General features: G+C 59.8%; 53 protein-coding genes and 2 pseudogenes (2 of these 55 cut by a window edge). 33 read left to right on the top strand and 22 right to left on the bottom strand.

The window, feature by feature from the left end:
- The 4 genes from ngg to AC0T4W_RS07295 form a co-directional block, all read left to right on the top strand.
- Positions 1-704: the final stretch of an N-acetylglutaminylglutamine synthetase gene (gene ngg, locus AC0T4W_RS07310; protein ID WP_476318034.1), read on the top strand. It extends 1033 nt beyond the left edge of the window; only the last 704 of its 1737 coding nucleotides appear in the window; its start codon lies off the left edge, out of view; its stop codon occupies positions 702-704.
- Between the two features lie 132 nt (positions 705-836).
- Positions 837-2027 (top strand): osmoprotectant NAGGN system M42 family peptidase, encoded by a 1191-nt coding sequence (locus AC0T4W_RS07305; RefSeq protein WP_476318032.1) that lies wholly within the window; start codon positions 837-839, stop codon positions 2025-2027.
- 81 nt (positions 2028-2108) lie between these two features.
- Positions 2109-4862, top strand: coding sequence for a hybrid sensor histidine kinase/response regulator (locus tag AC0T4W_RS07300; RefSeq protein WP_476318029.1), 2754 nt, complete (start codon positions 2109-2111; stop codon positions 4860-4862).
- A 69-nt stretch (positions 4863-4931) separates the two neighbouring features.
- Complete coding sequence (locus tag AC0T4W_RS07295) at positions 4932-5171, top strand: YheU family protein (RefSeq protein ID WP_476318026.1); 240 nt, start codon at positions 4932-4934, stop codon at positions 5169-5171.
- A gap of 108 nt (positions 5172-5279) precedes the next feature.
- Here the strand turns inward: AC0T4W_RS07295 and AC0T4W_RS07290 are convergent, their stop codons facing one another.
- The 9 genes from AC0T4W_RS07290 to arsS form a co-directional block, all read right to left on the bottom strand.
- Complete coding sequence (locus AC0T4W_RS07290) at positions 5280-5708, bottom strand: hypothetical protein (RefSeq protein WP_422911712.1); 429 nt, start codon at positions 5706-5708, stop codon at positions 5280-5282.
- A 77-nt stretch (positions 5709-5785) separates the two neighbouring features.
- The gene (locus tag AC0T4W_RS07285; protein ID WP_476318023.1) at positions 5786-6952 is read right to left on the bottom strand and encodes an MFS transporter; all 1167 of its coding nucleotides are present in this window, start codon (positions 6950-6952) and stop codon (positions 5786-5788) included.
- 129 nt (positions 6953-7081) lie between these two features.
- Positions 7082-7888: an SDR family oxidoreductase gene (locus AC0T4W_RS07280; RefSeq protein WP_476318020.1), complete on the bottom strand. Its 807-nt coding sequence runs from the start codon at positions 7886-7888 to the stop codon at positions 7082-7084.
- A gap of 391 nt (positions 7889-8279) precedes the next feature.
- Positions 8280-9320, bottom strand: a complete 1041-nt coding sequence (locus AC0T4W_RS07275) for a methyltransferase domain-containing protein (RefSeq protein WP_476318017.1) — start codon at positions 9318-9320, stop codon at positions 8280-8282.
- A 247-nt stretch (positions 9321-9567) separates the two neighbouring features.
- Positions 9568-10890 carry an OprD family porin gene (locus AC0T4W_RS07270; RefSeq protein WP_476318014.1) on the bottom strand — a complete coding sequence of 441 codons (1323 nt, stop codon included), beginning with the start codon at positions 10888-10890 and terminating at the stop codon, positions 9568-9570.
- 116 nt (positions 10891-11006) lie between these two features.
- Entirely contained in the window at positions 11007-11411 is a 405-nt protein-coding gene (locus tag AC0T4W_RS07265) for a DoxX family protein (protein ID WP_476318011.1), read from the bottom strand.
- A gap of 84 nt (positions 11412-11495) precedes the next feature.
- Entirely contained in the window at positions 11496-12575 is a 1080-nt protein-coding gene (locus tag AC0T4W_RS07260; protein WP_476318008.1) for an FAD-dependent oxidoreductase, read from the bottom strand.
- A complete protein-coding gene (locus AC0T4W_RS07255; RefSeq protein ID WP_476318005.1) occupies positions 12572-14764 on the bottom strand; it encodes an FAD-dependent oxidoreductase in 2193 nt (730 codons plus the stop codon). The genes AC0T4W_RS07260 and AC0T4W_RS07255 overlap by 4 nt, the downstream gene beginning before the upstream one ends.
- A 13-nt stretch (positions 14765-14777) precedes the next feature.
- A complete protein-coding gene (gene arsS, locus AC0T4W_RS07250) occupies positions 14778-15758 on the bottom strand; it encodes an arsenosugar biosynthesis radical SAM (seleno)protein ArsS (RefSeq protein WP_476318003.1) in 981 nt (326 codons plus the stop codon).
- A 470-nt stretch (positions 15759-16228) separates the two neighbouring features.
- Here arsS and AC0T4W_RS07245 point away from each other — a divergent pair, with 470 nt between their 5' ends.
- The 7 genes and pseudogenes from AC0T4W_RS07245 (at position 16229) to AC0T4W_RS07215 (ending at position 26340) form a co-directional block, all read left to right on the top strand.
- Entirely contained in the window at positions 16229-17902 is a 1674-nt protein-coding gene (locus AC0T4W_RS07245; RefSeq protein ID WP_476318000.1) for an FMN-binding glutamate synthase family protein, read from the top strand.
- The gene (locus AC0T4W_RS07240) at positions 17899-19590 is read left to right on the top strand and encodes an acetolactate synthase large subunit (protein WP_476317997.1); all 1692 of its coding nucleotides are present in this window, start codon (positions 17899-17901) and stop codon (positions 19588-19590) included. The genes AC0T4W_RS07245 and AC0T4W_RS07240 overlap by 4 nt, the downstream gene beginning before the upstream one ends.
- 69 nt (positions 19591-19659) lie before the next feature.
- Entirely contained in the window at positions 19660-19998 is a 339-nt protein-coding gene (locus AC0T4W_RS07235; RefSeq protein WP_476317994.1) for a hypothetical protein, read from the top strand.
- A gap of 101 nt (positions 19999-20099) precedes the next feature.
- On the top strand, positions 20100-21356 hold the full coding sequence (locus AC0T4W_RS07230; RefSeq protein ID WP_476317992.1) for a TolC family protein: 1257 nt from the start codon (positions 20100-20102) through the stop codon (positions 21354-21356).
- Positions 21353-22834 carry an efflux RND transporter periplasmic adaptor subunit gene (locus AC0T4W_RS07225; protein WP_476317989.1) on the top strand — a complete coding sequence of 494 codons (1482 nt, stop codon included), beginning with the start codon at positions 21353-21355 and terminating at the stop codon, positions 22832-22834. The genes AC0T4W_RS07230 and AC0T4W_RS07225 overlap by 4 nt, the downstream gene beginning before the upstream one ends.
- Positions 22831-25990 (top strand): annotated as a pseudogene (locus AC0T4W_RS07220) (efflux RND transporter permease subunit). The gene AC0T4W_RS07225 and the pseudogene AC0T4W_RS07220 overlap by 4 nt, the downstream one beginning before the upstream one ends.
- Complete coding sequence (locus tag AC0T4W_RS07215) at positions 25987-26340, top strand: copper-binding protein (RefSeq protein ID WP_476317986.1); 354 nt, start codon at positions 25987-25989, stop codon at positions 26338-26340. Before AC0T4W_RS07220 ends, AC0T4W_RS07215 begins: the two are co-directional and overlap by 4 nt.
- Positions 26341-26487: 147 nt before the next feature.
- On the opposite strand, the gene merR is transcribed toward AC0T4W_RS07215, so the two are convergent.
- Positions 26488-26952 (bottom strand): Hg(II)-responsive transcriptional regulator, encoded by a 465-nt coding sequence (merR, locus tag AC0T4W_RS07210; protein WP_476317984.1) that lies wholly within the window; start codon positions 26950-26952, stop codon positions 26488-26490.
- A gap of 71 nt (positions 26953-27023) precedes the next feature.
- Here merR and merT point away from each other — a divergent pair, with 71 nt between their 5' ends.
- The 12 genes from merT (at position 27024) to AC0T4W_RS07150 (ending at position 36873) form a co-directional block, all read left to right on the top strand.
- Complete coding sequence (gene merT, locus AC0T4W_RS07205; protein ID WP_476317981.1) at positions 27024-27374, top strand: mercuric ion transporter MerT; 351 nt, start codon at positions 27024-27026, stop codon at positions 27372-27374.
- A gap of 13 nt (positions 27375-27387) precedes the next feature.
- The gene (gene merP / locus AC0T4W_RS07200) at positions 27388-27669 is read left to right on the top strand and encodes a mercury resistance system periplasmic binding protein MerP (protein WP_476317979.1); all 282 of its coding nucleotides are present in this window, start codon (positions 27388-27390) and stop codon (positions 27667-27669) included.
- Positions 27666-27908 (top strand): mercury resistance system transport protein MerF, encoded by a 243-nt coding sequence (merF, locus tag AC0T4W_RS07195; RefSeq protein ID WP_476317976.1) that lies wholly within the window; start codon positions 27666-27668, stop codon positions 27906-27908. Before merP ends, merF begins: the two co-directional genes overlap by 4 nt.
- On the top strand, positions 27905-29575 hold the full coding sequence (merA, locus tag AC0T4W_RS07190) for a mercury(II) reductase (protein ID WP_476317973.1): 1671 nt from the start codon (positions 27905-27907) through the stop codon (positions 29573-29575). The genes merF and merA overlap by 4 nt, the downstream gene beginning before the upstream one ends.
- Before the next feature lie 152 nt (positions 29576-29727).
- Positions 29728-30069 carry a heavy-metal-associated domain-containing protein gene (locus AC0T4W_RS07185; protein ID WP_476317971.1) on the top strand — a complete coding sequence of 114 codons (342 nt, stop codon included), beginning with the start codon at positions 29728-29730 and terminating at the stop codon, positions 30067-30069.
- Complete coding sequence (locus AC0T4W_RS07180) at positions 30066-30959, top strand: transporter (protein ID WP_476317968.1); 894 nt, start codon at positions 30066-30068, stop codon at positions 30957-30959. The genes AC0T4W_RS07185 and AC0T4W_RS07180 overlap by 4 nt, the downstream gene beginning before the upstream one ends.
- Before the next feature lie 9 nt (positions 30960-30968).
- Positions 30969-31952, top strand: coding sequence for an NHL repeat-containing protein (locus tag AC0T4W_RS07175; RefSeq protein WP_476317965.1), 984 nt, complete (start codon positions 30969-30971; stop codon positions 31950-31952).
- Between the two features lie 193 nt (positions 31953-32145).
- Positions 32146-32442 (top strand): BufA1 family periplasmic bufferin-type metallophore, encoded by a 297-nt coding sequence (locus AC0T4W_RS07170; RefSeq protein WP_476317962.1) that lies wholly within the window; start codon positions 32146-32148, stop codon positions 32440-32442.
- Between the two features lie 30 nt (positions 32443-32472).
- Positions 32473-33402 (top strand): MNIO family bufferin maturase, encoded by a 930-nt coding sequence (gene bufB, locus AC0T4W_RS07165; protein ID WP_476317959.1) that lies wholly within the window; start codon positions 32473-32475, stop codon positions 33400-33402.
- Positions 33399-34154, top strand: a complete 756-nt coding sequence (locus AC0T4W_RS07160) for an HvfC/BufC family peptide modification chaperone (RefSeq protein WP_476317956.1) — start codon at positions 33399-33401, stop codon at positions 34152-34154. The genes bufB and AC0T4W_RS07160 overlap by 4 nt, the downstream gene beginning before the upstream one ends.
- 6 nt (positions 34155-34160) lie before the next feature.
- Positions 34161-34652 (top strand): DoxX family protein, encoded by a 492-nt coding sequence (locus AC0T4W_RS07155; RefSeq protein WP_476317953.1) that lies wholly within the window; start codon positions 34161-34163, stop codon positions 34650-34652.
- Positions 34543-36873, top strand: a complete 2331-nt coding sequence (locus AC0T4W_RS07150) for a putative bifunctional diguanylate cyclase/phosphodiesterase (RefSeq protein ID WP_476317950.1) — start codon at positions 34543-34545, stop codon at positions 36871-36873. The genes AC0T4W_RS07155 and AC0T4W_RS07150 overlap by 110 nt, the downstream gene beginning before the upstream one ends.
- A 172-nt stretch (positions 36874-37045) precedes the next feature.
- On the opposite strand, the gene AC0T4W_RS07145 is transcribed toward AC0T4W_RS07150, so the two are convergent.
- From AC0T4W_RS07145 to AC0T4W_RS07125, 5 genes are all read right to left on the bottom strand, one after another.
- Entirely contained in the window at positions 37046-38260 is a 1215-nt protein-coding gene (locus AC0T4W_RS07145; RefSeq protein ID WP_476316702.1) for an IS110 family RNA-guided transposase, read from the bottom strand.
- Between the two features lie 296 nt (positions 38261-38556).
- Positions 38557-38796, bottom strand: a complete 240-nt coding sequence (locus AC0T4W_RS07140) for an anti-sigma factor family protein (protein WP_476317947.1) — start codon at positions 38794-38796, stop codon at positions 38557-38559.
- A gap of 65 nt (positions 38797-38861) precedes the next feature.
- The gene (locus AC0T4W_RS07135; protein WP_476317944.1) at positions 38862-39332 is read right to left on the bottom strand and encodes an arsenate reductase ArsC; all 471 of its coding nucleotides are present in this window, start codon (positions 39330-39332) and stop codon (positions 38862-38864) included.
- A 30-nt stretch (positions 39333-39362) separates the two neighbouring features.
- Positions 39363-40130: a DUF6969 family protein gene (locus AC0T4W_RS07130; RefSeq protein ID WP_476317941.1), complete on the bottom strand. Its 768-nt coding sequence runs from the start codon at positions 40128-40130 to the stop codon at positions 39363-39365.
- Between the two features lie 55 nt (positions 40131-40185).
- A complete protein-coding gene (locus AC0T4W_RS07125) occupies positions 40186-40902 on the bottom strand; it encodes a hypothetical protein (protein ID WP_476317938.1) in 717 nt (238 codons plus the stop codon).
- Between the two features lie 916 nt (positions 40903-41818).
- On the opposite strand from AC0T4W_RS07125, the gene AC0T4W_RS07120 reads away from it, so the two are divergent.
- The 5 genes from AC0T4W_RS07120 to AC0T4W_RS07100 all read left to right on the top strand — a co-directional run bounded on the left by AC0T4W_RS07120 (position 41819) and on the right by AC0T4W_RS07100 (position 44817).
- Positions 41819-42424, top strand: a complete 606-nt coding sequence (locus AC0T4W_RS07120; RefSeq protein WP_476317935.1) for an RNA polymerase sigma factor — start codon at positions 41819-41821, stop codon at positions 42422-42424.
- Positions 42418-42645, top strand: coding sequence for an anti-sigma factor (locus AC0T4W_RS07115; protein ID WP_476317932.1), 228 nt, complete (start codon positions 42418-42420; stop codon positions 42643-42645). The genes AC0T4W_RS07120 and AC0T4W_RS07115 overlap by 7 nt, the downstream gene beginning before the upstream one ends.
- 186 nt (positions 42646-42831) lie before the next feature.
- The gene (locus AC0T4W_RS07110) at positions 42832-43425 is read left to right on the top strand and encodes a TIGR04282 family arsenosugar biosynthesis glycosyltransferase (RefSeq protein WP_476317929.1); all 594 of its coding nucleotides are present in this window, start codon (positions 42832-42834) and stop codon (positions 43423-43425) included.
- Between the two features lie 100 nt (positions 43426-43525).
- Entirely contained in the window at positions 43526-44407 is an 882-nt protein-coding gene (locus AC0T4W_RS07105; RefSeq protein ID WP_476317927.1) for a patatin-like phospholipase family protein, read from the top strand.
- A gap of 53 nt (positions 44408-44460) precedes the next feature.
- Positions 44461-44817: a hypothetical protein gene (locus AC0T4W_RS07100; RefSeq protein WP_476317924.1), complete on the top strand. Its 357-nt coding sequence runs from the start codon at positions 44461-44463 to the stop codon at positions 44815-44817.
- 336 nt (positions 44818-45153) lie between these two features.
- Here the strand turns inward: AC0T4W_RS07100 and AC0T4W_RS07095 are convergent, their stop codons facing one another.
- Positions 45154-45498, bottom strand: a complete 345-nt coding sequence (locus AC0T4W_RS07095) for a hypothetical protein (protein ID WP_476317921.1) — start codon at positions 45496-45498, stop codon at positions 45154-45156.
- A 189-nt stretch (positions 45499-45687) separates the two neighbouring features.
- Here AC0T4W_RS07095 and AC0T4W_RS07090 point away from each other — a divergent pair, with 189 nt between their 5' ends.
- Positions 45688-46443, top strand: a complete 756-nt coding sequence (locus tag AC0T4W_RS07090) for a transglutaminase-like cysteine peptidase (protein ID WP_476317919.1) — start codon at positions 45688-45690, stop codon at positions 46441-46443.
- A gap of 226 nt (positions 46444-46669) precedes the next feature.
- On the opposite strand, the pseudogene AC0T4W_RS07085 reads toward AC0T4W_RS07090, so the two are convergent.
- Positions 46670-47011, bottom strand: a pseudogene (locus AC0T4W_RS07085) (transposase); the annotation flags it as partial.
- 301 nt (positions 47012-47312) lie between these two features.
- On the opposite strand from AC0T4W_RS07085, the gene AC0T4W_RS07080 reads away from it, so the two are divergent.
- The 4 genes from AC0T4W_RS07080 to AC0T4W_RS07065 are packed head-to-tail and all read left to right on the top strand — an operon-like array spanning position 47313 to position 51177.
- Complete coding sequence (locus AC0T4W_RS07080; RefSeq protein ID WP_476317916.1) at positions 47313-48347, top strand: ABC transporter substrate-binding protein; 1035 nt, start codon at positions 47313-47315, stop codon at positions 48345-48347.
- The gene (locus AC0T4W_RS07075) at positions 48348-49154 is read left to right on the top strand and encodes an ABC transporter permease (RefSeq protein ID WP_476317913.1); all 807 of its coding nucleotides are present in this window, start codon (positions 48348-48350) and stop codon (positions 49152-49154) included.
- Positions 49151-49939, top strand: coding sequence for an ABC transporter ATP-binding protein (locus AC0T4W_RS07070; RefSeq protein WP_476317910.1), 789 nt, complete (start codon positions 49151-49153; stop codon positions 49937-49939). Before AC0T4W_RS07075 ends, AC0T4W_RS07070 begins: the two co-directional genes overlap by 4 nt.
- Positions 49936-51177, top strand: a complete 1242-nt coding sequence (locus AC0T4W_RS07065; RefSeq protein ID WP_476317908.1) for an NnrS family protein — start codon at positions 49936-49938, stop codon at positions 51175-51177. The genes AC0T4W_RS07070 and AC0T4W_RS07065 overlap by 4 nt, the downstream gene beginning before the upstream one ends.
- A gap of 9 nt (positions 51178-51186) precedes the next feature.
- Here the strand turns inward: AC0T4W_RS07065 and AC0T4W_RS07060 are convergent, their stop codons facing one another.
- The 5 genes from AC0T4W_RS07060 to AC0T4W_RS07040 all read right to left on the bottom strand — a co-directional run.
- Complete coding sequence (locus AC0T4W_RS07060) at positions 51187-51969, bottom strand: Crp/Fnr family transcriptional regulator (RefSeq protein ID WP_476317905.1); 783 nt, start codon at positions 51967-51969, stop codon at positions 51187-51189.
- 249 nt (positions 51970-52218) lie between these two features.
- On the bottom strand, positions 52219-53697 hold the full coding sequence (locus tag AC0T4W_RS07055; protein ID WP_476317902.1) for a surface lipoprotein assembly modifier: 1479 nt from the start codon (positions 53695-53697) through the stop codon (positions 52219-52221).
- A gap of 155 nt (positions 53698-53852) precedes the next feature.
- The gene (locus tag AC0T4W_RS07050) at positions 53853-54794 is read right to left on the bottom strand and encodes a HupA family protein (RefSeq protein WP_476317899.1); all 942 of its coding nucleotides are present in this window, start codon (positions 54792-54794) and stop codon (positions 53853-53855) included.
- A 62-nt stretch (positions 54795-54856) separates the two neighbouring features.
- On the bottom strand, positions 54857-57367 hold the full coding sequence (locus AC0T4W_RS07045; protein ID WP_476323507.1) for a TonB-dependent receptor domain-containing protein: 2511 nt from the start codon (positions 57365-57367) through the stop codon (positions 54857-54859).
- On the bottom strand, positions 57250-57671 hold the final stretch of the coding sequence (locus AC0T4W_RS07040; protein ID WP_476317896.1) for a TonB-dependent receptor plug domain-containing protein. 496 nt of this gene lie beyond the right edge of the window; the window shows 422 of its 918 coding nt (coding positions 497-918); its start codon lies off the right edge, out of view; its stop codon occupies positions 57250-57252. The genes AC0T4W_RS07045 and AC0T4W_RS07040 overlap by 118 nt, the downstream gene beginning before the upstream one ends.

Below are 57671 nucleotides of genomic sequence, written 5' to 3'. Positions count from 1 at the left end.
CTCAGCGCTTGGCCGGTAGCGCCGAAGAGAACGCGGCCTTTCTCGCCGAGCACGGCAGTCTGGTGGTCAAACCCGTGGATGGCGAACAGGGCCAGGGCGTGGCGGTGGACCTACGCACGCCGCTGGATGTGCAGGATGCTATCGAGCGCGCGAGCAGCTTCGACAGCCGCGTGCTGCTGGAAAGTTTCCACCCAGGCTGCGACCTGCGCATTCTGGTGATCGGCTTTGCCGTGGTGGCCGCCGCCATTCGCCGCCCAGCCGAAGTGATCGGCGATGGCCAGCACAGCATCGGCGACCTAATCGACGCCCAGAGCCGTCGCCGCCAGGCCGCCACCGACGGTGAAAGCCGCATACCCAAAGACGCTGAAACCCTGCGCACCCTGCATGCTGCGGGCGTCGACTACAGCAGCGTGCTGCCAGCCGGCCAGCGCCTGGCCGTGCGCAAGACTGCCAACCTGCACACTGGCGGCAGCCTGGAGGACGTTACCGAGATCCTCCACCCGGTGCTGGCCGATGCGGCGGTAAAAGCCGCCCGCGCCCTGGATATTCCGGTGGTCGGCCTGGACCTGCTGGTGCCCGCCGCCGATCAGCCCGCCTACGTGTTTATCGAAGCCAACGAGCGCGCCGGCCTGGCCAACCATCAGCCGCAACCCACGGCAGAGCGCTTTATCGACCTGCTGTTTCCGCTTAGCCAGGTGGCTTGAGAGCGCCCCGGATTGCGCCAAGGCTTATCCGGCTACAGCTCAACCGTAGCCGGACAAGCGCAGCGCAGTCCGGGAATGCAGTAGATAGCGGATATCGCTGGCCGACCAGATAACGTTCACAAGGAACCTTGTATGCAGCAACTCCCCGAACCCGACCTCGTCTACCTGCAGAAAGTGCTGCTGGAAATGCTCGCCATTCCCAGCCCCACCGGTTTTACCGACACCATCGTGCGCTACGTCGCCGAGCGCCTAGAAGAGATCGGCATCCCTTTTGAGATGACCCGGCGCGGCACCATTCGCGGCACACTCAAAGGCAAACAGAGCAGCCCGGACCGCGCGGTCTCAGCGCACCTGGACACCATTGGTGCAATCGTCCGCGAACTACAAGATAACGGTCGCCTGGGCCTGGCCGCAGTCGGCTGCTGGTCGAGCCGCTTTGCCGAAGGCAGCCGCGTCAGCGTGTTTACCGATCACGGGGTGATTCGCGGCAGCGTGCTGCCGCTGATGGCCTCGGGGCACGCCTTCAACACCGCCGTAGACCAGCTGCCGATCAGTTGGGACCACGTCGAGCTGCGCCTGGATGCCTACTGCAGCACCCGCGTCGACTGCGAGTCGCTGGGCATCTCGGTGGGCGACTTTGTCGCCTTCGACCCATTGCCGGAATTTACCGAGAGCGGCCATATCAGCGCCCGCCATTTGGATGACAAAGCCGGCGTTGCTGCTCTGCTCACCGCGCTCAAGGCCATCAAGGAAAGCGGCCTGGAGCCAGAAATCGACTGCCACCCACTGTTTACCATCACCGAAGAAGTCGGCTCCGGCGCCGCTGCCGCTCTGCCCTGGGATGTCAGCGAGTTCGTCGGCATCGACATCGCCCCGGTCGCACCGGGCCAGCAATCGAGCGAACACACCGTCAGCGTGGCGATGCAGGATTCCGGCGGGCCGTATGACTATCACCTGTCGCGCCAACTGTTGCGCCTAGCCAGCGAGAATGAGATCCCGGTGCGCCGCGACCTGTTTCGCTACTATCACAGCGATGCGCAATCAGCGGTCACCGCCGGCCACGACATCCGCACCGCCCTGCTGGCCTTCGGCTGCGATGCCACCCACGGCTATGAACGCACCCATATCGACAGCCTCAAAGCCCTCAGCCGTCTGCTTGCCGCTTACGTGCTCAGCCCACCCGTATTCTCCAGCGATGCCCAGCCAGCACAGGGCTCGCTAGAGCGCTTTAGCCACCAACTGGAGCACGATGCACAGATGGAAAGTGACACCCGTGTACCCACCGTCGACAGCCTGTTGCGCCCACTCGATCAGGACGCTTGAAGGGCCGCGTGCATCCGGGCAAAGTGACGCCATGACGCAGGGGCTGGATTCGGCCCCAGATAAGAATAATGGGGTCAGTAAATGCCTCGGATATGGCTGGTGGTGGTGCTGTTCTGGCTCTGTGGGCCGGCATGGGCGTTGCTGCCTGCAACCCTCGACAATACTGACCTGCGCCTGTCGCTCGGGCCATCCATGGCTTACCTGGAAGACCCGCAGGGCGAGCTGAGTATTGAGCAGGTCGGCGCCCTGAATGATGAGCGCTTTACTCCGGTTAAGGGCGAGCACGCCAACCTCGGCAAGAATGATTCAGTCTGGTGGTTCAAGGTACGGCTGAACAACCGCCTGGCGCAAAATCTGGCGGGCTATTTGGAGGTCAACTACCCGCTGCTTGATCATCTGCAGGTGTTTCTGGCCGCCACCGATGGCCAGTGGCAGATGCAAGAAAGCGGTGATCGCTATGCCTTTTCCCAGCGCCCGGTACAGGTGCGCAACTTCTGGTTCCCGCTAGAACTGGCACCCGGCGAGAGCACCCTGCTGGTACGGGTTGAAACCACCAGCACGATCTTTATGCCGCTGTTCTTCAGCACCTACCAGGCCAGCGCAGCCGCCCAGGAAAACCTCATGGGTTTCAATGGCGCGTTCTACGGCGTGCTGTTCGCGATGTTCTGCTACAACCTGTTTCTGTTTATCTCGCTGCGCGAATCTGCCTACCTCTGGTACCTGGCTTACAACCTCAATGTTGGCCTGCTGGCCGCCTGCTTCGACGGCATGCTGTTCAAACTGCTGCCCGAGCATGTGGCGTTCCAGTCGGTGAGCATCTACATCCTGATGTACCTGCACTGCCTGACGGCGATTCAGTTCAGTCGCCACTTCCTGCATGCGCCGCAGTATTTTCCGCGTTTGGATATTGGCCTGCGCCTGTTAATGCTGGCCTGCGCCGGCTGCCTGCTGTCGGTGCCGTTGATTGGCTTCAGTGCCTGGAACATCCTGGCCAGCGTCACGGTCTCGCTGGTCTCACTGATCCTGCTGCTCACCGGTCTTTACGTCTGGCGGCGCGGTGTGCGTTATGGCTCTTATTACACTCTGGCCTGGGCCATCCTGCTATTCGCCTTTATCCAGGCCACCACTGGCTCGCTAGGCCTGGAGGTGCTGGGTGTGTTCGGCGCTACGGTGGTGAAGATCGGCGTGACCATTGAACTGATCACCCTGTCCATCGGCCTGGCAGACCGCATCAACCTGCTCAAGGAAGAAGGCTTCCAATCGCGCCGCGCCGCCGAACAGGCGGAAATAGAAAACCTTGCCAAGAGCCGCTTTCTGGCCAAGATGAGCCACGAGATCCGCACCCCGCTCAATGGCGTGTTAGGCATGTTGCAGCTGCTCAAGGAAACCCCACTGGACCGCAGCCAGCGCTTCTATGTCGACACCATCTCCAGCTCCGGCAGTTCGCTGATGGCGGTGATCAACGACATCCTTGATTACGCCCGTATCGAGTCCGGCAAGCTCAGCCTGGAACATATCGAGTTCGACCTGGAAGAACTGATTTCCGATACCCTCAGCCTGTTTACCGGGCAGGCCCTGGATAAACGCCTGCGCCTCTATGTCAGCCTAGAAACTGGCGTACCACGCCGCGCCCAGGGCGACCCGACGCGGCTCAAGCAGGTGCTGATGAATCTGCTCAGCAATGCCCTGAAGTTCACCGCCGAAGGCCATGTGGCACTCAACGTCTGCCGACGTAATGATTCCCAGGGCAAACCGCATCTGGTGTTTGCCATCAGCGACAGCGGTATTGGCATCAGTGACAAAGCCCTAACCCAGCTGTTTGAATCCTTCGCCCAGGGCGACTCCAGCACCACCCGCCGTTACGGCGGCAGCGGCCTGGGCCTGGCGATCAGCAAGGAGCTGGTGGAAATGATGGGCGGGCGTATCGAAGTACAGAGCACGCCGGGCCAGGGCACGCGTTTCGCTTTCGATATTCCGCAAGCCGATGACGAGCTGCCTGTCGACCCGCTGTATGAACTGCTCAAGGGCCGCACTGCGCTGCTCACCTCCCTCGATGGTCTAAGCCTGGATGCACTGAGTCGCCTGCTGGGTCGCTGGGGCATGCGTACCGAGCGCTGTCAGAACCCGGAAAGCCTGCTCAGTTATCTAGAAGATTTTGCCGCACCGCCACTGCTGGTATTGATGGCGCCATGGCCGGGCAGCATTCAGCACTGGCTGGACTCGTTACGCCCACTGCTGCAACCCGGACAACGCGTGCTGCTGCTCTGTGCGCCCGAGCAATGCCAGCAACTGCCCAGCTCCGCCGGCCTGCGCTTGCTCGGCCTGCCGCAGCCGCTGGCAATCAATGCACTGCGCAGTGCGCTGCTGGAACTCTACGAAGAACCGCGCGCGGCAGAAATCAAACCGCTGCCAAAAACCTACAACGACACCGGCAGCACACCCTGCATCCTTGTGGCAGAAGACAATCCGGTGAATCAGTTGGTGGTTCAGGGCTTCTTGAAAAAACGCGGCTACAACGTGCGCTTGGTCACCAACGGCCTCGCTGCCCTGAATGAATACCAACGCGACCCGAGCGCTACACAACTGATCCTGATGGACTGCGAAATGCCAGAGATGGACGGCTTCGAAGCCACGCGGCAGATCCGCCGCCTGGAGCGTCAGCACAACCTGCCTGCCGTACCGATTATCGCCCTGACCGCACACATCCTCGATGAACACCGCCAGCACGGCGTCGAATCCGGGATGGATGACTTCCTCGGCAAACCCCTGGACAGCGCCAAGCTCTACAGCACCCTGGAAATCTACCTGCACCCGGCAGAACCGCCCGCCCAGTAACGGCACGGCAGACATGGCCAGCCAGGGCCATGCGCGTTAGCATCCGCGCTGCGCTCTGGAGGCCTTACCGTGCTGATCCCCTATACCCTGCTCGAAGCTGACACCCTGACCCGCCTGATCGAAGACTTCGTCACCCGCGACGGCACCGACAATGGCGACGAAACCCCGCTGGATACGCGTATCGAGCGGGTACGCCACGCCCTGAGCAAAGGCCAGGCGGTGATTGTGTTTGATGTCGAGAGCCAGCAATGCCAGCTGGCGCTGAAGCGCGATGTGCCGAAAGAATGGCTGGATACGCTTGAGGACTAAACGCCGCAGGGTGACCTTATCCTTATCCTCGTAGGTTGGTGTTGAGCGCAGCGAAGCCCAACAAGACGGACGGTTCGTCGGGCTTCGCGCTGCGCGCGTCAACCCAACCTACCCGCGCAAACCGCCTTCGCGCTCCCAGGCGCAGCGCACGCGCAACTCGCCTTCCTGCGGGCTATGAAAGCCGTTATCCGACTCCCAGCGAAAGGTGTGCGTGCCGTTCAACTCAGTTTCCAGATGCACCACCGCGCTGGCCCAGTACAGGCGTTTGAGCAACGCCTCGAACTGCTTGATCCAAAGGCTCCACTCATACTCCACCGTGCGATAGCTGGCGCCAAAGTGGATCACCTGGGTCTGGTACAGGCCATCACCCGGCTGCTCGCAACAGGCAAACATCTCTCGCCCGAGAAAACTCCAGGCATCGCCCGTCGGCAGCTCATCGAGTACTTGCCGATTGATTTCACGACGCAGACGGCTCTCCGCCGGACTGTCCGACGGCCAGTCACGGATGCAACCATAAACGATGGATTCGGACTCCACGCAGGCACTCCAGAAAATCAAGGCTGCCTTCTATCACAGCCTTTCAGGCCAAGGAAGGAGCGGCTGCCAAATAAGCGTCAGCTATGGGCGCGCTTTGGTCCGCGTCGCATCATCCAGGCCAGCAACGTCATCAACACGGCAAGCGCGGTCAGCACCATAAACGGTAACTGATAGTTACCCGCCAGATCCCGCGCCAGGCCGGTCAACACCGGAGTCAAGCAGCCGATGCTGTACCCCATGCACAGCATCATCGCCGTCCAGCGGCTGACTGCCAGTGGTGAACCCGCCTCGTACAACGGCAGCACCAGCGACAAGGCAAAGGAGCCGCCAAGGCCAAAGCCGATGGTCACCGCCCACAGCTCAGGCAGCACTAAAGGCTGAAAGGTGATCATCGCCAGGCTGATCGACGATAACAGCCCGCAGCCTACCAGCAGCAGGTAGCGATTCTTGAAGCGCTGAGCCAACCAAGGCAGCAAAAATGAGCTGGGCAAGCCCATCAGCATCGATACGCTAAACAAGCTATTGCTGTGCATCAGGCTCAAACCGGCTTCGTGATAACGCGCCACAGCCCAGGTAGCGAGGGCATAAAACAAGCCAGCCTGAATGGCAAAGAATGCGCTGATCAACCAGGCACGCGGCTGCCGCCAAGGCAAACCCATGCCCCCCGCCCCGCTCTCGGCTTCGATACGGTTAGGCAAGCACAGCCAGAGCAGCAGTCCGACTAACGCCGGCAACGCCCAAATGGCCAGGCCATAGGTCCAATCATTAGCCAGCCACTGGGTGGCCGGGATGGTGAGTACCGCTCCACCAGCGCCACCAATCGCCATGCTCAGCGAATACCAGCCCACCACGCTGCCCATGCGCCCCGCGAAATGCCGTTTGATAAAGCCCGACAGCAAAGGCCCAGCAACCGCAATAGCCGCCCCCAGCAGCACTGCGCTGCCAATCAGAATCGCGCTGGTATGCCCCACCGCACGCAGCAGCAACGCTACGGCGATCACCGCCAAACACAAGGCAATGGTGCGCTCAAGGCCAAGGCGCACGGCCAAACGCGGCGCAAAAGGCGCCAGCAAACCCATGCACAGCACCGGCAAGGCAGTCGTCAGGCTAATCAAGCTACGGCTCAAGGCCAGCTCTTCGGCAATCCGCTCGATCAGCGGCGCCAGGGAAGTGATGCCGGGCCGCAGGTTGATTGCAGCCAGGATCAAGGCCAGCAACAGCATGGCCTGCGGGAAAGGTTTCACAGTAAATCCATCAGTTTCGCGGCCATGCCGACATGGCCGCAAACCTTAGAGCGCAAGCTCATCACAGACAACCCCGAACAGCAAATAAGTTGACCTTTAAATCAACTAATCTACAGCAGCAACGCCTGATCACTTGGTGCGCGGCGCACGCATCTTGTCGGCCATGGTGGTCATTTCGCTGTACAGCAACTGCGGGTTCTTCTGCTTCAATGCCCAGGCCATGCGGCCCTGCTCGTGGGGCAGAATCATAAATTCGCCCTTACCGATTTCCTGGTAGATGTAATCGGCAATATCCGCTGCGCTGATCGGCGAGCTTTCCAGCAGCTTGCCGACCTGCGCCTTCATCGCTGGCGTCGGGCCGCGGAAGGAATCCAGCAGATTAGTCTGGAAGAACGATGGGCACACCACATGCACACTGACTTCATGCAGTTTTAACTCGACCAGCAGGCTTTCCGACAACGCCACAACGCCAGCTTTAGCCACGTTGTAGTTGCTCATCGCCGGGCCCTGCATCAAGGCCGCCATGGAGGCGATATTGACGATCCTGCCTTTACTTTTTTCCAGCAGCGGCAGGAAGGCCTTACAGCCCTTGACCACGCCCATCAGGTTGATCCCGATCTGCCAATCCCAATCCTCCAACGATAAGTCGCTGAAGAAACCGCCGGAAGCAACACCTGCGTTGTTAACGATCACATCAATGCCGCCGAGCTTCTCCTCACAGGCCTGCGCAAACGCCGTCAGCTGGCTGTAATCACGCACGTCGCAACGCTGGATGAAGCCATCGCCGCCAGCCTCACGCACCATCAGCAAGGTTTGCGTCAGGCCCGGCTCGTTAACATCCGACAGCGCCAACTGCCAGCCCTCACGCGCCCAACGCAGGGCAATCTCACGCCCCAAACCCGAACCTGCGCCGGTGATCATCATGCGATTTTGCATAGGAAAGCTGCCTTGTTGTGCTGTGGTAGATGGCCCAGTGTAGCGAATGAATTATCCCGCCCAATGTTCCATCAGCCTTATGAATGACCGCATAGCACCAGCCGCAAAGTAGAAAGCCATACCACACGCCAGGCCTCCAGGAGCGAGGAAAAATGAAGGCCGGGTTCAAAGCAGCTAGGCGTATGCCGATGACCTCTTACTTTTACCAATATGAGGTAGCACCGCAATTACAGCCCGCGCAGATGGAAAGCCACGAGATCACCAACGGCATGTGCCCTATGTGAGCCTGAGAGCGTAATGGTCTGCTTGTCGTGTGGAGTACAGGCGCTCAGCAGCAACGTCGTGCAGGCAAGGACTATAAGGTTGCGACTGATCATCTTCTTGCAACCCCTTAGCAACAACTAGCTGGAGAAGCGGCGGCACCCTGCTGATCGAACGGTAAACCGCCGCCACAGCCCTCGAACAGGCCGAAGTGGCGGCTGAAGTCACCAACAAACTGGAAGTGCGCGGCGAAGCGGCTGTCCTGCAGCATACGCCAGGTATTGCCGCACACTGGGAATACCCGGCCAGTCTCGATCCGATGGTGTTTATCCAGCACAAATGCAGTGGCCGCACCGGCGATGCTGCCCTGATAGATCACCGCCTGACCGTAGTCCTCGCAGGCCGGCTCCAGGCCTTCGAGCTTGAACAACCGGTAGGTGGCGGAGAAGAAACGTGCATCGCCGAGTTTTTCCGCCAGTGCCGGGTCGGTAATGCTAATCGGCTGATCCTCGACAAGCCGTGGATCGGTAAAGCCATGCCGGCGGGCCAGGTTCTCGAAGTCATTCCAGTACAGCGCGCCGCCCAGGCACTCACCGTACAGCACCTCGTCCTGGCGCAACTCGTCGGCCAGACGGCGGTCGGCGTAGACATCGGAGAAATACAATTCACCGCCCGGCTTGAGCAGACGATAGGTCTCACGCAACACGCTGTCCTTGTCGGGTGACAGATTGATCACGCAGTTGGACACGATCACATCGAAGCTGGCATCGGCCAGGTCCAATGCCGCTAGATCCTCGATATAGCCGTGGCGAAATTCCACATTGGCGTAACCGAACTGCGCGGTGTGGTAATCCAGATGGGCATTGGCCACCGCCAGCTGCTCGGCAGTCATATCCACTCCAAGCACGGAACCCCCTGCCCCGACCAGTTGCGCTAATACATAGCAATCGCGGCCCGAGCCGCTGCCCAGGTCGAGTACTCGGCATCCCTCCAGTAAGGCCGGGGCGACCAGGCCGCAGCCGTAGTAACGGGCGCTGACTTCGTGATGGACCTTGGCCAACAGCGGCTTGAGCCAGTTGGGCATGTTGGATACATCGCAACAGGCACTGGTCTTCAGGTCGCCGCTGCTTTGCAGGACCTTGCCGTAGTAGTTCTGTACCGACTCGTGCATGGATAACCTCTGTTCATAGGAGAGCGTTGCTGTGTGTAACACACAGACAGAACAACGCTGATCAAGTGGATTGATTAATAAAGGTCACTTATTAAATAGATAAAAAATCAGCGCGATTGTTACAGCGCCAGCCCATTTAGCGTTGGGTCGACACGAACTAAAAAAGGGGCTGTATCACCCGATACAGCCCCAAGGTCAGGGGAAGGAGCAAACAACCCCTAGACTTCACTCAACCATGAGCGAACTTCTACAAAATACTCAACGGGTACTCGACTATCAGGCGAACTTCGTCGATATCGCCATCGATCTGGTCGGAGGTGCCGCGATGCGTCGCTTGCCGAACCCGGAACGACAGATCCTTGGCCGCGCCTGCCTGCACCACATACTTGGCCTCGATATCGCGCTCCCAATGCTTGCCATCGGCACCGGCAAATGCATTGGCAGGATCGGTGCCCGAGCTGTCGATGCCACTGCCGATGATATAGCGTGCCATCAGGGTCAAGCCCTGTACGCCATAACTGGCCATATCCAGGTCATAGCGCAGCTGCCAGGACTCTTCTCCCGGGGAGTTGAAGTCCGAATACTGCACCGAGTTGGCCAGGTAGATGCCATTGAAGCCGATGTAATCGAAACCGGCCTCGTCATCGATCTGCTGGAACGCCAGGGTTAGGGCGTGGGCACCGGCGCTGTACTTACCGGCCAGCGACCAATCGGTATTGTCGATCTTGCCAGCCAGGCGCTTGCCTTCATCGTCGGTGCGGTAGAGGTTGAGGTCGAAATTCAGCGACCGCTCCTCGCCCAGATCGAAGGTGTAGCCGAGATTGGCGTAGTAGCGGTCCCAGGTATCCTCGACGCGGGAAGCGTACAGGCCCAGGGTCAGGTTATCCGTCGGCGTGTAGAAGCCTCCCGCCCAACTGATTGCGTCGCCAACATCGCCGGCATACTGGATCAGCAGTTCATCATCAGAGTTGCTGCTGTTGAAGTTGTTCATTGCGGTGATACGGCCTGCGTCCAACGCAAGGCCCTCGATTTCCTCACTGCTGAGGAAAAAGCCCGTGGCGGTTTCAGGCAACAGGCGCGCATCTCCAGTACCCACCACAGGATTGCCAAACTGCTGCTCACCGTATTTGAGTACGGTGTTCGACACCCGCAGCTTGACCACCCCACCCGCTTCACTCCAGTCCCGCTCGGGTTCACCATCGCCGCCTATCGGCGCAAGCAAAGTGCCGGTGCGACCGCCGCCGCCATCGAGACGAATACCGAGAAAGCCATAGGCATCTACGCCGAAGCCAACCGTGCCTTGGGTAAAGCCGGACTCGTAGAAGCCCATGATCCCGTAGGCGGCCTCCTCGCGGTAACCGTTCTCCTGGCCGGGCTTGTTCGCGTTGGTGCCGGCGCTATTGAAGCCGCCGTTGCGGAAATCACGATTGAAATAGAAGGCGCGATTAAGCAGGTTGAAGCTGCTGTCCTGGATAAAGCCCTGCGCCTCTGATTGCTGGCTGGCCAGGGCCGTTTGGCTAAAGGCTGCTGCCACAGCCAGGCCGCACAGACTGAGTGTAAAGCGGTGCATTGGATACCCCTCTTGTGTAGGCGGTGCGCCACCGTTGGGTGGCGTTTGTTGTTGTGCCAATGCCAGCCACATCTTGCTGACCTACTTCGAGTCGGTATCCAGTGTTTTGTTACAACTCAGTATTTTTTACCCAGCACACACTTGTCCTCATCGCGATAGGCAATCAGCAACAGGCTGGCCGCAAAGATGATCAGCGAGGGATAGAACAAGGCATTGCTGCCCTCAAATACCCAGCTCCAGGGGTCGATAACCGACTGCAGCACCGCCAGCAGCGACGCACCGTTGAGCAGCACTTGCAGTGGATAAACCCAGCGCCGGGCAAAACCGATCACCACCGCCAGCCCCACCAACATCTGCAACACGCCAGCCGCTTGCAACGCACTCTCAACGGCGAGAAAGCCGAAGTAGAACTTGTTGGCTACTGCCATCCCGTGCTCGACGTTAAATACTTTGTCCGCGCCCCAGATAACCAACAACCAGCCAAGCGAGACACGCAGCAGCAGCAGGGTCCAGATTTTCATTACCACATCTCCTTCAGAATGGCCGACCTGGATAGCCGGCACGGGTGTTTGCCCAACCAAGATGGAAGATCCGTCATAAAGTCTTCATAGGGTGCCGAGGTGGCGTGCGATAAAGCTGCGATCCAGACGATCTTTCCAGCGCCCCAAGCACTGGCCTTCGGCCGTCATTCCCGACCAGCTAAGCAGCGCGCCGCCCTGGCCATCAGCCAGCAGCGCCAGCGAACGGCGCTGCGGTTGAAATGGCGTCGTGGCCTGGCCTGACAGCGCTGCACTCAGGTTGGCCGCCAGCACCGGCCCCTGGCGCACGGCGTATACCCCGCTACGCGTTGTGGCGCCAAGGCTTGCGCAGTCTCCGGCGGCAAACACATGGGGGTGTGACAGGCTCTGCAGTGTCCGCCCGACTCGAACGAAACCGCGCTCATCGCAGTCCAGACCGGACAGGCTAAGCCAGGGCAATGCACTGGCTCCGGTGGCCAGAATCACCCTTGCACCGCACCATACAAGTCGATCACCAGCGACCAGGGCATCGCCATGAATCGAATCAACAGCCACACCTTCCACTACCCGGACTCCAGCTTCTGCCAAATGGCGCAGTGCCCGCTTGCGCAGCGCAAGGGGATGCCCGGCCAATACCTGGGCGCTGCTCAGCAAGGTCAGCTCAGGTACCTGTGGTGCCAGGGCCAGGGCCAGCTCAACCCCGGCCGCACCACCGCCGAGAATCGCCAATGCTTGGGGTGCCTGTTGCCAGCGTTGCCACCCCTGCAAAAAAGCTTCAAACGGCTTGACCGGCAAAACCTCCAGCACGGCCTCCGAGCCCTGTGGAACTCTGGGCACAGACCCCAGATTGAGTGACAACCAGGCGGCCGAATACTGCCGGCCATCTGTCAGTTCGACACATCTGGTAAGCGGGTCCAGCTCGCTGATCTGCCCCTCCAGCAGCTCCACACCGGTTGCCGAGCAGAGCGCTTGTAATGGGATGCGGCACTGCTCGGCTCGATAGCGGCCAGCCAACAGCCCCGGCAACATGCCCGAATACCAGGCATAGGGTCCCGAGCTGATCAGGCCGATACGGCCTTTAGGCCGCTGGCCACTCATACACAGGCGCAGCACACCCAAATGGGCATGTCCCGCGCCTGCAAGCAACAGGTCGAATTGGCCGTTCACAGGGTTTTCTCGTTCACCTTGAGTTCCGATTGAGCATCCGCTTTGGTGCCGCCCAAGCGCCACTGATGGAAGCGCGCCACCCAGCGCAATGCCGCCTGCGGGGCGTGGGCACGCTTCCACTCACCGGCCACGTACTTGTTGGCTTCGGCCATGGTCGGGTAGATATGAATGGTGCCAAGCACCTTGTTCAGGCCGTAGCCCTGCTTCATCGCCGCCACGTACTCGGCGATCAGTTCACCGGCATGCTCGCCGACGATGGTCACACCGAGGATGCGATCCTTGCCCGGCACGGTCAGCACCTTGATATAGCCATGGGCGGCTTCGTCGGCGATGGCGCGGTCGAGATCGTCGATGCCGAAGCGGCTCACCTCATAAGCGATGTCCTGCTCTTTGGCGTCCTGCTCATTGAGCCCGACATGGGCCACTTCCGGGTCGGTAAAGGTGGCCCAAGGGATCACCCGGTAATCCACCTTGAAGCGCTTAAAAGTGCCGAACAAACCATTAACGGCGGCAAACCAGGCCTGATGCGCCGAGGTGTGGGTGAACTGATATGGGCCGGTGACATCGCCCACGGCAAAGATATTGGGCAAGCGCGTGGCCAGGTATTCGTCGACTTCCAGAGTGCCATTGGGCCGTACAGCCAGCTGCAGCTCTTCGGCACCAAAGCCCTTGACGTTGGCCACCCGGCCCAGGGCAACCAGCACCTGATCGAAGTCGATGCGCACTTCACTGTCGGCGACCAGATTGAGGCAGATCAGCTGGCGTTGCCCCTCAACTACCTCGAAACGCACGGCCTTATGGCCCAGGCGCAAGTCCACCCCGTCCTGACGCAGGCTGGCCATCACCGCTTCGCTAGCCTCGGGGTCCTCACGCATCAGCAGGCGTTCGTTCTTTTCCACCTGGGTCACCACGCTGCCCAAACGCTGGAAGGCCTGCGCCAGCTCGCAGCCAATCGGTCCACCACCCAGCACAAGCAACCGTTTGGGTTGTTCGCGCAGGTTCCAGACGTTATCCGAGGTCAGCGGCGCGACCAGTTCGATGCCGGGAATCTTCGGCAGCAAAGGCCGTGCACCAGTGGCGATAACGATAGAGCGAGTACTGAGGGCCTGGCCATTGACTTCCACCGTCCACGGCGAGGTGATCTTCGCCTCGCCCTCGATCACATCCACGCCCAGACTGGTGTAGCGCGCCACTGAATCATGGGGTTCGACATCCGCCACCACCCGCTGCACGCGCTGCATCACTGCGGCGAAATCGACCTCGGCCTTGATCGGCTTGAAGCCAAGTTTTTCCGCCTTTTTCATTTCATTGGCCAGCTTGGCCGAGCGCAGCAGGGCCTTGGATGGCACGCAACCCGTATTAAGGCAGTCGCCTCCCATCTTGTGTTTCTCGATCAGGGTGACCTTAGCCTTGACCGCTGCAGCGATATAAGCCGACACCAACCCGCCGGAACCTGCCCCGATCACCACCATATTGCGGTCGAACGTCCTGGGTTTATCCCAGCCGGCATAGACCTTGCGCGCCTTGACCAGCTCCAGCAGCTTGCGCGAAACAATCGGCAGCAAACCGAGCAGAACAAAAGCCCCCAGCAGGCCCGGCGACAGAATGCCGCCCAGCGAGTCCAGTTGGCCCAGCTCACGCCCAGCATTCACGAACACCAGGGTGCCAGGCAACATGCCCAACTGGCTGACCCACCAATAGGTGCGCGCCGGTAGTTTGGTCAGGCCCATGGCCAGGTTGATCAGGAAGAACGGGAACACCGGCACCAACCGCAGGGCAAACAGATAGGAGGTCCCTTCCCGCTCGATACCCTGATCGATACTGGCCAGGCGCTGGCTGAACTTGGCCTGGACCCAGTCGCGCAGCAGAAAGCGGCTAATCAACATGGCCAGGGTCGCCCCCAGAGTGGAAGCAAAAGAAACCAGTAACGTACCGCCGAACAGGCCGAACAAGGCACCCGCAACCAACGTCAACAACACCGCACCAGGCAGCGACAGCGCCGTAGCAACGACATACAGCAGGAAGAACAGACCGCCTGCCAACAGTGGATTGGCGGAGACCTGGGCGTTCAGGGCGACCTGTTGTGCCTTGAGGCTGGTCAGATTGAGGTACTGGCCCAGATCGAACAGAAAGAAACCCGCTATTGCGAGCAGAACAATGGCCAACAGGGCCGCTTTGCGCTTATCCATGACAAACCTCTCCTTATTGATTATCCAGTGCACCGGCGCAACTGGAGCCCTGCCCGGCGGTGCAGGCATAGCAGTGATCGCGAGTGATAATGGGATTGCCTTCAAGGCTGGGTGCCTTGAGCAAATCTCGCAGATGGGGGCGGTCGCGACCAATCAGCCCAGGTATGGCCAGGGGCAGTTCGAGCATCTGATTGAAATCACAGTCGTACAGGTAGCCTTGCCAGTCGACACTGACCAGGCTCTTGCACATCACCGCGTCGAGGTTTTCCGGTCGATAACTGTCGCGCAGCAATTGCATATAACTATTGAAGGTGCCTTTGCTCACCAGGGTGCTGCCAAAACGGGCAATCGGCTGGTTGGTAATGGTCAGCAAATGATTGAAAATAATGCCGAAGTCCTCGACCAGATGAGCCTTGTAGTCGGCTTCGAGCTGCGCCTGCGCAGGCGGCAGGCTCGGACCCTGCGGGTTGTACATTAGGTTAAGAATCAACCCACTGCCGTCCCGTCCATAACCCAGCCTATTAAGCTGCTGCAGGCCGTCGATGCTGACGTCGAACACGCCATCGCCGCGCTGCTTGTCGACGTTATCGCGCGAGTAGCAAGGCAAGGATGCGCTGACCTCCACCCCCTGCTCGGCAAGAAACTCGGCCAGGTCTGCATAGCCCGGCTCACTGAGAATGGTCAGGTTGCAACGATCAATTACCCGCAAACCTTCGCGCCGAGCGTGACGGACAATCTCGCGAAAACGCGGGTGCATCTCCGGCGCGCCGCCGGTCAGATCCAGGGTCTGTACAGAGTGGGTATCAATCACCTGATGCAGCAAGGCCAGGCTCTCATCGGTCATGGCCTCGGTACGGGTTGGCCCGGCGTTGACATGGCAGTGTAAGCAGCGCTGGTTGCACTGATAGGTCAGGTTGACCTGCAATGCCTGCAGTTGGACGCGGCTTATCGCTGGAAAACTCAGCGCATTGAGTAGAGGCAAGGTGGCATGCATGGCGTTTCAAGCTTCCTGGGATACTGCTCTTTTGAGACGCGAGAGGCCCATTCGTTACGCTGAGGTGAGCCTGCAGTCGCGAACTTCGCCGTCATCAGGACTGCTCAGTCCGTAAAAAAGCAAAAATCATCTCAGGCTGGCAATGATCGCCTTGATCACAATGAGTAGGTCCTTCTGGCTCAAGCCCGACTTGGCCTGGGTGCGCAAACCACAAATGGCGCAGTGCATATAGAGCGCAAGCGCTGCAGGGGCTTGGCTATCCGATAACTCGCCAAGGGCCTGGGCCTGCTTGAAAGCCAGCTCCTGTGCCTAGCGAAAGCGTCGCTAGGCACAGGAGCCAGGCTGCACCCGAGCCGCCTCGGGTGCGGTCAATGCCATCATCTCCCTCGGCACCCTGTTCTATTGGCTTATAGTCTTGGTGCACTCAGCTTCTGCAACCGCCTTCAGCGCCACCCGCAAAAGAGGCCCGTATGCTCAAAACCTATCTCAGCTTGTCTGTACTCTTTTTTGCCACTTTTTTCATGCTGTGCTACCTCTGGCCACCGGCGCTCTGGGTGATGATTCTGGCCCTGCCACTGTTTTTGCTTGGGCTCTACGACGCCCTGCAAAAGCGCCACAGCCTTTGGCGTAACTTTCCCCTGATCGGGCGTGGCCGCTGGGTCATGGAGGCCCTCAGACCTTTCTTCCGTCAGTACTTTGCCGAGTCGGACACCGACGGCACGCCCATCAACCGGATGTTCCGCAATGTCGTCTACCAGCGCGCCAAAGGGGCCTCCGACACCGTGCCCTTTGGCACCCGCGTGGATGTCAACCGCTCGGGCTATGAGTGGATAGGTCATTCGCTCTCAGCCATGACGGCGGAGCAGGTGGACGAGCTGCGCGTGACCATCGGCGGGCCCGATTGCCTCAAACCCTACCGCGCGAGCATTCTCAACATATCCGCCATGAGTTTTGGCGCCTTGAGCCGCAACGCCGTGCGGGCGCTCAATCGCGGTGCCAAGATAGGTGGCTTCTTCCACAACACCGGCGAGGGCGGCATCAGCCCCTACCACCTGGAAGAAGGTGGCGACCTGGTCTGGCAGATCGGCACCGGCTACTTCGGCTGCCGGGATGAGGACGGCAACTTCGACCCTGACAAATTCCGCGAGAAAGCCCGGCTCGACAGCGTCAAAATGATCGAGATCAAATTGTCCCAGGGCGCAAAACCGGGCCACGGCGGCATACTGCCTGGCTGCAAGAACACCGAAGAAATCGCCCGCATCCGTGCGGTGCCCGTCGGCACACAGATCATCTCGCCGCCGACCCATCTGGCGTTCGATAGCCCTCGAGGGCTGATGGAATTTATCGTTCAGCTGCGTGAACTCTCGGGTGGCAAGCCCATCGGCTTCAAGCTGGCTATCGGGCGCGAAAGCGAGTTCGTCGCAATCTGCAAAGCCATGGTCGCCACTGGCACAACGCCGGATTTTATTACCGTGGACGGCGGTGAAGGCGGCACCGGTGCCGCACCGCTGGAATACACCAACTCAGTGGGCATGCCCCTGCGCGAAGCGCTGGCGTTTGTGGAAAACTGCCTGATTGGCCTCAACCTGCGCGAGCACGTCAAGTTGATTGCCTCAGGCAAGATTTTTACCGGCTTTCACCTGATCAAACACCTGGCCCTGGGTGCCGACCTGTGCAACAGCGCGCGTGGCATGATGCTGGCCCTGGGCTGCGTGCAATCGTTGACCTGCAACAGCAACCGCTGCCCCACCGGGATCACCACCCAGAACCCCAAGCTCTACAAAGGGCTGGTGGTCACCGACAAAGCCGCCCGAGTCGCGCAGTTTCACGAAAAAACCCTGGCGGCAACGGCTGAGCTGCTGGGCTCCACCGGGCTCAAACACCCGAGCCTGCTCAACCGCACTCACCTGCACCGTCGCGTCAACCAATTCGAGATCCGCCGCTACGACCAGATATTTCCCTATGTGCCGGCCGGTTCACTGTTGAGCCTGGAGCAAGCCCCAGCGCACTACTGCTGTTATCTCCAGGAGGCCAGCGCCGAGACGTTCCAACCCGATCAGGAAATGACCCACGTGGAAAAAGCCGAGTCGGGGTCTGCCACGCGCGAAACCGAAAACCAACCCATAGGAGCACACAAGTCATGAAGGCATCCAAACTGTTCGTCCAGGCGCTGGAGAGCGAGGGCGTGGAGTACATTTTCGGGGTGCCAGGCGAGGAAAACCTGGATTTCCTGGACGCGCTTGTGGAATCGTCCATTCGACTGATATTGACCCGCCATGAACAGGCCGCCGGCTTTATGGCCGCCACCTATGGTCGCTTGACCGGCCGCGTCGGCGTCTGCCTGGCCACCCTGGGGCCGGGTGCCACCAACCTGGTGACGGCGGCCGCTTACGCCCAATTGGGCGCCATGCCCATGTTGATGATTACCGGGCAAAAGCCTATCAAGGCAAGCAAGCAGGGCGAGTTTCAAATCATCAATGTGGTGGACATGATGGCGCCCCTAACCAAGTACACACGGCAGATAGCCAGTGCGCACACTATTCCGGCGCGCGTGCGCGAAGCCTTCCGCCGCGCCCAACTGGAGCGCCCGGGCGCTACTCATCTGGAGTTGCCGGAAGACATCGCCCGCGAGGACACCGATGCCCAAGTCATCGCCAAGAGCACATTCGATATCCCCCAGGCCACGGATCACGCCATCGAACGGGCTCTGGTCATGATCCAGTCGGCCCGCCGCCCGCTGTTGCTGCTGGGCGCAGGTGCCAATCGCCAGCACAGTTGCATTGCCCTGGCGCAACTGGTGAAAAAAAGCGGCATTCCCTTTTTCAGCACCCAGATGGGCAAGGGCGTAGTGGACGAGCGCCATCCTCTGTTTCTGGGTACTGCAGCGCTGTCGAGTGACGACTTTTTGCACCGCGCCATCGAGGCGGCCGATCTGATTATCAATGTGGGCCACGATGTGGTGGAAAAGCCGCCCTTTATCATGGGCAGCCATGCTCTGGAGGAAGGTCCCCTGGCATCGGTGGCCCAGGCGGGCGACGCGCAAGTGATTCACCTGAACTACGTGCCGGCGGCAGTGGATGCGGTCTACTACCCCCAACAGGGCGTCATTGGTGACATTGCCAACAGCCTGGAGCGTCTGACGCAAGCCCTTGAGCCTCAACCGCACTGGGATTTCAGCTGGTTTATGCAGGTCAAGAACAGGTTGGATCGGCAGCTGCTGGAAGGCTCGGAAGATGACCGCTTTCCCATCTACCCCCAGCGCCTGGTGCACAGCCTGCGCCGACTTATGCCCGACGACGGCATCGTGGCGTTGGATAACGGCATCTACAAGATCTGGTTTGCCCGCAACTACCGGGCTTATCAACCCAATACTGTGCTGCTCGATAACGCCCTGGCCACCATGGGGGCCGGCCTGCCATCGGCCATGGCGGCCAAAATGGTCTGCCCGGCGCGCAAAGTGGTGGCGGTCTGTGGCGATGGCGGCTTTATGATGAACTCTCAGGAGCTGGAGACCGCCGTGCGCTTGAAGCTGGATCTGACCGTGCTGGTACTGCGCGACAACGGCTACGGCATGATCAAGTGGAAACAGCGCAATCTCGGCTTTGCGGATTTCGGCCTGGACTTCGGCAACCCGGATTTTGTGCGCTACGCCCAAAGCTACGGTGCCCAAGGGCACCGGCCCACCAGTGCGGACGACTTTGAACGATTGCTGAACTACTGCCTGGCCGAGCCGGGGGTGCATCTCATTGATGTTCCGGTGGATTACAGCGACAACGAGCGAATTCTGCACCATGACATCAAGGCACAGAGTCGCGCCATGGTCGGCTCGTGAAGAATCGTATTTCGCGTGTGCACTCAAACCGATTGCGTCCTCGGATAGGGCTGAACTAGACTCCACCGCATGAAACGACGCCTGCACCTGCTGTTGCTCCTGCTGCTCAGCCTGAGCCTGCCCCTGAATGGGGTGGCGGGTGCGCTGGCGTTTTCGCAACCTTGCCCCATGGAACAGCACGGCATCTCGATGGAGGATTCGCAGGCTTCGTGCTGCGAAGACCATCAGCAACAAATGTCCAGCGGCAAAGTCTGCAAGACCGGACAAGAATGCAAGAGCAGCAGCATGCTGCAGGTCTCGGTCATCAAGACGCCTCTTCTGTTTTCTCGCTCCGTAGCCACCACGCCTACCCACGACTTCCTTCCAACCACGTCCCCTTCCGGGGTGTGGCGGCCACCCCGCGCCTGATTCCCGTGCTGACTTGAGTTCTGTTTCGCCCTCTTAGGCGGCGAAACAGTGTGCGTGTGCCCGCCTGGGTGCGCGCCGGATCACCCACAGGAATCGAGAAAATGAATTTCCGACGCTATTGCGCAGGGCGCCTCTGTCTGGCGGCCCTCGCGTTATGTGGCCTGGCCGTACCCGGCCTGGCCGCCGCCCTTACCCTGGACGAGGCCCTGCGCCTGGCTGAGCGTGAGGCGCCGTCACTGGCGGCCCAGGCGGCCAACCGCGAGGCCGTCGGCCAGGCTGCCATCCCCGCCGGCGAATTGCCGGACCCCAAGCTGCTATTGGGCGTGCAGAACTTTCCCATCGAGGGCGATGCGCGTGGCCACTTCACCCGTGACTTCATGACCATGCAGATGGTCGGGGTTATGCAGGAAGTACCCAACCGCGCCAAGCGCCGCGCGCGGATCGAGGTCGCCCAGGCGGGCATCGACAGCGCCGATGCGTTAGAGCAGATCGAGCGCCTCAGGGTGCGCCGGGAAACCGCGCTGGCCTGGATCGGTGGCTTCGCTGTCGAGCGCAAGCTGCAGCTGTTCCAGAGCCTGTACGAGGAGAATCGCCTGCTGAGCAAGGCCGTACAGGCGCGCCTGGCCGGCGGTCGTGGCCAGGTGGCCGATAGTGTGGCACCCAAGCAAGAAGCGGCGCTGCTCGCCGAACAGGAGGATGAACTAGAACGTAACCGCACGCAGGCCCGCGCAGCCCTGCGCCGCTGGGTCGGGCCGGCTGCGGTCGAGCCGCTGACCGGCGCCTGGCCAAGCTGGCGAGTCGATGACCTGCATGTGCGCCACAGTGTGGATCGTCACCCGGTGCTGGAGGCCTTCACACCGCTGACGCAGCAGGCAGAGGCCCAAGTGCGGCTGGCCGAAGCAGACAAGCAGCCTGACTGGAGTTGGCAGCTGGCCTACCAGAAGCGCGGCGAGGCTTTTGGCGACATGGTTTCCGTGCAGTTTACCTTCGACCTACCGCTGTTCACCGCCAACCGCCAAAACCCGAAGATTGCCGCCAAACGCGCCGACCTGCTGCGGCTGGAGGCCGAGCGCGAGGACATGAGCCGCGATCACGTCCAGCAATTGGACGATGACCTGGCCGAGTACCGCCGCCTGGAGCGCGCCGTGCAGCGCAGCCGGCAGACCCTGGTAGCGCTCGCTGAGGAGAAGGTGCGCCTGGCCATGGCCGACTACCGTGCCGGCAGCGGCGAGCTGATGACCCTGGTCGCCGCGCGCCGCGAGCTGATCGAAACCCGCCTGAAACACATTGACCTTGAACAGCAACGCGCGCAGACCAGCGCCCGCCTGTATTTTGCCTACGGAGAAGGTAGCCAATGAAGACTCGAATTTGGCAAGGCACGCTGCTGACCGGCTTGACACTCGCCATTGGCGCAGCAGGCGGCTACTGGTTCGCGCAACCGCTTGTGGAGGCCGGGCCCAGCATGGCCAGTGCCCAGCAGGCCTCGGCAGCAGACGAGCGCGAGGTGCTCTATTGGTACGACCCCATGTACCCGCAACAGAAATTCGACCAGCCCGGCAAGTCGCCCTTTATGGACATGCAGTTGGTGCCACGCTATGCCGACGAGTCGGGCGACAGCGCGGCGGTCAGCATCGACCCGAGCGTCACCCAGAACCTCGGTATGCGCCTGGCCAGCGTCACCCGCGAGAGCTTGGCTAGCGAGCTGGAGGTGTTCGGCAGCCTGACCTTCAACAGCCGCGACGTCGCCGTGGTGCAGGCGCGTAGTGGTGGCTTCGTCGAGCGCGTCTACCGGCGTGCCCCTGAGGACCTGCTGGCGGTCGGCGACCCGCTGGCCGACCTGCTGGTACCCTCCTGGACGGCCGCCCAGGAGGAGTTCCTGGCCTTGCGCGAGATCGCTGACAAATCCCTGCTGGACGCTGCCCGTCAACGCCTGCGCCTGGCCGGCATGCCGCAGCAGCTTATCGCCCGCATCGAGCGCAGCGGCAAGATCCAGCCACTCTGGACGGTAACCAGTCCGATTGCAGGCGTGCTGCAGGAGCTTAATGTGCGCGAGGGCATGACCCTGGCCGCAGGCGAGGCGTTGGCCCGCATCAATGGCCTGAGCAGCGTCTGGCTCGAGGTGGCGGTGCCCGAAGCGGAAACCACCGGGGTCAGGCTCGGCCAAACGGTCGAGGCGCGCCTGCCGGCCTTTCCCGGCGAAGTGTTGAGCGGCACGGTCAGTGTCTTTTTACCCGAAGCCAATCTGGACAGCCGCACGGTCAGGCTGCGGGTCGAGCTGGACAACCCACAAGGCCGGCTGCGACCCGGAATGACGGCCCAGGTACGACTGCAACGCCCGAGCGAACAGAGCGCACTGTACGTGCCCAACGAGGCGGTGATCCGTACCGGCCGCCGGTCCCTGGTGATGCTCGCCGAGGCCGAGGGCAGTTACCGGCCGGTGGAGATTCGCCTGGGCCGGGAAAACACGGACAAGGTCGAAGTGCTGCAGGGCCTAGAGGAAGGCCAGCAGGTGGTTGCCTCCGGCCAGTTTCTGCTCGACTCGGAGGCCAGCCTGCGTGGCGTTTTCGCCCAGACTCTGGACTCGCCAGAAACCATGGCGATGCCAGCTTTGCATGAAGCACAAGGCAAGGTCGTCGACCTCGGCGAGAACGAGGTGACCCTGGCCCATGGCCCCTTCAAAACCCTCGGTATGCCCGGCATGACCATGAGTTTTCCGGTGGCCGATCCGGCCCTGCTGCAAGCCGTCCAGGCCGGTGATTCGGTGCGCTTTGGCGTGCGCGAAACGGACGACGGCCTGCGCATCGAGCAGCTGGAGAAGCTGGAGGTGCAACCATGATCGCCGCCCTGATCCGCTGGTCGGTGGCCAACCGTTTCCTGGTGCTACTGGCCACCCTGTTCGCCGTCGGCTGGGGTGTTTGGTCGGTGCAGAACACCGCCATCGATGCACTGCCGGACCTGTCCGACGTGCAGGTGATCATCCGCACCCCCTATGCGGGCCAAGCACCGCAGATCGTCGAGAATCAGGTCACCTATCCGCTGGCCACCACCATGCTTTCGGTGCCGGGGGCGAAGACTGTGCGCGGTTACTCCTTCTTCGGCGACAGCTTCGTCTACGTGCTGTTCGAGGATGGCACCGACCTGTACTGGGCGCGTTCGCGGGTGCTGGAATACCTCAGCCAGGTGCAGGCCCGCCTGCCTGCTGGAACCGCGCCAGCGTTGGGCCCGGACGCCACCGGGGTCGGCTGGATCTACCAGTACGCGCTGGTCGACCGCACGGGCAAACATGACCTGGCGCAGCTGCGCGCGCTGCAGGACTGGTTCCTCAAGTTCGAGCTGAAAACCGTGGCCAATGTCGCCGAGGTGGCCACCATCGGCGGCATGGTCAAGCAGTACCAGGTGCTGCTCGACCCGATAAAGCTGGCCAGCCGCAGCATCACCCAGCAGCAGGTCGCCGAGGCAATCTCCAGGGCCAACCAGGAAACCGGTGGTGCGCTGCTGGAGCTGGCGGAAACCGAATTTATGGTGCGCGCCTCGGGTTATCTGCAGACGCTGAATGATTTTCGCAGCATACCCCTGCGCCTGGATGCAGGCGGCGTGCCGGTCACCCTCGGCGAGGTGGCGCATATCCAGCTCGGTCCGGAAATGCGCCGGGGCATCGCCGAACTGGATGGCGAGGGCGAGGTGGTCGGCGGCGTGGTGATCCTGCGCAGCGGCAAGAACGCCCGCGAGGCCATCGCCGCGGTCAAGGTCAAGCTCGACGAGTTGAAAAGCAGCCTGCCCGAGGGGGTGGAGATCGTCACCACCTATGACCGCAGCAAGCTGATCGACCGCGCCGTGGAAAACCTCAGTCACAAGCTGATCGAGGAATTTATCGTGGTGGCGCTGATCTGCGCGCTGTTCCTCTGGCACCTGCGTTCCTCGCTGGTAGCCATCGTCTCGCTGCCGGTTGGCATCCTGATTGCCTTTATCGTCATGCAACAGCAGGGCATCAACGCCAACATCATGTCGCTCGGCGGCATCGCCATCGCCATCGGCGCCATGGTCGACGCGGCGGTGGTGATGATCGAGAACGCCCACAAGAAGATCGAGGCCTGGCGCGAGGAGCATCCGGGCGAGGAACTCAAGGGTGCCCAGCACTGGCACGTGATCACCGAGGCGGCGGTGGAAGTCGGCCCGGCGCTGTTCTTCTGCCTGCTGATCATCACCCTGTCGTTTATTCCGGTGTTCACCCTCCAGGCCCAGGAAGGCCGGTTGTTCGGCCCGCTGGCCTTCACCAAAACCTACGCCATGGCCGCCGCAGCTGGGCTGTCGGTGACCCTGGTGCCGGTATTGATGGGCTACTGGATTCGCGGACGGATTCCCGACGAGCAACGCAACCCGCTCAATCGCTGGCTGATTCGTATCTACCAGCCGGCTCTTGACGCGGTACTGCAATGGCCGAAGACCACCCTGCTGGTTGCACTACTGATCTTACTCAGTGCGCTCTGGCCGATGACCCGCCTGGGCGGCGAGTTCCTCCCCCCTGGACGAGGGCGACCTGCTCTATATGCCCACCGCCCTGCCGGGACTCTCGGCGCAGAAGGCCGCCCAGTTGTTGCAGCAGACGGACCGGCTGATCAAGACGGTACCGGAGGTCGCCCATGTGTTCGGCAAGGCCGGCCGCGCCGAAACCGCCACCGACCCGGCACCGCTGGAGATGTTCGAAACCACCATTCAGTTCAAGCCACGTGAACAGTGGCGGCCCGGCATGACCCCGGAGAAGCTGGTGGAGGAACTGGATCGCGCCGTGCAGGTGCCAGGGTTAGCCAACCTGTGGATTCCGCCAATCCGCAACCGCATCGACATGCTCGCCACCGGGATCAAGAGCCCGATTGGGGTCAAGGTTGCCGGCAGCAACCTGGCGCAAATCGACGAAGTGACCCAGGCGGTGGAGCGCGTGGCCAAAACGGTGCCGGGGATTAGCTCGGCCCTGGCCGAACGCCTCACTGGTGGGCGCTATATCGATGTGGATATCGACCGCGATGCGGCGGCACGCTACGGCATGAACATCGCCGACGTACAAGCAATAGTCGCCGGTGCCATCGGCGGGGCGAACATCGGCGAGACCATCGAGGGCCTGGCGCGCTTCCCCATCAGCTTGCGTTACCCGCGCGAGTGGCGCGATTCGCTGGCCGGGCTGCAGCAGTTGCCGATCTATACCCCCCAGGGCAGCCAGATCACCCTCGGCACGGTGGCGAAGGTCAAGATCAGCGACGGCCCGCCGATGCTCAAGAGCGAGAATGCACGGCTCTCGGGCTGGGTGTATATCGACGTGCGCGGGCGCGACCTGGCCTCGGTGGTGGCAGACCTACGCCAGGCCATCAGCGAACAAGTCGAGTTGCAGCCGGGCATGAGCCTCAGCTACTCGGGCCAGTTCGAGTTTCTTGAACGGGCCAACGCGCGGCTCAAGCTGGTGGTGCCGGCCACCCTGCTGATCATCTTCGTGCTGCTCTACTTGTGCTTCGCCCGCTTCAGCGAGGCTGCGCTGATCATGGCCACACTGCCCTTCGCCCTGGTCGGCGGCATCTGGTTCCTCTACCTGCTCGGCTACAACCTGTCGGTGGCCACGGGGGTGGGCTTTATCGCCCTGGCCGGGGTGGCCGCCGAGTTCGGCGTGATTATGCTGCTGTACCTGAAGAATGCCTGGGCCGAGCGCGAGGACGCCGGCGACAGCAGCGAGCAGGCGCTGGTCGAGGCGATCCGCGAAGGCGCGGTGCAGCGCGTGCGGCCCAAGGCCATGACCGTGGCGGTGATCATCGCCGGCCTGCTGCCGATCCTCCTGGACAGCGGCACCGGCAGCGAGATCATGAGCCGCATCGCCGCGCCCATGGTTGGCGGCATGATCACCGCGCCGCTGTTGTCTCTGTTTGTTCTACCAGCGGCTTATCGCCTGATGCGCCGCCGCCAAACCACTGATCTCATAACCAACCCAGCAGAAGGAAAACTCGCATGAACTACCCACTCGTAGGTGCCCTGGTCGTTGCACTCGGCCAGCCGGTCTTCGCTGCAGACATGCCGGCCATGCCCATGGACAAGATGCCCATGAAAGCGATGCAGATGGAGCAATCGAGGGCTGCGGCAACCGCCCAGGCTTCCGGCACCGTCAAGGCCATCGACAGCCAGAAGGGCAGTGTCACCATCGCCCATGGCCCCGTGCCTGCCCTGAAGTGGCCGGCGATGACCATGGGCTTCAAGGCGACGCCCGAGCAACTGGCGCAGGTGCAGGTCGGCCAACAGGTGATGTTCGAGTTCACGAGCGAAGGCATGGCGGCGACGCTGCTGTCGATTGAAGCGGTGAAGTAACGCCGTGCAGCGGGCTGGCTCGATGTTCTCGGGCCGGCTCTTCATGCGACTAACCGGCAGCCACTACTGCCCAAGACCCCAGCGCAATCTCACTGCCATCCTCCTTGTATGCTCCTTCGGTTGGGAGGTTGGCCCTCGGTGCCTGAGTCAGGCACCTTTTTTATGGTTCTTCGCGGGACGCCTTTGCGCAGGCGCGGCGAGTATCGTGCCCCGCTGCAAAGACGCGACCAGCGGGCAGGAAAAATTCCCCTTGTGTGAGTGGCAGGCCCACACCAGCTCGGATAAGGCAGTCTCCATACGGGTCAGATCTGCCAATTTCTCTCGTACATCCTTGAGCTTGTACTCAGCCAGGCGGCCGGCTTCCTCGCAGTGAGTGCCATCTTCCAAGCGCAGTAATTCGGCTATCTCGTCCAGGCTGAAACCGAGCCGCTGCGCCGATTTCACGAACCGCACCCGTGCCACATCCGTCTCGCCGTAACGGCGAATACTGCCGTAGGGCTTGTCCGGTTCTGGCAACAGCCCCTTGCGTTGATAGAACCGGATGGTTTCCACGTTGACCTCAGCCTCCTTGGCGAAGGCCCCTATGGTCAGATCACCCACAGTGCTTTCCATATCGCTTGACTCCGTACTTGACTACGGAGGTAACTTTAGATCATTGCTCAACTGCTCTAAAGGAGAAATGCATGCCTGCACCATCAACTGGGCGCGCCCCTCTTGTCGCGGGTGGGCTAGCGGCAATTCTCGCCTCGACGTGCTGTTTGGGGCCGTTGGTTCTGATCACTCTGGGTTTCAGCGGGGCCTGGATCGGCAACCTGACCGTGCTGGAGCCCTACCGGCCGCTATTTATCGGCGCGGCACTGGTGGCGCTGTTCTTCGCCTGGCGGCGTATTTTCCGCCCGGCTCAGGCCTGCAAATCGGGCGAGGTCTGCGCCATCCCACAGGTGCGCACCACCTACAAACTCATCTTCTGCATCGTGGCCTTGTTGGTCTTGGTTGCGCTCGGATTTCCTTATGTTCTTCCCTTGCTCTATTAACCCGGAGTTCACCATGAAGAAACTATTAGCCATCCTCGCACTCACTGCCGTTGCTGCCCCGATTTGGGCCGCCACTCAGACCGTCACCCTGTCGGTGCCCGGCATGACCTGCGCCGCCTGCCCGTTCACGGTCAAAGCTGCGCTCTCCAAGGTCGATGGTGTGAGTAAGACCGATGTGAACTTCGACGAGCGCGAGGCCGTCGTCACCTTCGATGACGCCAAGACCAGCGTGCAGAAGCTGACAGAAGCCACCGAAAACGCGGGTTATCCATCAGCCTTAAAGGGTGGCTCATGAAAAACTCCACGCTGCTTAAATTCGGCATCTTCGGCACGATCATCGTCGCCTTATGCTGCTTCACACCCATCCTGGTCGTGCTGCTCGCCGCAGTCGGGCTGGCCTCGCTGACCGGCTATTTGGACTACGTGTTGCTGCCCGCGCTGATCCTATTCATCGGCTTGACCCTTTACGCCGTTAGTCGCAAGCGCAATGCCGATGCTTGCTGCACCCCACCTACTATTGAAGAAAAAAAATGATCGAACTATCAGTAGAGGGCATGACCTGCACGTCCTGCGCCACGCATATCGAAGCAGCACTGGGCAAGGTTCCCGGCGTCAAACAAGCCTCGGCTTCTTATGCTGAAGGCAAGGCAAGCGTGGTGGCAGACGTTGCTATCGACCGCAACCAGGTGCTCGCTGCCATCACCGCACTGGGCTATCAGGCCACTTTTAACGAAGTCGGCGGCAAACGCGGCTCTGATGCAATGGCTGCCACTGACAAAATATCCGCCACTGACAATAGCGGACGCCCATTGCAGATTGCCGTTATCGGCAGCGGCGGCGGTGCTATGGCGGCAGCACTCAAGGCAGCCGAACTCGGCGCGCAGGTGACACTGATAGAACGTGGCTCCCTCGGCGGTACGTGCGTGAATATCGGCTGCGTACCCTCCAAGATCATGATCCGCGCGGCCCATATCGCCCATCTGCGCCGGGAAAGCCCGTTCGACGGTGGCATCGCGGCAACCGAGCCGGCGATTGACCGGGGCAAATTACTGGCCCAGCAACAAGCACGCGTCGATGAACTGCGCCACGCCAAGTACGAAGGCATCCTGGACGGCAATCCGGCGATTACCGTGCTGCACGGCGAGGCGCGCTTCAACGATGCGCAACACCTCATCGTGCGCTCAAGCAAGGGCGACGAGCACGAACTGGCCTTCGACCGCTGCCTGATCGCCAGCGGCGCCAGCCCTGCTGTTCCGCCGATTCCCGGTTTGCAAAAAACGCCCTACTGGACCTCGACTGAAGCCTTGGTGAGCGACACCCTGCCAGCCCGGTTGGCGGTGATCGGCTCATCGGTAGTGGCCCTGGAACTGGCGCAAGCCTTCGCCCGGCTAGGCAGCCAAGTCACGATCCTGGCGCGTAATAGCTTGTTCTTCCGCGACGACCCGGCCATCGGCGAAGCCATCACGGCCGCGTTTCGCCTAGAGAACATCGAGGTGCTGGAACATACCCAGGCCAGCCAGATCGCTTATGCGAACGATGCATTTGTGCTCACCACCAACAACGGCGAAGTGCGCGCCGACAAGCTGCTGATCGCCACCGGCCGCACGCACAATACCCCCGGCCTGGCGCTGGAGGCAGCGGGCGTCGAGGTCAATGCGCAAGGCGCCATCATCATCGACAAGGCCATGCGTACCAGCAGTGCGCATATCTACGCCGCCGGCGACTGCACTGACCAGCCGCAGTTCGTCTATGTGGCAGCGGCTGCTGGCACGCGGGCAGCGATCAACATGACCGGCGGCGACGCCACCCTCGATCTGACAGCCATGCCAGCGGTGGTGTTTACCGACCCACAGGTCGCCACCGTGGGCCTGACTGAGGCCGAGGCGCATGCACAAAACATCGAGACCGACAGCCGCACGCTCAGCTTGGACAACGTACCCCGCGCCCTGGCCAACTTTGACACCCGGGGCTTTATCAAGCTGGTGGCAGAGGTGGACACTGGCCGACTCATCGGCGTGCAGGCAGTGGCACCAGAAGCCGGCGAGTTGATCCAAACGGCGGTGCTGGCGATTCGGGCGCAGATGACAGTGCAAGACCTGGGCAACACCTTGTTCCCCTACCTGACCATGGTCGAGGGCTTGAAATTGTGCGCGCAGACATTTACCAAGGACGTGAAGCAGCTTTCCTGCTGCGCGGGTTAATCCGGCTACGAAACTGAACACTTACATTGCTTCCGCCATTAATTCCTTGTCGGACGCTTAGGGCCGAAAAATTTCAGTTCAGCGTTTGACCTTGGCCTTAACTCCAAGGTTTATCGTGCTCAATTATCAACCGCAAAGAATGGGAGATAACTATGAACGTAGGAACATTCACCCGGCGTATGGTCGGCGCATTAAGCCTCTTCCTGGTGGCGACCAGTGTATGGGCCGCTCCGCCTGTTTACCAACTGCATGTGGACGGCTTGGCCTGCCCCTTCTGTGCCTATGGCATTGAGAAGAAGCTCGGTGCAGTCGATGGCGTCCAGAGCCTGGAAACCAATATCAAGGACGGCACCGTGAGCGTCACTATGCAAGACGGTGTGGTACTTGAGGAAGCAGCGGCCAAACAGGCGGTGGAAGAAGCTGGCTTTAGCCTGAACAAGATTGAGCAAGTTGAGCCTGTTGCACAGGAGATGCCGACGGGGAAAGCAAAATGAAGAGCCTGCTCAACACAGGGTTAGCCACCCTGTGCCTATCAGCCGCCAACGCCTGGAGCGCGCCAATCACCTTCAACACCGCGTTGCCGGTGCATGAGGGTGGCTACGTGCTGCGTGAGCAGTTGGTCTTTATGAAAAACGCCGATGACTCCACGCCGGCCAATCGTGACGTGGAAGTGACCGGCCTGGTGTCGGTGCTGGGCTATGGCGTAAACCGGGATTTCGCGTTGTTCGGCATACTGCCCTGGTTCGACAAGCGCCTGGATATGAGCATGGGCGGGCAGCATCTTAGCCGCCAACAATCGGGCATTGGCGATCTCACTTTACTGGGCCGCTACACCGCATACGAATACAACGCACCTGGGCGCACTTTTCGTATCGCGCCGTTTTTAGGCGTGAAAGCGCCGACCGGCGAGGATAATGCCCGCGACGGTTCAGGCCGCCTGCCAGCCCCGCTGCAGCCTGGCTCCGGCTCGTGGGATGCGCTCGGTGGCGTGGTGCTCACCTATCAGACGCTGGATTTCGAGATCGACGGTCAGGTGAGCTACAAGGCCAACCGGGAAGCCAACGGCTTTCAGGCTGGTAATGTTGCCAACCTCGACACCTCGCTGCAGTACCGGCTGTGGCCACGTAGCTTGGCTGCGGGGGTTCCCGCATTTCTCTATGGTGTGCTCGAAGCCAATCTCGTGCATTCGGCCAGGGATCGCAGCGGCGGAGTGGACGATCCGAATTCGGGGGGCACCACGCTGTTCATCACGCCTGGGCTGCAATATGTCACCCGCAAATGGATCGTCGAGGCCGGTGTTCAGGTTCCCGTCAGCCAGCAGCTTAACGGCACGGCACTGCAGAACGATTACGTTTTGACCACCGGCTTGCGCATCAATTTCTGAGGCCCAACCATGCAACTTAAAGCAGTAGCCAAGTGGGCTAAAAATAGCGTGATCGTGCCGGTAGCGCTGCTGGCTGCTGGTTGGCTGGCTTTCGTGCCGTCGGCCAAGGAGCCACCCTATGCTTTTGTGACTGCATGGGGCGAGAAAGGCCGCGCGCCGGGGCAATTCAACGATCCGACCGGGATCACTGTCGCTGGCGACGAAGTGTTTGTTGCCGACTCGCGCAACGGTCGCATCCAGGTCTTCGACCTCGATGGTCATTTCAAGCGCCAATTTGGCACCCCCGGCAAAGATGCCGGGCAACTCGGCCGCCCCATGAATCTGACCATCCACAGCGGTGAGCTTTACGTCGCCGAGTACTTCAACGACCGGATTCAGGTATTTGGGCTCGACGGCGCGGCGAAGCGGATGATTGGAAAATCCGGTAGTGGTCCAGGCGAGTTTAATGCGCCGGGTGGCGTAGCAGTGGCGCCTAACGGCGACTTGTTTGTCGCGGACTTCTACAATCACCGCGTGCAACAGCTTAAGGCAGAGGGTGTTTTTGTGCGTCAATGGGGTGTCACCGGTGAAAAGGGCCACGGCGCCGGTGCATTTATCTATCCGACCGATGTTGCGCTCGACCGCAATGGCACGCTTTACGTCGCGGACGCCTATGCCAACCGCATCCAGGTCTTCGACTCTGCGGGAAAGCCAATCAATAAATGGGGTGGCCCTTTCGCCGTGGGCATTCCCGGTTCGTTCAATGGCTGGTTCAAAGTCGTCCCCGGCATCGCCGTCGGGCCGCAGGGCGATATCTTTGCGGCTGATTTCTACAATCATCGATTTCAGAAGTTCAGGGCCGATGGGACTTTCCTGACCAGCTTCGGTGGCAAAGGCAGCGGGCCAGGGCAGTTTGATCATCCCATCGCCATTGCCGTAGCGAGCGACGGAACGATATTTGTGGCTGATTTCGCCAATAACCGAATCGCGAAGTGGCGTCAGACAAAGCCTTGAGTATGGTGCCGAGCTGTTGCTCTTGGCTCCCAACTTGCCGCACAGGCTTCATGACCTAGACTGAAAAAGCCCAACCCAACTAGATTTAGTTGGCGCTTGTAACAAGTCGCAGCTCACATCCTCTAAAGCGTGCAGGGTTTAAAAACGCCTGCCCTTATCTCCGCACTATTTTAATGTCTGAAGGAATCGACTCATGAATAAAGCAGTAACCACCGCATCCCTGGCTCTGGCGCTGAGCGCAGCCCTGGCAGTGGCCGCCACCCCAATGGCCGCCCAAGCTGCGGAAAAGGACAAATGCTTCGGCGTTGCGCTGAAAGGTAAAAACGACTGCAAGGCAGGTGCAGGCACGTCCTGTGCTGGCACTTCAAAAGTCGACCATCAAGGCAATGCATGGTCCCTGGTACCCAAAGGCACTTGTGAGCAAACCGCATCTCCGACGTCACCAACCGGCTTTGGCCAGCTCCAAGAGTTCAAGGAAAAGAGCGCCTGACCCGTCAGTAAACGGTCACGGAGCCTTCCTATGAACCAGCCTCTTGGCCATGAACCGTTTACGGTGGGTGCTGTTTCGCCAGCACCCACCCAACTGCCAAATCAGACCGGTATCGGTTTAAAGCCCGAACACTTTCGCGAAGTCCTCGCGCAGTTGCCGGTGCTGGGATTCTTTGAAATCCACGCTGAGAATTACATGGTGGCGGGCGGGCCTTATCACCATTACCTGGAAAAGATTCGCGCCCTCTACCCGCTCTCAATCCATGGCGTGGGCCTGTCCATTGGCGGTCAGGAGCCGCTGGATGAAGCCCACCTGAAACGGCTCTCAGCATTGCTGGAGCGTTACCAGCCAGAGTCCTTTTCCGAACACCTTGCCTGGTCCAGTCACGGCGGCACATTTCTGAACGATCTGCTGCCCCTACCCTATACCCAACGCACACTTACCCATGTGTGCGCGCACATCGACCATGTTCAGGAGCGTCTGGGCAGGCGCATGCTGCTGGAAAACCCGGCAACCTATGTACAGTTTCGCGCCTCGACCATGGCCGAAAGCGAATTTATGAGCGAGGTCATTCACCGCACAGGTTGTGGCCTGTTGTTGGACGTCAACAATGTGCATGTGGCCTGCGCCAACCATGGCGGCAATGCCCGTGAGTACATCCTGGGCTTACCGCTACAGGCCATTGCTGAGATCCACCTGGCTGGATTTGCCGAAGAGAGAGACAGCACTGGCGCACCCTTGTTGATCGACAGTCATGGCGCCCCCGTAGCACCCTGCGTGTGGGATCTGTATGCCTTTACCCTGGGGCTGACGGGCCCCAAACCGACATTGATTGAGCGCGACAACAATGTTCCCGAGCTGGCGACTCTTGTGGCGGAAGCACGCCAAGCGGATGCGCTGATAAATCGACTATTCCACGGACGGCCAGCCCAGCGCTCACTGGATAGGGCTCCTACATGACGAATCAAGATGAGTTTGCCGCCTGCTTGCTACAACAGGCATGCCCGCCAGACCTGCATACCTGGAACGGCTCCGATCCGGCGCAGCGTTTTGCGGTTTATCGCAACAACGTCACGATGTCGCTTGTCGACGCCCTGGTTGACACTTTTCCCGTGACCCAGGCAATGGTCGGCGAAGAATTTTTCCGCGCCATGGCTCACGTGTTTGTCCGCGCAGAGCCGCCAACCTCCCCGCTACTGGTCTTTTATGGCGAGTATTTGCCCGACTTTATTCAGGGCTTTACCCCGGCCGCCGGGCTGCCTTATTTGGCTGATCTCGCACGTTTGGAAATGTGCTACGTGAAGGCCTACCACGCGGCCGATGCAGCGCCCTTGGCATTGTCCGAACTGGCGAGCCTGCTCAGCGATGAAAGCACCCTGGCTGAGGTGTATTTCACCCTGCACCCCAGCCTGCACCTTATTCGCTCGCGCTACGCGGTCGTTTCGCTCTGGGCCGCACATCAAGATGCAGCCCCTGCCAGTCGCCTGGGAAGCATTGATCTCAATAGTAGCGAGGCCGCGCTAGTGATACGCCAGGGGCTCGACGTGGAGGTTATCCCTATCGAGCAAGGTGCCGCTGAGTTCATCGACAACCTGCACAACCATTGCAGCTTCGAGGCAGCAGCAAATACTGCCACGGCATTTAACCTCGGAGCAGCACTGGAGCTACTGCTGCGCTGCAACGCCATTAGCCATTTCACCCTCCAGGAGTAATCCAACATGCATGACGCTCGCCCGGTACAGTTGATCAAGGGATTGATTGCGCTGTTTGAACGAACGCCCTATTGGTTGATCGCCTTGCTTGGGCGCTTTTCTGTAGCGGCGATTTTCTGGAAGTCCGGGCAGACCAAAGTACAGGGCTTTGCCTTGGACATCGTGTCAGGCGAGTTTCAATTCGGTTTACCACAGCTTTCCGACTCGGCCGTGTTCCTGTTTCAGGAAGAATATCGGCTGCCGCTGATCGCTCCGGAGCCTGCTGCGATTATGGCGGCCTTTGCCGAACACGTTTTCCCGGCACTGATCCTAGTGGGCCTGGCTACGCGCTTCTCTGCCCTGGCCTTGTTGATCATGACCCTAACCATCCAGTTGCTGGTCTACCCGGATGCCTACCCGACGCACGGGGTATGGGCCGCTGTGTTGTTACTGCTACTGGCGAAAGGCCCAGGCGCTGTTGCCCTGGATCACTTTATTGCCCGCAGATTCAGCTCATAACGCACTGACCCGGCGGCAAATCCCGGCTTGCTGGCTCGGTTTCGCGATTAACGTGGAATGCCCCAACCAGCCCTTCAAGGACCGGAGGTACGCCAACATGATAGGGCGCAATATCAGGCGCTTCGCCCACTGCGTTTCAATCAGAAGCCGCCTGGCCTTGGCGTTTTCGATATTGCTGGGACTATCTCTCAGCGTTTCACTCGTTGCCCTGCATCGGTTTGAAACGCTGACTAGCAGCATGCATGAATTCGTCGACCAACCGGCACGGCTAGCCGTTCTTGCCCAGCGCGCCAACCACCATTCACTATCCGCCGCCATCCAGCTGCTGCGCTTGCTGCAAACACCCGACAAGACCAAGCGAGTCACGCTGTATGCCAATATGGATGCTGCAATGGCAGCATCCGACGCGGCCATCGGAGGGCTGGCGCGAGCCGCCGAATCAGCACAGCAGAAAAATGACATTGCCCACATCATCGCTCTGCGTGAGGCCTATGGCGCACTCTTTCAGGAAACCGTCGAACTGATCGAAATCGAAGGGTTACCCCAAGCGAGGGAGCACTTTGATCAGCACACGGACTCCGCACTTAACGCCCTGCTGCGTGAGACCCTGGGCCTTACCGAGTATCAGCGCGAGCAGATGAGCCTCGCAGTCGAAGACTTTGAGCAGTCGGCCAGCCGAACACGCTGGCTGATTGTGCTTATCACCGGGAGCGCCCTGTTGCTCGGCGGCCTACTGGCCCTGGTGATTGCACGCTCCATTGTCACCCCCATAGGCGAGGCAGTAGCGGTAGCTGAAACCATCGCCGACGGCAACTACCGTAAGAAAATCCCGCGTGGCCGTGGCCCAGAAATGCGCGTGCTACTGCGTGCACTGGCAACCATGCGGCACAGCATCATGCTGCGCGAGAAGCGAATCAGCAGGCTGGCCTACGTCGATAGCCTAACGGACCTACCCAACCGCACCCACTTTATGGAACGACTCGCCATTGCCGTGTCACAGGGGCATGGCGCGCTACTGCTGTTGGATATCGACCGTTTCGCCCCGATCAATAATGCCTTGGGGCATGAGGTAGGAGACCGGGTACTGAGTGAGGTCGCCAACTGTTTGAACGCTTGCGTGAGCAGCCCGCATATAGTGGCCCGACTGGGCAGTGATGAGTTCGCCCTGCTCTACGAAGGTGTCGACAGAGCCGCTAGCGCTGAACACATCCAGATGATTCTGGATGCACTGCATAAGCCGATGCTACTCGATGGCCAACGCCTGGATATCGATGTGAGCCTGGGCGTGGTGTTTTATCCTGACGATGGCGTTGATCTCACCGCCTTGCTAAGGCGCGCCGACCTGGCACTCAAGGCGGCCAAACGCAGGCACGACAGTTATGCCTTTGGCGCAGAATTCGAGGACGTGGTGCGGCATGAACAACTGACAATGCTGGGGGACATGCGCGAAGCCCTGGCACGCCATGAGTTCATCATTTACTACCAACCTAAAATGGATCTCGGCAGTGGTCGAATTGCAGGGGTAGAGGCATTACTGCGCTGGCAGCATCCAGCGCGTGGAATGATTGCTCCGGATCTGTTTATCCCGTTTGCCGAGCAGACCGGTTTTATCCGCGAAATCACCCCCTGGCTGATCCATGAGGTCATTGCCCAAGCGGCACGCTGGCAACGCGACAACATTGAACTGGTCGCCTCAATTAATATTTCGGCGCTCGATCTACTCAACCCTCAGCTTGTTCGCCATATCACCCAAGCGTTGGCGCAGACCAACTTGCCAGCCAGGTTGATTTGCCTGGAAATTACCGAAAGCGCCCTGATGGAAGACCCTGAGCTTGCCAGCTCTCACCTCAATACGCTGGCTGATACAGGTGTGAAGCTGTCGATTGATGACTACGGGGCCGGTCACGCTTCTCTGGCCTATGTCAGAACACTTCCGGTCAGCGAATTGAAAATTGATCGCGCCTTCGTATCCCAGGTCGATCAGTTGCATAAAAACGCCGCTATCGTGCGCTCGACCCTTCTGCTCTGTCGTGAGCTTGGCTTGTCAGTGGTTGCCGAGGGGGTCGAGACCGCCAGCGAACTGCAATGGCTGCAGGCCAACCAGTGTGACCAAGCGCAAGGTTTTTATATTGGCAGACCCATGCCACTGGACGCGCTACAGGTATGGCTGGCCAACCATGATGCCGACAGTGTCAGTCCACAGGCAGCACTGCACAACTGACAGGCCGTTGAAAAACGTAGGCGAGGCAGGCAAGACAAGGCAAAAACGGCCGAAAAAGCGGAGTTTACGTGCTGTAAATGAGCATTTTGAGGCCGTTTTTAGCGTGAAAGAATCCATCTGACAGACGAGCGCGAACCTGCCGGACACCAGCAAAAAAACACTCGGGGGTGGTTTAGCTCGGCAGGTAGCCGAACTTCTCCAGTGCCCTGAGCCAGCGAGCTGAATTGCGTTTGACCGACAAGGCTTCATAGTCCAGGGCGCTGTCCCGGTAGTGTTCGCGCCGCTTGAGCATGTAGTAGACGGTACGTAGCAGTTTGTGAGCCAAGGCGATGATCGCGCGCTTGTAGCCACGTCGAATCACCAGTGCCTGGAACTTGGTTTTGAATACCGATGCAGTGCGGCTGGCCGAGTGCGAGAATTCGCATAACAACCGCCGCACATGAGCATTGCCCTTACGTATCTTTCCAGGTTTGTGTTTACCTGCAGACTCGTTGTTGCCTGGACAGATGCCCACCCAGGAGGCTAATCGATCAGCGCTACCAAAGGCGTCCATGTCACTGCCGATCTCAACGATGAGTAGCGCCGCGCCGATCAAGTCAACGCCGGGCAGGGTCTGCAAAAGAGACAGGGCATTGCGCTCGCTATCGAGTTCGCTGAGCAGGCGGGCTTCGAAACGGGAAATCCGCGCTTCAAGCTCTTCAATGTGCTGCATCAACTCGTCGAGCACAAAACAGTGGCTGGCCGTCGGTTCTCCTTGCAGCGCCTCGAACAGCTCTTCACGGCTGGCCTTCAGGCGGCGCGTGGCGAACTTGAGCACTTCGTGTACGGGCTGACCCGCAATGATCGCCTTGACCATGGCCCGCGCAGAACGCCCATGCAGGTCGCTCACCACGACGCCGAGACGCACCCCGCTGTCGCTCAACACCTTGTGCAAGCGGTTCTTCTCCGAGGCCAACTGGCTGACCAGCTTCTGCCGCTGCCTGGCAATCAGGCGCAACTCGCGCAGCTTGGCCGGCGGCACAAACGAGCCACGCAAGAGCCCAGCGCGCGCCAGGATCGCCAGCCAGTGAGCATCGGCTATGTCCGTTTTGCGCCCAGGTACATTTTTGACATGCCGAGCATTGACCACCTTGGCCCTGATACCCACCGCTTCCAGGGCCGCATAGGGGCTCTTCCAGTAAACGCCGGTGCTCTCCATCACCACATCGTCCGGCTGCAGAGCCGCTACCCACTCGGCCAGCGCCCGACGATCACGCTTGAACGCGCCAAACTGACGGTGCTCGACTGTGATGCGACCATCCGTCTCTTCAATCACCGCGCAGGCAGTGATCTGGGCCTGATGCACATCCAGTCCAACCACACGTTTATAAAGGGCAATCAATTCCATACCCCACCCCTCTGCTGTCTACACTCAAGATCGGGAAGGTGGCGGTGATCGAACTGAATGAGCCTGAAGGGAACAAGTCCCCAACGGCCTATTTAGCGTTCGCTCTCGAAAGAGGCAATCCGGGGTACGAGTCAGTTCGCTGGATCATGTTAACGACGGGGTGTCTCCGCCAAAAAAACTAGCGACCTCTCACCGCCACCTTCCCTATCTATAGCTCTCTTTCATCATCAGGGGTGGCGGGGCTGCCATGACTGTTAACGCAGTATTGCCAACGCAGGTAGTTTTTCAACGGCCTGCTAAGCCTTGCGCTCACCGAGGGCCTGCTTAATGTTCTCCAGCGTAGCTTCGACTTGGGTATTGTCCGCTTCAGCTGCCAACTGCTGCAGAACCGCTGAGGTTAATGCCAGTTGTTTGATGTACAGCCGACAGTTCTTGCATTGGCGCAAGTGAACGAAGACAGCAATGCGTTGCTTAAGGCTCAACTGCCTATCGATGACATCCGAACCTAGCTGTGCCATTTCCCGACAAGTCATCATGCTGCAGACTCCTGGGTGATTGAGGGGGCCGCAGCCAGTGGCTTAAGGCAACGCTGCGAATCCGCTCAGCTATTGCCAATAGACACCAATGCTGCCCCCAGTTGCTGCGCGTCCAGTTGCTGCAGTGGTAGGTCTAGGAAGCTGTCAATGCGCTGCACAATGCTGGTTACTGTCGCATCGAAAACAGCATCAATGTCTTCTTGGACTCCACCCTGTATGGCAGGGTCCGGCAGGCCCCAATGTGCTTTGATCGCACTGCCAAAGTATGCCGGGCATGGCTGCGCAGCAGCATTGCCACAGAGGGTAATGACCAAATCGGGCTGCAGGTTTTCATGCACTCGCTGGGATTTACTGTGCAATCCACTTTGCGCGATACCAGCACGCTGCAGCGCCCTTAGGCTTTGCGGATGCACCCAACCACTGGGCTTACTGCCGGCACTGAATGCGTGCATGCCGTCTGGGGCCAGGTGATTGAAAATGGCTTCGGCCAGAATACTGCGACAACTGTTGGCGGTGCAGAGAAACAGGATATTCATCGTCTACTCGAATATTGCTCAAAGTTGAAGTCAGGTAACGTCAATGTCTTGTGCTTGGGTCAAAGCCGCAACCCAGTCATTGATTGAAATCGGCAAATAACCGGTGATCTCAAGCCCACGGTCCTCAAACACATCCTGGGCCGGATGTGCTTCACGCCAGGCGTCTATGACCCGATCCCGATGCTCGATCAACGCTTGGACATGCGGCCTGAACAGTTGCAGCAACGCCGTGAGCCACAGATTGGCTGGCCAGGACGGATAAGCGTGATCAATCACGAAGCTCGGTAACAGTTCCTTGACCGCTTCGGCGGGATACCAGGTTTCGCCGGTAACCCAGCGATTGCAAGCAAACAGCCCAATAGGCTGACCCCAAGCATCCATAGACACGGCAATCAGGTGGGCAATAGCCTCATCGCCACTCGGCCAAGGTTCACTCCCGGCAGGAGCAGCCAGCGGTTGCAACGTGCCAGGGATGCCCTGGCCACGAATAAAGGTGTGGAAGTGACCATGCTCAACGCCACCCTCGCGGTGGGCGTGATAGTAGTACTGTGCGTGACTGTCGCGGTCGAACACATCACCGTCCGGGTAATGGTTCATCTCATAGAACCCATCGTGGCCCTTGAGTAGTTCACCCACCACATTAAGGCCAGCCTTAGACAAAGCATGCTGGCAGCGTGCCTCCTCCTGCGCTGCCAGCAACAGACTCGAACGCTCATCGCGCCCTAATTCATTTGCCTTGGGCAGCTCAACAGTGAACTCCGGCATGACGCTTTCGAGAGCCTGTAACGCTGAATTCATTAAAACCTCCTAAAAGGCCGGGCTGGCGCTCACCATCCCGGTCAATGCGCGTTACTTACTTCGCAGCACAAGGCGCACATTTGGCGGCACAAGGGTTCTTGGCCGCGCAAGGATTTTTTGCCGCACAGGGATTGGCCGCACAAGGGTTAGGCTTGAAGCTGGTTTGCAGTGTTGCCGTATAGGCAGTAAGCGCCGCCAATTCCTTCGATTGCCAATCAAGCGCCTTGGTTGCCATGGGGGCAACCATGCAGATCTGCACCATTTCATCGAGGAAGACTTGAGACATGCCGAACTGGTTCTTCGCCATGGCCACTTCATGGGGAAACGCCTTGGCAAAACCGGCTTGAAACAGGTTGCCACCCTGATGACAGGTCTCACAAGACAAGCCGTTACTGCTCAACTTGGGGTCTTTGTAGAGCTTCCCACCATAGGCGATGAGATCCGCTTGCTTGCCTTGATAGGGCTTGTAATTAGCCGGACGCTTAACGGACTTGAGCGCACAGGGGTTGATTTTCGCCGCGCAGGGATTGGCCGCACAGGGGGCTCCCGCAGCGCAAGGATTCTTCGCCGCGCACGGATTTTTCGCCGCACAAGGGTTCTTGGCTGCACATGGATTAAGGCTGCTCGGAGCGCACTTCCCTGCACAGGGGTTACAGGGGTTGGCCGCCATGGCCTGGCCTGATAGTGCCATGGTTAAAACCGTGGCAGAAACCATGGCGGCAAGCGGCCGGTGAGCGTGTAGTGGAGCAAGATCGGGGCATAGATAGCGCATGCTGTCGTCCTCTGTCCGTTTAAATACGGCAAATGATGGATACCTCTATGGGCATCGCGCTGACACACGGCTCTGTTCACCTACCGAATAAAGCCTAGCCACGTCGCCGACAGGCCAAACAACCGAGCGTGGCATGCGTCTTTAAATGCCCAACAGAACTAAGAAGCAAATCATCCAAAGTTGTTACAAATAAGGCGATCTGCTGGCAGGGCCAACCCGCTCTCACGCGGGGGTAGGCCATGACCGAGGCCTGGACTGCCAGCTATCTCGTCTCAGCGATTACTGCGCCTTGGCCGCACAGGGATTCTTGGCGGCGCAAGGGTTCTTGGCGGCACACGGATTTTTCGCCGCGCACGGATTCTTGGCTGCACAGGGATTTTTTGCCGCGCACGGATTGGCAGCGCAAGGATTAGCCGCGCAGGGATTCAGTGCTGCGGGGGCACACTTGGCGGCACAGGGTGCACACGGATTTGCAGCCAGCACCGGGCCGGCCAACGCTACGCTCAATGCCCCGGCGCACAGCATGGCAGCCAGTGGACGACGAGCAGGAGTATTGGTTTTTTTGTTCAGTTGCTGGGACATGTCGATTCCTCAAGGTCTTGTAGGTATGAGTCGGGCAGTTCGCTACTGCCCAATCCCACGAGCACCGCATTGACCGAGCCTATTGATCATAAGCAGTTCAACGCTTGCCCTTCTCAGAGAGGGTAGCCGACATTTTGTTACACCCCCGCCCGGCACAACGCCTGTGGATATTCAGCTTGCCAACATCTTCAACTATCCTCTCGCTGCGTAACGCTGCGAGAGGATAGTTAACGCAAGCGCACGGGCTGTAACAAACACAGCAATTGCGCTTCTAAGAAGCTGCACTGGAGATGCCAGCAAGACTTGTATTAAGAAACTACCAAGGGACAAGCGAATGGATGATGAGCAGGAACTGATCAGACGACTACGCAAAGGCGACAGCACAGCCCTTGAGACCGTCATCAAGCTGCACCATGCCTTTCTGGTCGCCATGGCCATGCCGTTGGTAGGCCCTGAGTCGGCCGATGATGTCGCCCAGGAAACCTGGCTGAAAGCCTTTGCGGCCATCAGTAAGTTCGAGGGGCGCGCCAAACTGCGCACCTGGCTGGCACGAATCGCCATCAACGAAGCCCATGCTATGAGGCGCAAACGCGGACGTGAAATATCCTTGGATGGCTGGGGTCTCGACTCAGGCTCGCCCATCAGCTCGCGCTTCAGTGAACAGGGCGCGTGGGACGCGCCGCCCAGCCAATGGCACCATGACACCCCTGAGGCGTTACTCACCGAAGCCGAGTTGCATGAGTGCATCCGCAAACACCTGCATAAGCTGCCCGGCGACCAACAAAGCGTGGTGATGATGCGCGAACTAGGCGGCCTGGATTACGACGAAATCGCTCAAGCGCTGGAGTTAGCCGAAGGCAATATCCGCGTACTGCTACACCGAGGACGGCAGCGCATGCATGCCATGCTCAACCACTTTGAGGAGGTAGGCACATGCTGACCTGCCGAGAAATGTCGGAGCTGGGCTCCGCGATTATTGAGGGCGACTTACGCTTAAGCACCCGCTGGGCGGTGTTTATGCACCTGCGTATGTGCTCGCGCTGCACGCTTTACATCAAGCAGCTCAAGCTGACTTCTGAGGTGCTCCAGCAATTGCCCCTTACCGATAAGACCGTAGACGCCCAAGCCATTCTTAAGCAGCTCAACAACCCCGATCAATAGCGCGTGCTGTAACAAAACTGCGGAACCCTGCTCTTAGGTGGACACGCTTTGCAGGCAATGCCAACGCGCAGGCAGAACAGGAGCACAGGCTTGACGCAAACCCAATCTTGCAGGCGGGAGCCTACCTCGAACACATGCCTGGTTTTGCTTTGTAAGCGACCCGCACTGGGACACTCAAAGCAACGTTTGGCCGCGCAAGTGGGCCAGGCACAGGCATTGCTGTTTGCCCAGATTCTGCTCGATTGCGCCCTGGAAGACCTCAATCACTGGCCAGGGCTCAAGGTGCTCTCACCGGATCAGCCACAACTCCTGGACTGGGGGCAGGCTATCTGTCCAGAAGCCCTGTGCCTGCCACAGCAAGATGGCAATCTGGGCCAGCGCTTGAACGATCTGGATAGCCGACTACGCACACTAGGCCAGCGGCGTTTGATCTTTATTGGCAGCGACTGCCCAACCTTGGCAGCGCAGCATTACTTTGAAGTAGACAGGTTGCTTGCTGAGTACGACACCGTGCTACTCAAGGCCCGAGATGGTGGCGTCGTACTCATGGCCTCGAACCGCCCTTGGCCGCAATTGAGCGACCTGCCCTGGAGTACCGAGCACCTGGGCCAGGCGCTGGCTGACAGCTGCAGCCGCGCTGGGCACTCGCTGATAGTGGCTGGCGAGCTGTTCGACATCGACAATCTACAAGATTTAGCGCTGCTGGCTGACAGTCTTCAGGATGATCTGCGCCCAGCACGGCAGCGTTTGTGCGATGCCCTGCACAGACTTCATTGTTAAGCGACCCACAACACGCGCCTGCCAGTGAAGAAGCGCTTGAAGTCGAGTTCATGGACTATGACTGGTCCCTCGACCAGTCCGGGTAAGGGAGCAAAAACGAATGAGTGACAAAACTGCCGTAGTGCTCGCGGGTGGTGGCAGCCTGGGGGCTGTGCAAGTCGGTATGTTGCAAGCCTTGGTCGAGGCGCAGCTGGATACCGATCTGGTCATAGGGGCATCAGTAGGTGCCATCAACGGCGCCTATTTCGCCAGCAACCCGAGCAGCGCTGGTGTCGCGAAACTGGCCGACATTTGGTGCAGTCTGGGCCAACGAGACATCTTCCCCTTCTCCCTACTCAGCGCGGCCGAATCCCTATTGCGCCGACGCGGGCATATTCTCAGCAATGCAGGTCTGCGCAAGATGATTCTGGCGGCCCTTCCGGTCAGTAACCTGGAGGACTGCATGCTCCCTCTGCATGTGGTCACCACCGATCTGCTCAGTGGCGCCGAAGTGCTGCAGTCGCGCGGCGATTTGCTTAACGCCTTACTGGCCAGTGCAGCCATTCCCCTGGTTTATCCCGCGATTGAAATAGACGGCCGCCTATTAATTGACGGTGGCGTGGCCAGCAATACGCCAATCGCCAGCGCAGTGGCTCTTGGCGCTACGCGCATTCTGGTATTGCCCACCGGCTTTGGCTGCGCGTGCAAGGCACCACCCAAAGGTTTGGTTGCACTGGCGCTGCATACCCTCAACCTGATGAGCATGCGTCAGCTGGTACGCGACATCGAATTACACGCAATGCACGCACAGATCCACGTGGCCGCACCACTATGCCCCTTGGGAGTTTCAGTCTTCGACTTTACCCAGACCCGTAGCCTGATCGAGCGTGCCTATTTACAGACGCAGGCCTGGCTGGCGTCAGGCGGGCTGCAAGAGACCGGAGTTCCCGACTCGCTGCGCGCCCATTCACATCACGAAATGCACCTTGGAGATATGCCGTGAATGCCTTTATCACCATCCATCAACGCCTCTGGCAATCGTTTCGGCGCCTACCCATGTGGGTACAAATTTGGATGGCAGGCTTCCTGGTGCCCGCTAATTTGCTCAGCCTCGGGCTGCTGCAGTACCCCAGTGCCCGCATAGTGGCGATAGCCGCTTTGCTGGCATTGGGCAGCAATATGCTGCTGTTGTACCGCTACGCAGGCTTCAACCGTTTGATGGCCGTGCCCCACCTGCTTGTGTGGGGCCCCCTGCAAGTCATGCTGCTGGGCTACCTAGTCACCACCGCATCGACGGCAAGCATTTATGAAGTCATGTACGTCAGCCTGGTGCTGAGCGTGAATGGCATCAGCCTGTGCTTCGACCTGCTCGATACCTGGCGCTGGCTTCAGGGTGGCCGCGAAGTGTTTTGAAGCCTTACGCCGGAGTCTTGCCACGCGCCTGCACAGCACTGAACGCCGACACCGCAAATGGCATCAGGTAATTAAGCAGACCATGTTGAAGAGACAACTCGGCGCTGCCCCAGAGCGCATCACCCTGGTTGATAAGGGAACGAATCTCCGATCCCGAAGCGTAAAATGCAACAGCATCAAGCCCTCAGTGAATGGCTAGCAGCGCGCTAGGAAAACCCAATAAGGGCGTCGATAAACGCGTCAGTTTAAACTGACTGGTTGGCACATCCCTGTGCCCTAGGTAGGCGACACCGGCTTGGTTGGCATCTCCCCCATGTGTACTCAACACACTCAGTATCAGTGTGGGCTGCCATACAGTTCCCGATCCCGCTGGATCGGTGATTTGAAGCTTGGAGCGGGTTTGCGATCTACTTGCTGTTCAACCGCTGCATCACCGGCTGCAGTGGGTTGCTCTTCGATCAGCTGAACAAACCGCTGACCATCGTCAACGGCCGAACGCTGGCTGGCCAGTGCCTGCAAGCGTTGTCGCTGGAGCATAAGCCGCTCACTGCCGCCCTCCGCCAGGAGTAATTGTGGTCCCTGGGTGAACCAGAGAGTACTGACTTCTTCGGCCTGAACCGAAGTTACGTGGGGACCTATCAGCAGCGCGGTCAGCGCGGTCATACCAACTAGCGATTTCATGATGTCATCCTCCAAAGATGTCTTACACCATTCAGACGGTTGACCCAGTGCTTTGTTACAACCGTCCGCCCACGGCAATTGCAACCCCCGGAACCGACGAATGAGCCTTGCTCCATCAAAGCCCCACGCTTTATGGTGCGAATAACGGTTGACCTCATACTCTCAACGCGAGTTTGAAAGGAGCGCGGCTTGGTAAGGTTTTATGTCCTCACCCTATTTTTTCTCGGCCAGCACCGACATGCGTTTGCCGGCATCCTGCTAGGTAGCAGCGTGCTGATGGGAGCGGCTCATGCCACGCCTCTACCGCCGAAAAAACTCACCGAGCACGCACACCAACGCCTACAAGACTGGAAACTGCTGATCGCGCAGAGCACTCCGCTAAATGATGCGGACAAGCTGCAGCGGGTGAATGAGTTCTTCAATAGCCACATCCGCTACGGCGAAGATCAGGATATATGGGGGCAAGCAGATTATTGGGCGTCGCCGCAAGAGACCCTCATGCAGGGTGCCGGCGACTGCGAGGACTTCGCCCTCGCCAAGTATTTCACCCTGAGATTACTCGGTATTCCCGAGCAGCATTTGCGCCTGGTTTACACGACCGTCTCCTCGACCAAACAGGCTCATATGATCCTGGGCTTTTGGCCGGACCTTACAGGCGCCCCCCTGTTGCTGGATAACCTAAACCCTACAATTCTGCCAATCATGCAGCGCTCGGATCTGAACATGCAGTTTGCCTTCGGTGACACTCATTTATATCGATTCGAGCAAAGCAAGCTGCAAGCAGTAGGCAAGACCGAACTACTACCTCATTGGACGGCATTCTTAGCCAAACTGGAAGGTGAGGGCTTTATTCTGGCAAGTTGCAACCCGGCCTGCCTATTGCCTCCACTGTTGCCTCCACTGTTGCCCCACGCGCCTCAGCAATATGTGCGCAACGACCATTAAGGCTCACAGGTGGCGCTGATACTATGATCGCGGCCGCCGATTTTAGCCCGGATGTTTCATAAAAACGACAAGATCAAAGGTTAAACGAACTCGTCTCTATTTATGAAATCCGGGCTAGGAGCCTGTCGGACTTAACCTGCACAGGAATGACAGAGCGAGTTCAGGGTGTTTTTGGTACGTGGCCGCTCTGTGCAGCGATATGAGTCAGGTTCTCGCTTCCTGGGTTCATCTCGCGCGCCAGCATCAGCACCTGGACTAACAGCAATTCAATCTGCTGCAGGAAACGCCGACCGAACGTGACCAGGGTGTCGTGATCGGGGTGGGTGTTGGCCGCCACATAACGGAACGCGACCGAGTCATAGGTCGCGCGTTCGATCTTGCGGCTGGAGTGAACGCCATTAGCGTGGCCGCAGATCAGCAGCTCCAGGAGCACGCTCGGATGGTGGGCGGCTGAACCCCGGCCAGCATACTGGCCGGTCAGCTCGTTCAGATCGAGTTGCTCGATGGCCTCGACCACGAACCGCGCCAAGTGATCCGCCGGCAACCATTCGCTCACCGAAGGCGGCAGTCAATGCGCAGTGCCTAGGTCAGCAAGCACAAAACGGCTCATCAGCGGGCTCTCGATTACAGAGCCCTGGTTGTCGCGAATACTTGCAGCGCAAGGAAGAGTCCGAAAGTCCGACAGGCTCCCAGCACGCATGGCCCCGTCTGCTGAGGCCTAGCAATCGATCCGGCCGCCTGCTCCCATCAATAATGAATAGTACACCCAGCTTGATAATTATCATTCTCAGTTAAAGGCCTGGTGAATATACTCGCTCGCTCTGGATCCCAACAATCAGGGCCCGCATGGCCGCCACGTGGATTGCCAAGTGACATCGACCAATACCACCCGTTTCAAGCGCCTCATCATGCTGCTGACAATACTCGTATTGCCTTTGGGGCCATGCCTATCGGTGATGGCAGATACGCAAACTACAGTACGGCCACGACTGGTGCTGGCAGGCCCACCCGCCTCGGTTTCGTATCCGCTGATACATATGCTGGAAAGCGGAGCCCTGAGCGACCAGGCACAAAACATCGAGTTCGTTCTCTGGAGCAACCCCGATCAGTTGCGCGCACTGGTGATCGGCAAGCAGGCCGACTTCATCGCGGCCCCTACCAATGTAGCAGCCAATCTGTACAACCGGGGCGCCGACATCACCCTGCTCAACGTATCCACTTGGGGCTCATTGTGGATGGTGTCACGTAACCCGAATATGAAAACGCTGGCCGACTTCAAGGGCCTGGAAGTGGCGATTCCCTTCCGCGCTGATATGCCGGATATCGTATTTAGTTTTCTCGTCGAACAGCAGGGGTTGGATCCGAGCAGAGATTTCAACTTGCGCTATGCCTCTACGCCACTGGACGCTTTGCAACTCCTGATCACGCGTCAGGTCGATCATGCCTTGCTGGCCGAGCCCGCTATTTCCATGGCACTACGCAAGACCAATTCCTTTCCCATATCGCTGATCGCCCCAGAGCTATTCCGCAGCGTGGACCTGCAAGAACAGTGGGGCAGCCTGCGCAGTAGCGAGGCCCGCATTCCTCAGGCCGGACTGGCAGCGCTAGGAGCTGCACGCCTTGATCAGCACATGACTCAGCGTATCGAGAAGGCCTACGCGCAATCCAGCGATTGGTGTTTCGAGCATCCTCAGGAATGCGGCGAGATGGTCGCCCGGCATATCGGCCTGCTCAGCCCTGAAGCAGTCACCGACTCTCTCCAGGTGCTGCCCCGCTATCACTTGAGCGCGGTCCGGGCCCGCCCTGAGCTGGAAGCATTCTTCCAAATCCTGCTTCAGCGCCAGCCTGCCAACGTGGGCGGCAAACTGCCGGATGCCGGTTTCTATGGCGGCGCACCCAACTAAATGCGCAGCCTACCCAAAGCTATATTCGAAAGCTTACTGTCCCTCCTGAGCTACCTCTGGAGTGGCTGGGGTGCCCTGGCAAGCCTGCTGCTGTTCTGTGCAGCATGGGAGTTTGCGGCGCAGGTCTATGGTGCCCTGCTGCTGCCAGGCCCACTGGCAACGCTGGAGCAACTTTCGGCCATGATCGGAGATGGCACCGCCCTTCCGCAATTGAGCATTTCCGCTCGTCGCACCTTTTATGGGCTAAGCGCCGCTCTGCTTGCCGGTAGTTTGCTGGGGCTGCTGGCCGGCCGTTCGCTGACGGCGGCCATGCTTTCGCGCCCCCTGGTCACACTGCTGCTGGGCATGCCCCCAATCGCCTGGCTGGTGCTGGCCATGCTCTGGTTCGGCATGGGTGATGCGACTCCCGTATTCACCGTATTCATCGCCTGCTTCCCCATCGTATTCGCCGCTGCCATGCAAGGCGCCCGTACGCTGGACAATCAATTGCAAAAGGTCGCGCGAGCCTACCGACTGCCTAGGCGTATGCTCCTTACCGACCTGTACGTTCCCCATGTCACCTCCTACCTGTTCCCCGCATGGGTCACGGCACTCGGCACCTCGTGGAAGGTGGTGGTGATGGCCGAACTACTAAGCACAACGGATGGCGTCGGGGCAGCCTTGGCGGTTTCTCGCGCACAACTGGATACCGCCAGCTCGCTCGCCTGGATTCTCGCTGTACTAGCACTGTTGCTGGGCACTGAATACCTGCTCCTCGAACCACTCAAGCGGCGAGTCGAACGCTGGCGCACGGTGGAGGAACAATGAACGCCCTGCACATTCGTCATCTCTATCACCGATATGGCCCGACCGAGGTCCTGGCCGACGTGGGGCTCGATCTCTACGCAGGCGAAACCCTGGCCTTGATAGGCCCCTCCGGATGCGGCAAAAGCACATTACTGCAAGTGATCGCCGGTTTGATCAGCCCCTCGGAAATCGTCATGCAGTGCGACTTCCGAGGGATAAGCTGCGTGTTCCAGCAGCCCAGCTTGATGCCCTGGATGAATGCCAGAGACAATATTGCCCTCGGTCTTAAGGCCCTCGGCGTACCCAAGGCTGCGCGCCGCAAGCAGGCAGAGATTTTTGCAGCTCGTCTTGGGCTGGCAGAGGGCGATCTGCACAAGTACCCACATGAGCTTTCGGGTGGCATGCAAAGCCGAGTCGCCCTCGGCCGCGCCCTGGCGCTATCGCCCGATCTGCTGCTGCTCGACGAACCCTTCTCGTCACTTGACGTCGGTCTGAAACTGGAACTTTACGCCCTGCTCCGCGAGCAGCTCATGCAACGCAGCAGCGCGGTCCTGCTGATCACCCACGACCTCATGGAAGCCGTGCGCCTGGCGGATCGCGTCCTGCTGATGGTGCCCAACCCAGGGCGCCTGGTGCATGAATTTGTCATGGCCCTACCGCAGAACGAACGCACGGAGGCCTGGATCTATAAGACAACCGGGGAGCTGATGGAAACCCAAGAAATGCGCATTGGCTTCGGCCTGAGCCAGGGAACACTGGCACCGGTCGTCACCCGCCATGGAACGCATACAGGCTGCCAGATATGAATCGGCTTGCGCCTGTGTTGATGTGTGGCTTCCGTCCCTTTTTCCTTCTGACCGCCGCTAGCGCCGTACTCTTCATGCTGGTCTGGCTGTTATTCCTGAATGGCTGGCTACCAGCCTGGAACCCGCCTGGTGGCATTATTCTTTGGCACGCCCATGAGCTAATGTTCGGCTTCATTTCTGCGGCCACTGCGGGCTTCGTCCTGACCGCAATCCCGGAGTTCACCCGAACGAGCGGCATCGGTTACAAGGCGCTGCTCCCCCTGCTCTGGCTATGGCTGCTGGCCCGCCTGGTTTACCTGCTGTCAGCGCTTTGGCCTCCAGCACTAGGACTTTGGCCCGCAGCTCTTTGCAACCTGGCCTTCTGGCTGCTTCTGCTTCGCCTGCTCGCTCCACGGCTGTGGAACGATCCGGGCCGCCAGCACCTGAGTTTCGCCTGGGTCATAACCTGCCTGAGCCTGCTGCAATTGGGGTTCTTCATCGCGCAATTCACCGCTGCCGATGCGCTGGCCTGGACCCGAGCAGCGATTGGCGCCGTGATGATACTGATCGTGATCGCCACCAGCCGCATCTCCATGAGTGTGGTCAACGGTCGTATCGAAGAGGGCCGTCCCGGCGCCCCTGCACCAACGGACAGCTACCTGGCTCGCCCGCCACGCCGCTATCTGGCGATTTTCTGCATTGCCATCTGCAGTGCGAGTGAATTCGCCCTGGGCCACAACAGCGTCACCGGCTGGGTTGCTTTGGCTGCCGCTGTAGCCATGCTCAACCTGCTCAACGACTGGCATGTGGGCCGAGCACTCTTCAGCCGCTGGGCTCTGATGCTCTACGCCAGCTACTGGCTGATCGCACTGGGTTACGCCAGCATGGGCGCGGCCTGGCTCGGCGCGCCGTTCAGTCCGTCGACCGGGCAGCACCTGTTGACTAGCGGGGCCGCTGCGCTGGCGATTTTCACCATCATGGCCCTGGCCGGTCGTATCCATGCAGGGCTCTGGCTGGACAGGCGGCCCTGGCTTCCGCTCTGCGCCATGTTGTTGGTCACCGCCTCCCTGCTCCGGGCGCTAGCAGGTATGCCTCTGGCGGCAAGTGCGGCCATGCCTATCCTGAGCTTGTCCGGCCTGCTATGGACGTTCTGTTTTGCCACCTTCCTCTACTACACCTGGACCACCCTCAGCGGCCCACGCGAAGATGGCCTGGAAGACTGCTCTGAACCCCAGGCGAGAAATGGCGGAGGTTGCTGAGCGGCTTGCTCAGCCTTTTCCCAAGGCCTGTTTGGCGTAGTTGCAACAGTCAAATAAGCTGTTGCCCAGGTGTGTCGTAGGCTCCCCGCGCTGAGAGCCGATTTCCGGCGTGGGCAAGTCGACGGAATGACAAAGACCTTCGATGTCCAGCAGTACCAGTTCTGGATTGCGCCCGCCCACAAAGCCCGCACTGCGAAAGGCACTCAGCTGGCGCGAAAATGTTTCCGGCGTGATGTTCAGCTGACGGGCCAGCACGCCGTGGCTGGCCGGCAGCACCAGCCACGCGCTGCGCTGCTGCATGTACAGATCCATCAGATAAACCACCAGTCGCTGGGCCGAGTTGCCGATGGTCAACAGGTCGATACGGTTGAGCGACTGGGAAATTCGCACGGCCATGCCTTCCAGCATCGCGATACTGAAGTCCGGCGAGGCCCGGCACAGCTCCAGCAAACGCTCCCGGGGCAATCGATAAACAGTGGAGTCAACGCTGGCCTGCGCCGACAGTGGATAACAACAAGGCTCGACAAACATGACAGTTTCCGCCAGGAGATCGCCGGCCGCCATGCTGCGAAAGATCTTATGGTCGCCCTTATAGCTGGGCCGGTACAGCATCACGCTGCCCTCTTCGACGAGGAAAAAATAAGCCGCTTTGTCACCCATGTGAAACAGATGCTGGCCGCTTTCCAGCTTGACCAACGATACGCCTTCGAGAAGGAATTGCAGCCCTTCCATGCCAACCTTGGAAAACACCGGTGAGCGGGTAAGCAAGTGGATCAGACTTTTCGCCTTCATGGCATATTTATAGCGCACGATAAGCGAGAGGGCGTGTGCAGCTCCGCCCAGGGCAGCCGTTGCCGCCGGAGCAAGCCATCAGCAACCCCATCGCCCTCGTGCAACCCTCCAGTTAATGAGAAACATTATCAAAAAACAATGCTACTCCATTCCCCAGCGTTTTGAAGCTGATAATTGTCATGACAACGTTGAGATCCTCTGCCCAACCCCACTGCCCCGCCAGCACCGTCAATGCGCTCGGCCGGCACCTTAAAAATCCCGGCGTAGCATCAGGCTCAGCTCCGTCTGCTTGAAGCCGAACGCCCAATCCAGGTTGCTGTGGTTGATGCTGTGGCGCAGGCGCAGCTCGGGGCTGATGCCGGCAATCGACCAGCCCTTGGCGCCCGTGCCGAGGATATAGACCTGCTGGCGGTCTTCGCGACGCGCACCGAGAAAGCCGTCATAGGCCTCGTTCTTCGCCTCGCGGTAGATCGCCAGGGCATTGACGAACAGCCCCGCGCTGCCGGCAAAGGCATGGTAATAGCCCGCGCGCAGCGCCCATTCACGGCTGCTGGCGACGTCCTCAACATAGCGTTTGCGCGTCAGGTCGAGCCCACCGTAAAGGCTGCTGTGGCTGTTGGGTGAAAAGCTCGCCGACAGCCCCCACTGGAACTGTTCGTAGTCGGCGCCCAGGCGTTCGCCACGGTCGCTGTAGCGATAACGTTTGGCCTCCAGGCTGCTACCCAGCTGCCAGCGCTGATCGAGGGCGCGACTGCCCTCCAGCCGCAAGCCGTGGGCCAGGTATTCGCCATGGCCGTTGCGGTAGAAGTGCTCGAGGGTGGGGCTCAGTGCCAGGCTGTTGCGCGCATCCAGGTACTGGTAGCCCAGCTGCAGCATCGCCAGGTTAGTGCTGTAGTCTTGCAGGCTGGCGGTGCTGTTGGGGTTTTCCCGCTGGTAGAAGGTGCCGTAGCTGAGCGGGCGGATCTGCAGGTTATGGTTGCCGCCCAGATTGACCCGCCGCTGCAGGGCCAGCTCGTAATTGGTCAGCGACGAGCCGATGGTCTCCGGCATCTGCCGCTCAAACAGGCAAATCCCGGCAAACTGGCTCAGGCAGCTGTAGTGGCCGTTGCCCTGGTTGATATTGTCGTTATAGCCCCAGCCGAGGGCCGCGCTACCGTGCCAGTCGGCGCGCAGGGCCATGGCCTGCTGGTACTGCTGCACCAGCAGCTGCACCTCGGGCGGCAGGCCGGCATCCAGCGCCCTGGCAAAGCTCGCCTGGGCGCGCTGCTCCTGGTAATCCTCGAACAACAGGCGCGACAGCTCCAGCAGGATGCGCGCATCCTGCGGCTCCTGCTCGCTGGCCTGTTGCATGCGTTGCAAGGCCTGCGGGTAATCGCCGGCAAAGCGCGCCAACAGGCTGTCCGCCATATTCGCCAGCGCTGGGCGGTGCCCCGGTAACTCGCGGTAACGGGCGACAAAATCCGGTAGCTGGGTCCATTGCTGGGTGTTGATGGCCACGTAGATGGCCGGTGTGAGCGCCTCCAGGGTGCTTGGCACTTCGTAACGCTGGCCCTCGTATAACAGCGTGCCGGACGGCGGCGCCAGCTCGCCTTCGGCCTGGGTTTTCTGTTCGATGCTGCGACGGGTCTGGTCCTGTAAGAAGCGCGTATCGTCGTCATCGGCCCAGGCGCCAGGCACGACAAGACCCGCCAGAGACAGCAGCCAAGCGGCTGTGCGGCGACAAGACATAAGCAATTTCCACATTCAATGTGCGTACATTAGAATGAAGGCCGGCGAACCGGCCTCCACAGGTACCCTCCCAAGCGCTACCGAACGAGACTCCCGCCGGCAACGCCCTGTTTGACGCTCTTCACTGGTAGCCGCCAGTGGAGAGTGGTCAAACCTTACGGCGTGATGGTGCCGCCGATCTTGCTGCCGCCGAAGGCGACGTCATCAGCAACGCCAGCACCCGACTTGTGGATACCGGCCAGGGCTTGCGCGCCGTTATAGAAGCGGCCATTGATATCTTCACTGCTACCACTACCACGGGTGAAACGACCGTCGTTGTGGATAGTCGTGTTCGCAAAACTCAGGGTATCGGTTCCACGGCTGATAGACCCGGTCAAGCTATTGGTACCCGAGCCGTAGTTGGCCGTCAGCGTACCCTTGTACAGGTTCGGGTTATCCGGCGTACCACCTGCGGCCGTGCCCACCCCATTGATACCGATCACACCATAGGTGGCATTGATCGCTGTTGGCATGTTGGCGGCAGTCACTGCATTGTCGCCCACATACCAGACGGTACGGCCGGCACTGCCCATATTCAGGTCGGTGCTATAGGTCGGAGGAGTGCCGGCAGCGCGCGGTGCCCACTCGCCAAAGTACACACCACTGCCCACCGCCAGGGGCGCGCCGCTGGCATTGGCCACCTGGCCGATCACCAAACCACCAAACTGCGGGGCGAACGACAGGGTGGTGATCTGCCGCACGCTGTTGATGGCAAATTGGGCGCTGCCGTTGCTGGCGGAAGCCTTCCACACCTGGGCGATATTGATCGGCAGGGGGAACATTCCCATATCGGCTGGCTTCAGGATGGTGCCATTGCCACGCGCGGCAATCGCCTTGTTCGAGCCCTTGATCGGGCCGTCGGCCAGATCGATACGGCTGCCCGCACCGTTTAGCGCCACGCCGGAATTGCCTTTAGCGAACATGAAGTGGTTCGACGCGCCCACGGCCACACCGGTTGTTGGATTGGAGCTGTTCCCTTGTACGTTCGGAGAAGCCGCCAATGCCGCGCCGCTACCTGCCAACGCCATAATAGCCAGGGCCAATGTTGATTTTTTCATTTTTACATCCTCTTGATTGAGAGTGAACAATCGCGTGTTTTTCCAAAAAACGCGCAAAAAAACTAGAAATTGACCTTCAGCCCGGCGGTCAGCGTGCGCCCAGGGCCGGGCAGCAGGGTCTTGGCCATGGGGTCCAGGTAGTACTCGTCGGTCAGGTTGGTGATGCCCAGGTTGACCGCCAGTTGCTTGTTCACCTGGTAATTGGCGTAGAGGTCATGCAGCAGCACCGAACGCCAGTAGAAGCCATCCGCGCTGCCGTCCCTGAACCAGACATCTCGCGGCAGCACGCTGATCACGCCGGCACCGGCCTGCGAGCCCAGCAGATCGTCCAGTTGACTATTTTCCGCGCCGGCGTGGTACACGCTGCGCCAGCCCAGTTCCAGTTGCTCATTGAACAGGCGGGTGCCCAACAACAGGTCAATGGAATACTTGGGCTGCAGGCTGTTGCCGCTGTAGGTGCCGGGGAAGCCGCCGGTCATGCAGGTGGGTATGCGGTTGAAATAGGGGTCCAGCGCCGAGGCGTAGTCCTTGTCGCACAGCTTCTGCTCCAGCCGGTAGGTGGCGCCCAGGCCGCCAAACAGTCGGCCGGTGTCGAAGCGCGACTGCAACTCCACGCCACTGGTTTTTTTCTGCTCGAACTGGATGCTGTCGTAATACAGGCCGCGATCGATAAAGTTCTCGATCTCGGTGTTGTAGTAGCTCAGCCGCGCATCGGCAAAGCCCAGGCTGGGGAAGAACTGGGTGAGGTCGTGGGCATAGCCCACCTCCCAGTTGCTGTTGCGCTCCGGCTTGCTGGCGCCCAGCGCCAGGGTACCCACGGTGCCGGTGCCATCGGTCACCGCGCTGGAGGTCAGCTCGTTGATGCTGGGGAAACGGGTGGTCTGCGCATAGCGCACAAAGGCCGTACCAAAGGGCGTAAGGCGCGCGGTGACGCTCAGTACCGGGCTCAGGGCATGGCCGGATTGCTCCTCGGGCGCCTCCCAGGCCTTGCCGGCTGACAGCGATTCATAGATACGCTCGCCGTACATACCATTTTCCACTTTAACTTTCTGGGTCGTGCTACCCGGGTTGTAAGGGTCCTCAACAATCTCCGTGGCATCTGCCGTGCCATTGACAAAGGGGTTTTGCGATGAGTCGAACTTGCCATCTTTAACAGGCAGCAAGACAGTCTTATTCCAATAGTTTCCCGAAGCAGGGTTCAAGGTAGCGCCACCATTATCAAGTCCTCCGTGGACAAAAGCGTATGCAAACGCTGCTTCCTGAGCTTCTTGCCCAACAAAATATCTACTGGCAAGGTCCAGATAGGTATTGGCGTTGCGCGCAGAAAGAAAGTCCAAGAGGTTTTGCCCGGCGGCCCTGAATGCCGGATTTTCCGTAGGGTATGCGCGCGTATAAAACGTTTTTATCTCGTGGTCATACAACGTCCAGGTTTTCCAATCACTGGGAGCAGATTTAGAAAAAGCATCCTTAGACGCCTGCATCAGTCGGGTGAGCTCGGCCCGCTCTTCCGGCGCCATCAGCTCCTGGTATTTCAGCTCAAGCCCCGCCAAACGCCGGGTCGCCTTATAGAACTCGCTTTGCTGGCGACGCAGCTTGGCCGTGCCGGTGTCCTTGCCGGTGTACTGCAAATAACGGGCGCCGGCGGTAACGGTGAGCCAGTCGGTGGCTTGCCAGCTCAGGTTCATCATCGCCGAGTATTCCTTGCGCTCGCCGGCGCGCGGGCCAAGGCGGTCGGTTCCCGTGTTCAACCAGACGCCATCCGGCAGCAGGCTGTTGGTGTCTCGATTACTCTGCTGCACCCGCTCATCCAGCTTCTCCTGCTGGTAACTGCCGCCCAGGGTCAGCTGCAGGTTGCTGGAGAGGATCATCTGGTTACTGAAGTCGAAGCCGGTGCGATCATGGCTGGTCCACTGCCGGCCCAGGGGCAGCATGGTGCCGTCATGCTCCGGTTGCGGGAACAAATGGGCATTCTCATCCCACCACTGTTGCCCCATCCAATAGATCGCTTCTCTTTTCCCTGTGTCCCAGAGCATGAGCGCCTCCTGTTCTTCGTCCGTCAGCTCCAGCCCCCACGGCGAGATGCCGGTCTGGTAGCGCATCCCCTTGGCTTTGGTCTGCCACAGGCTGGTCTCCAGGTCCAGCCAGTGGGAGCCTTGGGGTTTTAGGTCGTAACTCAGCTTGTAACTATCGAGGCGCAGTTCCGAGCGCGGGTCTTCCGTGACAAAGCTGCGCATGTTCGCCCAATCCAGATCCGGCTGGGCCTGTTCCGCACCTTCGCGGTAGCCATACAACAGCAACGAACGACCGGGCGTGGTTTCACCGAAGGTCGTATCGGTGCGCATAAACTGCAGCCCCAGCTTTTGCTCGTTGGGCAGGTACCAGTTGTTCTTCACCAGGGTGGTGTCGGTGTTACTGGAGGTGTTGAACACTTCGCTACCTGGCGTGTACACCTTGGTCAGGTTGGGGATGTAGACGTCGGTGCTGCTTCTGTCCCAGACATCGTAGCCCTCGTAGCGGCTGGCATGGTTTTTTCCCGCATAGTAGTTGCCCGAAGTACGCTCGCTGCGTGACAAAAGAATGTCGACGAACTCATTGCGCCCGGCGATGCTGAGCATTTCCGAGTGGTCATCGAAATTGAGAATCTGGCTATCGCTTTTGCTGCGGGCGGGCGGAGGATTGAGGTTGATACCATCCCCCCCACCCGCTCTGCGCCGGGAAAGGTGCGATAGTCCTGGCCAAACGCCGAGGTGGCATCGAAGCGCGGCTTGCTGGTATTGCCCGAGGTTTTCAGGTTGCTTTCGATCCCCCAGCTATCGCCTTCGGGGATGATGTCGTTGGCCTCGATGGTGCGGATATTCACCGCCCCGCCCACGCCAC

Source organism: Pseudomonas sp. C7.1 (genome assembly GCF_056312395.1).
The sequence above is the reverse complement of the archived record's forward strand: the minus strand, read 5'-3'. Positions and strand labels throughout refer to the sequence as shown.

Coding starts and splice junctions, on each gene's coding strand:
- AC0T4W_RS07135 (WP_476317944.1), bottom strand. CDS start 39,332: ATGAATATCCTGTTTCTCTGCACCGCCAACAGTTGTCGCAGTATTCTG.
- AC0T4W_RS07160 (WP_476317956.1), top strand. CDS start 33,399: ATGACGAATCAAGATGAGTTTGCCGCCTGCTTGCTACAACAGGCATGC.
- AC0T4W_RS07235 (WP_476317994.1), top strand. CDS start 19,660: ATGAAACGACGCCTGCACCTGCTGTTGCTCCTGCTGCTCAGCCTGAGC.
- merT (WP_476317981.1), top strand. CDS start 27,024: ATGCCTGCACCATCAACTGGGCGCGCCCCTCTTGTCGCGGGTGGGCTA.
- AC0T4W_RS07305 (WP_476318032.1), top strand. CDS start 837: ATGCAGCAACTCCCCGAACCCGACCTCGTCTACCTGCAGAAAGTGCTG.
- AC0T4W_RS07265 (WP_476318011.1), bottom strand. CDS start 11,411: ATGAAAATCTGGACCCTGCTGCTGCTGCGTGTCTCGCTTGGCTGGTTG.
- AC0T4W_RS07270 (WP_476318014.1), bottom strand. CDS start 10,890: ATGCACCGCTTTACACTCAGTCTGTGCGGCCTGGCTGTGGCAGCAGCC.
- AC0T4W_RS07280 (WP_476318020.1), bottom strand. CDS start 7,888: ATGCAAAATCGCATGATGATCACCGGCGCAGGTTCGGGTTTGGGGCGT.
- AC0T4W_RS07140 (WP_476317947.1), bottom strand. CDS start 38,796: ATGATGACTTGTCGGGAAATGGCACAGCTAGGTTCGGATGTCATCGAT.
- AC0T4W_RS07245 (WP_476318000.1), top strand. CDS start 16,229: ATGCTCAAAACCTATCTCAGCTTGTCTGTACTCTTTTTTGCCACTTTT.
- merP (WP_476317979.1), top strand. CDS start 27,388: ATGAAGAAACTATTAGCCATCCTCGCACTCACTGCCGTTGCTGCCCCG.
- AC0T4W_RS07095 (WP_476317921.1), bottom strand. CDS start 45,498: ATGAAATCGCTAGTTGGTATGACCGCGCTGACCGCGCTGCTGATAGGT.
- AC0T4W_RS07180 (WP_476317968.1), top strand. CDS start 30,066: ATGAAGAGCCTGCTCAACACAGGGTTAGCCACCCTGTGCCTATCAGCC.
- AC0T4W_RS07300 (WP_476318029.1), top strand. CDS start 2,109: ATGCCTCGGATATGGCTGGTGGTGGTGCTGTTCTGGCTCTGTGGGCCG.
- AC0T4W_RS07215 (WP_476317986.1), top strand. CDS start 25,987: ATGAACTACCCACTCGTAGGTGCCCTGGTCGTTGCACTCGGCCAGCCG.
- AC0T4W_RS07155 (WP_476317953.1), top strand. CDS start 34,161: ATGCATGACGCTCGCCCGGTACAGTTGATCAAGGGATTGATTGCGCTG.
- merA (WP_476317973.1), top strand. CDS start 27,905: ATGATCGAACTATCAGTAGAGGGCATGACCTGCACGTCCTGCGCCACG.
- AC0T4W_RS07240 (WP_476317997.1), top strand. CDS start 17,899: ATGAAGGCATCCAAACTGTTCGTCCAGGCGCTGGAGAGCGAGGGCGTG.
- bufB (WP_476317959.1), top strand. CDS start 32,473: ATGAACCAGCCTCTTGGCCATGAACCGTTTACGGTGGGTGCTGTTTCG.
- AC0T4W_RS07105 (WP_476317927.1), top strand. CDS start 43,526: ATGAGTGACAAAACTGCCGTAGTGCTCGCGGGTGGTGGCAGCCTGGGG.
- AC0T4W_RS07185 (WP_476317971.1), top strand. CDS start 29,728: ATGAACGTAGGAACATTCACCCGGCGTATGGTCGGCGCATTAAGCCTC.
- AC0T4W_RS07065 (WP_476317908.1), top strand. CDS start 49,936: ATGAATCGGCTTGCGCCTGTGTTGATGTGTGGCTTCCGTCCCTTTTTC.
- AC0T4W_RS07120 (WP_476317935.1), top strand. CDS start 41,819: ATGGATGATGAGCAGGAACTGATCAGACGACTACGCAAAGGCGACAGC.
- AC0T4W_RS07075 (WP_476317913.1), top strand. CDS start 48,348: ATGCGCAGCCTACCCAAAGCTATATTCGAAAGCTTACTGTCCCTCCTG.
- AC0T4W_RS07100 (WP_476317924.1), top strand. CDS start 44,461: ATGTGGGTACAAATTTGGATGGCAGGCTTCCTGGTGCCCGCTAATTTG.
- merR (WP_476317984.1), bottom strand. CDS start 26,952: ATGGAAAGCACTGTGGGTGATCTGACCATAGGGGCCTTCGCCAAGGAG.
- AC0T4W_RS07115 (WP_476317932.1), top strand. CDS start 42,418: ATGCTGACCTGCCGAGAAATGTCGGAGCTGGGCTCCGCGATTATTGAG.
- arsS (WP_476318003.1), bottom strand. CDS start 15,758: ATGCATGCCACCTTGCCTCTACTCAATGCGCTGAGTTTTCCAGCGATA.
- AC0T4W_RS07055 (WP_476317902.1), bottom strand. CDS start 53,697: ATGTCTTGTCGCCGCACAGCCGCTTGGCTGCTGTCTCTGGCGGGTCTT.
- AC0T4W_RS07150 (WP_476317950.1), top strand. CDS start 34,543: ATGCCTACCCGACGCACGGGGTATGGGCCGCTGTGTTGTTACTGCTAC.
- AC0T4W_RS07070 (WP_476317910.1), top strand. CDS start 49,151: ATGAACGCCCTGCACATTCGTCATCTCTATCACCGATATGGCCCGACC.
- AC0T4W_RS07275 (WP_476318017.1), bottom strand. CDS start 9,320: ATGCACGAGTCGGTACAGAACTACTACGGCAAGGTCCTGCAAAGCAGC.
- AC0T4W_RS07130 (WP_476317941.1), bottom strand. CDS start 40,130: ATGAATTCAGCGTTACAGGCTCTCGAAAGCGTCATGCCGGAGTTCACT.
- AC0T4W_RS07145 (WP_476316702.1), bottom strand. CDS start 38,260: ATGGAATTGATTGCCCTTTATAAACGTGTGGTTGGACTGGATGTGCAT.
- AC0T4W_RS07125 (WP_476317938.1), bottom strand. CDS start 40,902: ATGCGCTATCTATGCCCCGATCTTGCTCCACTACACGCTCACCGGCCG.
- AC0T4W_RS07225 (WP_476317989.1), top strand. CDS start 21,353: ATGAAGACTCGAATTTGGCAAGGCACGCTGCTGACCGGCTTGACACTC.
- AC0T4W_RS07170 (WP_476317962.1), top strand. CDS start 32,146: ATGAATAAAGCAGTAACCACCGCATCCCTGGCTCTGGCGCTGAGCGCA.
- merF (WP_476317976.1), top strand. CDS start 27,666: ATGAAAAACTCCACGCTGCTTAAATTCGGCATCTTCGGCACGATCATC.
- AC0T4W_RS07255 (WP_476318005.1), bottom strand. CDS start 14,764: ATGGATAAGCGCAAAGCGGCCCTGTTGGCCATTGTTCTGCTCGCAATA.
- AC0T4W_RS07050 (WP_476317899.1), bottom strand. CDS start 54,794: ATGAAAAAATCAACATTGGCCCTGGCTATTATGGCGTTGGCAGGTAGC.
- AC0T4W_RS07175 (WP_476317965.1), top strand. CDS start 30,969: ATGCAACTTAAAGCAGTAGCCAAGTGGGCTAAAAATAGCGTGATCGTG.
- AC0T4W_RS07230 (WP_476317992.1), top strand. CDS start 20,100: ATGAATTTCCGACGCTATTGCGCAGGGCGCCTCTGTCTGGCGGCCCTC.
- AC0T4W_RS07060 (WP_476317905.1), bottom strand. CDS start 51,969: ATGAAGGCGAAAAGTCTGATCCACTTGCTTACCCGCTCACCGGTGTTT.